This window comes from Paenibacillus sp. tmac-D7 (assembly GCF_006519665.1).
Taxonomy (GTDB): Bacteria; Bacillota; Bacilli; order Paenibacillales; family NBRC-103111; genus Paenibacillus_G; species Paenibacillus_G validus.
Genome location: NZ_VIDW01000005.1, coordinates 1 through 57,671, shown reverse-complemented (window position 1 = coordinate 57,671; position 57,671 = coordinate 1). Strand labels below are relative to the sequence as shown.

At 49.8% G+C, this 57,671-nt stretch carries 43 protein-coding genes, 12 tRNA genes and 6 pseudogenes (1 of these 61 running past the window's edge); 16 read left to right on the top strand and 45 right to left on the bottom strand.

Annotated features, from left to right (window positions below):
- From FKP33_RS05265 to FKP33_RS05225, 9 genes and pseudogenes are all read right to left on the bottom strand, one after another.
- Nucleotides 1-467: the beginning of a DJ-1/PfpI family protein gene (locus tag FKP33_RS05265; RefSeq protein ID WP_127606638.1), read on the bottom strand. The gene continues 919 nt to the left of window position 1, outside the view; the window shows 467 of its 1,386 coding nt (coding positions 1-467); it begins with the start codon at nt 465-467; its stop codon lies off the left edge, out of view.
- Between the two features lie 75 nt (nt 468-542).
- Nucleotides 543-605 (bottom strand): annotated as a pseudogene (locus FKP33_RS05260) (metal-sensing transcriptional repressor); the annotation flags it as partial.
- Between the two features lie 894 nt (nt 606-1,499).
- Nucleotides 1,500-3,665: pseudogene (locus tag FKP33_RS05255) on the bottom strand (heavy metal translocating P-type ATPase); the annotation flags it as partial.
- 72 nt (nt 3,666-3,737) lie between these two features.
- The gene (locus FKP33_RS05250) at nt 3,738-4,544 is read right to left on the bottom strand and encodes a hypothetical protein (protein WP_127606634.1); all 807 of its coding nucleotides are present in this window, start codon (nt 4,542-4,544) and stop codon (nt 3,738-3,740) included.
- Nucleotides 4,537-7,023, bottom strand: coding sequence for an FtsX-like permease family protein (locus FKP33_RS05245; RefSeq protein ID WP_141334089.1), 2,487 nt, complete (start codon nt 7,021-7,023; stop codon nt 4,537-4,539). Before FKP33_RS05245 ends, FKP33_RS05250 begins: the two co-directional genes overlap by 8 nt.
- On the bottom strand, nt 7,020-7,712 hold the full coding sequence (locus tag FKP33_RS05240; RefSeq protein ID WP_054795715.1) for an ABC transporter ATP-binding protein: 693 nt from the start codon (nt 7,710-7,712) through the stop codon (nt 7,020-7,022). Before FKP33_RS05240 ends, FKP33_RS05245 begins: the two co-directional genes overlap by 4 nt.
- 202 nt (nt 7,713-7,914) lie before the next feature.
- The gene (locus FKP33_RS05235; RefSeq protein ID WP_141334088.1) at nt 7,915-8,562 is read right to left on the bottom strand and encodes a response regulator transcription factor; all 648 of its coding nucleotides are present in this window, start codon (nt 8,560-8,562) and stop codon (nt 7,915-7,917) included.
- Between the two features lie 16 nt (nt 8,563-8,578).
- Entirely contained in the window at nt 8,579-11,020 is a 2,442-nt protein-coding gene (locus FKP33_RS05230) for a sensor histidine kinase (RefSeq protein ID WP_141334087.1), read from the bottom strand.
- A gap of 568 nt (nt 11,021-11,588) precedes the next feature.
- Nucleotides 11,589-12,149 carry a cupin domain-containing protein gene (locus tag FKP33_RS05225; protein ID WP_127606624.1) on the bottom strand — a complete coding sequence of 187 codons (561 nt, stop codon included), beginning with the start codon at nt 12,147-12,149 and terminating at the stop codon, nt 11,589-11,591.
- Between the two features lie 72 nt (nt 12,150-12,221).
- Here FKP33_RS05225 and FKP33_RS29015 point away from each other — a divergent pair.
- Nucleotides 12,222-12,503, top strand: a pseudogene (locus FKP33_RS29015) (IS110 family RNA-guided transposase); the annotation flags it as partial.
- A gap of 237 nt (nt 12,504-12,740) precedes the next feature.
- Here the strand turns inward: FKP33_RS29015 and FKP33_RS27955 are convergent.
- Genes FKP33_RS27955 through FKP33_RS05200 form a run of 4 tightly spaced genes read right to left on the bottom strand, consistent with a single transcriptional unit; the run spans nt 12,741 to nt 15,286 of the window.
- On the bottom strand, nt 12,741-13,136 hold the full coding sequence (locus FKP33_RS27955; RefSeq protein ID WP_306439336.1) for a type 1 glutamine amidotransferase family protein: 396 nt from the start codon (nt 13,134-13,136) through the stop codon (nt 12,741-12,743).
- A 29-nt stretch (nt 13,137-13,165) separates the two neighbouring features.
- Nucleotides 13,166-13,549, bottom strand: coding sequence for a type 1 glutamine amidotransferase family protein (locus FKP33_RS27950; protein ID WP_306439335.1), 384 nt, complete (start codon nt 13,547-13,549; stop codon nt 13,166-13,168).
- 2 nt (nt 13,550-13,551) lie between these two features.
- Complete coding sequence (locus FKP33_RS05205) at nt 13,552-14,202, bottom strand: DUF2306 domain-containing protein (RefSeq protein WP_141334086.1); 651 nt, start codon at nt 14,200-14,202, stop codon at nt 13,552-13,554.
- A gap of 52 nt (nt 14,203-14,254) precedes the next feature.
- Nucleotides 14,255-15,286, bottom strand: a complete 1,032-nt coding sequence (locus tag FKP33_RS05200) for a DJ-1/PfpI family protein (RefSeq protein ID WP_141334085.1) — start codon at nt 15,284-15,286, stop codon at nt 14,255-14,257.
- 203 nt (nt 15,287-15,489) lie between these two features.
- Here FKP33_RS05200 and FKP33_RS05195 point away from each other — a divergent pair, with 203 nt between their 5' ends.
- The 5 genes from FKP33_RS05195 (at nt 15,490) to FKP33_RS05175 (ending at nt 22,757) form a co-directional block, all read left to right on the top strand.
- Nucleotides 15,490-17,001: a transposase gene (locus FKP33_RS05195; RefSeq protein ID WP_141334181.1), complete on the top strand. Its 1,512-nt coding sequence runs from the start codon at nt 15,490-15,492 to the stop codon at nt 16,999-17,001.
- 353 nt (nt 17,002-17,354) lie between these two features.
- Nucleotides 17,355-18,428, top strand: coding sequence for an endospore germination permease (locus FKP33_RS05190; RefSeq protein WP_141334084.1), 1,074 nt, complete (start codon nt 17,355-17,357; stop codon nt 18,426-18,428).
- A gap of 2 nt (nt 18,429-18,430) precedes the next feature.
- Nucleotides 18,431-19,957, top strand: coding sequence for a spore germination protein (locus tag FKP33_RS05185; protein ID WP_141334083.1), 1,527 nt, complete (start codon nt 18,431-18,433; stop codon nt 19,955-19,957).
- Nucleotides 19,954-21,090 (top strand): Ger(x)C family spore germination protein, encoded by a 1,137-nt coding sequence (locus FKP33_RS05180; RefSeq protein ID WP_141334082.1) that lies wholly within the window; start codon nt 19,954-19,956, stop codon nt 21,088-21,090. The genes FKP33_RS05185 and FKP33_RS05180 overlap by 4 nt, the downstream gene beginning before the upstream one ends.
- A gap of 596 nt (nt 21,091-21,686) precedes the next feature.
- Nucleotides 21,687-22,757 carry a helicase-related protein gene (locus FKP33_RS05175; protein ID WP_483874529.1) on the top strand — a complete coding sequence of 357 codons (1,071 nt, stop codon included), beginning with the start codon at nt 21,687-21,689 and terminating at the stop codon, nt 22,755-22,757.
- Nucleotides 22,758-22,987: 230 nt separating this feature from the next.
- Here the strand turns inward: FKP33_RS05175 and FKP33_RS05170 are convergent, their stop codons facing one another.
- From FKP33_RS05170 to FKP33_RS05155, 4 genes are all read right to left on the bottom strand, one after another.
- Nucleotides 22,988-24,625 (bottom strand): alpha-amylase family protein, encoded by a 1,638-nt coding sequence (locus tag FKP33_RS05170; protein WP_127607705.1) that lies wholly within the window; start codon nt 24,623-24,625, stop codon nt 22,988-22,990.
- A gap of 35 nt (nt 24,626-24,660) precedes the next feature.
- The gene (locus tag FKP33_RS05165; protein WP_236595706.1) at nt 24,661-25,311 is read right to left on the bottom strand and encodes a carbohydrate ABC transporter permease; all 651 of its coding nucleotides are present in this window, start codon (nt 25,309-25,311) and stop codon (nt 24,661-24,663) included.
- Between the two features lie 213 nt (nt 25,312-25,524).
- Nucleotides 25,525-26,400 (bottom strand): carbohydrate ABC transporter permease, encoded by an 876-nt coding sequence (locus FKP33_RS05160; protein ID WP_127607701.1) that lies wholly within the window; start codon nt 26,398-26,400, stop codon nt 25,525-25,527.
- 55 nt (nt 26,401-26,455) lie between these two features.
- Complete coding sequence (locus FKP33_RS05155; protein ID WP_164751807.1) at nt 26,456-27,766, bottom strand: ABC transporter substrate-binding protein; 1,311 nt, start codon at nt 27,764-27,766, stop codon at nt 26,456-26,458.
- A gap of 615 nt (nt 27,767-28,381) precedes the next feature.
- Here FKP33_RS05155 and FKP33_RS05150 point away from each other — a divergent pair.
- Nucleotides 28,382-29,242, top strand: a complete 861-nt coding sequence (locus FKP33_RS05150) for a helix-turn-helix transcriptional regulator (protein ID WP_127607698.1) — start codon at nt 28,382-28,384, stop codon at nt 29,240-29,242.
- Nucleotides 29,243-29,319: 77 nt separating this feature from the next.
- On the opposite strand, the gene FKP33_RS05145 is transcribed toward FKP33_RS05150, so the two are convergent.
- The gene (locus tag FKP33_RS05145; RefSeq protein ID WP_236595707.1) at nt 29,320-31,191 is read right to left on the bottom strand and encodes a beta-L-arabinofuranosidase domain-containing protein; all 1,872 of its coding nucleotides are present in this window, start codon (nt 31,189-31,191) and stop codon (nt 29,320-29,322) included.
- Between the two features lie 201 nt (nt 31,192-31,392).
- On the opposite strand from FKP33_RS05145, the gene FKP33_RS05140 reads away from it, so the two are divergent.
- Complete coding sequence (locus FKP33_RS05140) at nt 31,393-32,238, top strand: AraC family transcriptional regulator (protein ID WP_164751806.1); 846 nt, start codon at nt 31,393-31,395, stop codon at nt 32,236-32,238.
- Nucleotides 32,239-32,281: 43 nt separating this feature from the next.
- Here FKP33_RS05140 and FKP33_RS05135 read toward each other — a convergent pair whose 3' ends face one another.
- Complete coding sequence (locus FKP33_RS05135) at nt 32,282-34,120, bottom strand: sigma-54-dependent Fis family transcriptional regulator (protein ID WP_127607694.1); 1,839 nt, start codon at nt 34,118-34,120, stop codon at nt 32,282-32,284.
- 257 nt (nt 34,121-34,377) lie between these two features.
- On the opposite strand from FKP33_RS05135, the gene FKP33_RS05130 reads away from it, so the two are divergent.
- Nucleotides 34,378-35,379: a 4-hydroxythreonine-4-phosphate dehydrogenase PdxA gene (locus FKP33_RS05130; protein WP_127607692.1), complete on the top strand. Its 1,002-nt coding sequence runs from the start codon at nt 34,378-34,380 to the stop codon at nt 35,377-35,379.
- A gap of 337 nt (nt 35,380-35,716) precedes the next feature.
- Nucleotides 35,717-35,908, top strand: coding sequence for a hypothetical protein (locus tag FKP33_RS05125; protein WP_127607690.1), 192 nt, complete (start codon nt 35,717-35,719; stop codon nt 35,906-35,908).
- 1,122 nt (nt 35,909-37,030) lie between these two features.
- Here FKP33_RS05125 and FKP33_RS05120 read toward each other — a convergent pair.
- The 9 genes from FKP33_RS05120 to ppc form a co-directional block, all read right to left on the bottom strand.
- Nucleotides 37,031-37,246 (bottom strand): hypothetical protein, encoded by a 216-nt coding sequence (locus FKP33_RS05120; RefSeq protein ID WP_127607688.1) that lies wholly within the window; start codon nt 37,244-37,246, stop codon nt 37,031-37,033.
- Between the two features lie 180 nt (nt 37,247-37,426).
- Complete coding sequence (locus FKP33_RS05115; RefSeq protein ID WP_127607686.1) at nt 37,427-37,762, bottom strand: helix-turn-helix domain-containing protein; 336 nt, start codon at nt 37,760-37,762, stop codon at nt 37,427-37,429.
- 181 nt (nt 37,763-37,943) lie between these two features.
- Nucleotides 37,944-39,773, bottom strand: a complete 1,830-nt coding sequence (glmS, locus tag FKP33_RS05110; protein WP_054800318.1) for a glutamine--fructose-6-phosphate transaminase (isomerizing) — start codon at nt 39,771-39,773, stop codon at nt 37,944-37,946.
- 660 nt (nt 39,774-40,433) lie between these two features.
- Nucleotides 40,434-41,774 (bottom strand): phosphoglucosamine mutase, encoded by a 1,341-nt coding sequence (glmM, locus tag FKP33_RS05105; RefSeq protein ID WP_127607616.1) that lies wholly within the window; start codon nt 41,772-41,774, stop codon nt 40,434-40,436.
- A 141-nt stretch (nt 41,775-41,915) separates the two neighbouring features.
- Complete coding sequence (locus tag FKP33_RS05100) at nt 41,916-43,184, bottom strand: CdaR family protein (protein WP_141334079.1); 1,269 nt, start codon at nt 43,182-43,184, stop codon at nt 41,916-41,918.
- A complete protein-coding gene (gene cdaA / locus FKP33_RS05095; protein WP_127607612.1) occupies nt 43,184-44,002 on the bottom strand; it encodes a diadenylate cyclase CdaA in 819 nt (272 codons plus the stop codon). The genes FKP33_RS05100 and cdaA overlap by 1 nt, the downstream gene beginning before the upstream one ends.
- A gap of 134 nt (nt 44,003-44,136) precedes the next feature.
- Nucleotides 44,137-44,748, bottom strand: a complete 612-nt coding sequence (locus FKP33_RS05090; RefSeq protein ID WP_054798261.1) for a zf-HC2 domain-containing protein — start codon at nt 44,746-44,748, stop codon at nt 44,137-44,139.
- An 80-nt stretch (nt 44,749-44,828) separates the two neighbouring features.
- Nucleotides 44,829-45,386, bottom strand: a complete 558-nt coding sequence (gene sigW, locus FKP33_RS05085; RefSeq protein ID WP_155615828.1) for an RNA polymerase sigma factor SigW — start codon at nt 45,384-45,386, stop codon at nt 44,829-44,831.
- Nucleotides 45,387-45,851: 465 nt separating this feature from the next.
- Entirely contained in the window at nt 45,852-48,644 is a 2,793-nt protein-coding gene (gene ppc, locus FKP33_RS05080) for a phosphoenolpyruvate carboxylase (protein ID WP_127607608.1), read from the bottom strand.
- Nucleotides 48,645-48,937: 293 nt separating this feature from the next.
- Here ppc and FKP33_RS05070 point away from each other — a divergent pair.
- The 4 genes and pseudogenes from FKP33_RS05070 (at nt 48,938) to FKP33_RS26995 (ending at nt 50,289) form a co-directional block, all read left to right on the top strand.
- Nucleotides 48,938-49,284, top strand: a pseudogene (locus tag FKP33_RS05070) (alpha amylase N-terminal ig-like domain-containing protein).
- Nucleotides 49,272-49,460 (top strand): annotated as a pseudogene (locus FKP33_RS05065) (alpha-amylase family glycosyl hydrolase); the annotation flags it as partial. The pseudogenes FKP33_RS05070 and FKP33_RS05065, both read left to right, overlap by 13 nt.
- Nucleotides 49,461-49,804: 344 nt before the next feature.
- Entirely contained in the window at nt 49,805-50,005 is a 201-nt protein-coding gene (locus tag FKP33_RS05055) for a polysaccharide deacetylase family protein (RefSeq protein ID WP_141334074.1), read from the top strand.
- A 5-nt stretch (nt 50,006-50,010) separates the two neighbouring features.
- Nucleotides 50,011-50,289 carry a hypothetical protein gene (locus FKP33_RS26995; protein ID WP_155615825.1) on the top strand — a complete coding sequence of 93 codons (279 nt, stop codon included), beginning with the start codon at nt 50,011-50,013 and terminating at the stop codon, nt 50,287-50,289.
- 21 nt (nt 50,290-50,310) lie between these two features.
- Here the strand turns inward: FKP33_RS26995 and FKP33_RS05050 are convergent, their stop codons facing one another.
- The 5 genes from FKP33_RS05050 to solA form a co-directional block, all read right to left on the bottom strand.
- Nucleotides 50,311-51,498: an acyl-CoA dehydrogenase family protein gene (locus tag FKP33_RS05050; RefSeq protein ID WP_054800320.1), complete on the bottom strand. Its 1,188-nt coding sequence runs from the start codon at nt 51,496-51,498 to the stop codon at nt 50,311-50,313.
- Nucleotides 51,495-52,289 carry an ATP-binding cassette domain-containing protein gene (locus FKP33_RS05045; RefSeq protein ID WP_141334073.1) on the bottom strand — a complete coding sequence of 265 codons (795 nt, stop codon included), beginning with the start codon at nt 52,287-52,289 and terminating at the stop codon, nt 51,495-51,497. The genes FKP33_RS05050 and FKP33_RS05045 overlap by 4 nt, the downstream gene beginning before the upstream one ends.
- A gap of 19 nt (nt 52,290-52,308) precedes the next feature.
- The gene (locus FKP33_RS05040; protein WP_141334072.1) at nt 52,309-53,109 is read right to left on the bottom strand and encodes an ABC transporter permease subunit; all 801 of its coding nucleotides are present in this window, start codon (nt 53,107-53,109) and stop codon (nt 52,309-52,311) included.
- A gap of 69 nt (nt 53,110-53,178) precedes the next feature.
- On the bottom strand, nt 53,179-54,261 hold the full coding sequence (locus FKP33_RS05035) for a sulfonate ABC transporter substrate-binding protein (protein ID WP_141334071.1): 1,083 nt from the start codon (nt 54,259-54,261) through the stop codon (nt 53,179-53,181).
- 16 nt (nt 54,262-54,277) lie between these two features.
- Nucleotides 54,278-55,435 (bottom strand): N-methyl-L-tryptophan oxidase, encoded by a 1,158-nt coding sequence (gene solA, locus FKP33_RS05030; protein WP_181410047.1) that lies wholly within the window; start codon nt 55,433-55,435, stop codon nt 54,278-54,280.
- A 131-nt stretch (nt 55,436-55,566) separates the two neighbouring features.
- Here solA and FKP33_RS05025 point away from each other — a divergent pair, with 131 nt between their 5' ends.
- Both FKP33_RS05025 and FKP33_RS05020 read left to right on the top strand, forming a co-directional pair.
- The gene (locus FKP33_RS05025; RefSeq protein WP_141334069.1) at nt 55,567-55,950 is read left to right on the top strand and encodes a winged helix-turn-helix transcriptional regulator; all 384 of its coding nucleotides are present in this window, start codon (nt 55,567-55,569) and stop codon (nt 55,948-55,950) included.
- A gap of 50 nt (nt 55,951-56,000) precedes the next feature.
- Nucleotides 56,001-56,505 (top strand): annotated as a pseudogene (locus FKP33_RS05020) (glutamine amidotransferase-related protein); the annotation flags it as partial.
- A gap of 103 nt (nt 56,506-56,608) precedes the next feature.
- Here FKP33_RS05020 and FKP33_RS05015 read toward each other — a convergent pair.
- The 12 genes from FKP33_RS05015 to FKP33_RS04960 all read right to left on the bottom strand — a co-directional run bounded on the left by FKP33_RS05015 (nt 56,609) and on the right by FKP33_RS04960 (nt 57,645).
- Nucleotides 56,609-56,682: transfer RNA gene (locus tag FKP33_RS05015), tRNA-Gly, on the bottom strand.
- A gap of 28 nt (nt 56,683-56,710) precedes the next feature.
- Nucleotides 56,711-56,787 (bottom strand) — tRNA-Pro (locus tag FKP33_RS05010).
- Between the two features lie 25 nt (nt 56,788-56,812).
- A tRNA-Arg gene (locus FKP33_RS05005) sits at nt 56,813-56,889 on the bottom strand.
- A gap of 20 nt (nt 56,890-56,909) precedes the next feature.
- Nucleotides 56,910-56,984: transfer RNA gene (locus tag FKP33_RS05000), tRNA-Gly, on the bottom strand.
- A 7-nt stretch (nt 56,985-56,991) separates the two neighbouring features.
- Nucleotides 56,992-57,074, bottom strand: a tRNA-Leu gene (locus FKP33_RS04995).
- A 14-nt stretch (nt 57,075-57,088) separates the two neighbouring features.
- Nucleotides 57,089-57,164, bottom strand: a tRNA-Lys gene (locus tag FKP33_RS04990).
- A 5-nt stretch (nt 57,165-57,169) separates the two neighbouring features.
- A tRNA-Gln gene (locus FKP33_RS04985) sits at nt 57,170-57,244 on the bottom strand.
- Nucleotides 57,245-57,257: 13 nt separating this feature from the next.
- Nucleotides 57,258-57,333, bottom strand: a tRNA-Thr gene (locus tag FKP33_RS04980).
- Nucleotide 57,334: 1 nt separating this feature from the next.
- Nucleotides 57,335-57,410: transfer RNA gene (locus FKP33_RS04975), tRNA-Val, on the bottom strand.
- A gap of 4 nt (nt 57,411-57,414) precedes the next feature.
- Nucleotides 57,415-57,489: transfer RNA gene (locus FKP33_RS04970), tRNA-Glu, on the bottom strand.
- Between the two features lie 3 nt (nt 57,490-57,492).
- A tRNA-Thr gene (locus FKP33_RS04965) sits at nt 57,493-57,568 on the bottom strand.
- A gap of 1 nt (nt 57,569) precedes the next feature.
- Nucleotides 57,570-57,645, bottom strand: a tRNA-Asn gene (locus tag FKP33_RS04960).
- Between the last annotated feature and the right edge of the window lie 26 nt (nt 57,646-57,671).

Below are 57,671 nucleotides of genomic sequence, written 5' to 3'. Positions count from 1 at the left end.
AGCGTAGTTTCCTTGTGCTTTAGTATCCATTCACGGACAGGTTCATATTTCTTCGGGTCCCCCATCGTCATGAAAGGGATCGCGATAATGTCGGCGCTTCTTCCCAGCAGTTCATCCAGCTCTTGAAAAGAGTAGTGCGGCACCACATCCAATCCGCCTGTCAGTGTCTTCACCTGATTGTCCGCAGCAACGGCATACACATTGTATGCGCCGGTCATCGAGAACATTTGGTACGGAATCGTGAAATCCAAGCCCTCCGTATTTTCATTCCCCAGCAAAACGGCAACCGTAGGTTTATTGGGATCATGTTCGGGTTTCTGCATTCCTTGCAGAGAAGGAACGGGTTCCTTGCGAACCGAGCCCCAGAACGCTTTCTGAGAACCCAAATATCCGAACGCGGCGACCCCGCCCACAAACACAGCGATCATACTTAGATAAACTCCGACTCGTAATAAAAACTTCAACATCCGGACCATCTCCTTCATGTTCCTTTTAAGATTCAAGATTTCATCGCAAATGATATCCCTTTCAATCATTCCCTAGATGCCGCGGACCTGCCCCTCGATCCGGTTCAATCGGGAGACGAGCGTCTTTGACGTTTCGTCCATTCATTCCACCCTGACGACAAAAGGTACTGTAATCAATTGGCCGTTCCGCTGGAATTGGGCCCATATTTTATAAATCCCGGCACCTGGGAAGCTGGTGACAAACCGTGCCTCCGGACCCTTCGCTTTCTCATCGACCGGGTGAACGTGCAGGTATTGCTCCGTGTCCTCGCTCAGTATGACCACATGGCCGACAGCGCCCAAATAGGGTTCCAAATCGGTTATAGGCTCCTGTGTATTCGCATCGGCAAGCTTGAAAGCCAATTCAACCTCCCCGCCGGTTTGCGGGTGATCGTTCTCAAGCGTTACCTGCACACCATCCTCAACCTTCGAATGCTCGCGATCGGGCTTAAGCGGTACGTTATTGGCGGAAGCCCCCTCTACCTTGATCCATTCCGTTCGGGTCGTCTTCCCCCCGCCGGCGGGAACATAGTCGGCTATAAGCTTGTAATCGCCGCCGGCAGGGAAAGTGGTCGCGATCTCGAACTCGCCGCTGCCCTTATACTCGGGATGAATATGATCGAAGTATGACAAATCTTTGCTGACGACGATCAAATGCAGCAGCTTCTCATGGTTGATCTCAAAATTTTGAACCGGTTCCTTCTTTTCGTCCTGTATGTGAATCCGCACCGTTGTTCTTTCCCCGGCCCGGGCATTCTCAGTAGACCACACCGCATCTGTTGCCATTGAAGCCTTACCGTCCTTATCGTTACCATGGCCATGCGAATCCTGCTTCTTTTCCTCCGTTGCCGCTTGATCGGCCTTCGGAGCGTTCTCTTGCTTCCCGAATCCATAACCTGCAAAGAACGACATGCCGACAAGCAAGATAACCAATACGAATTGCATCCTACCGTTCATACCTCTGTCTCCGTCCTTCACCGTTTTTTCCGCATCCTGCAATCGAAGGGCATTCAGTACGACGGACACCGAACTCAGCGCCATAGCCGTTCCGGCCAGCCATGGTTCGAGATAACCAAATGCCGCAATCGGTATGCCGATCACATTGTACGCAAGCGCCCAGAATAAATTTTGCCTAATATTGACCATCGTGTTCCTGCTCATGGAGATCGCGTCCGGAATGCTGTTCAGATCTCCGCGCATCAACGTCACGTCTGCCGACTCCATCGCTACGTCCGTTCCCGTTCCGATGGCCATACCGATATCCGCCGTCGCCAGCGCGGGAGCATCGTTGATCCCGTCTCCGACCATGGCTACTTTCTTGCCGGCCGCTTGCAGCTTCTTCACTTCGCTGGCTTTGCCTTCCGGAAGCACTCCAGCCAGAACTTGATCGATTCCGACCTGGCTTGCAATCGCCTTGGCCGTACGTTCATTATCACCGGTGATCATCACGACTTCGAGGCCAAGCTGCTTCATGCGAGCCACTGCTGATCTGGAGGTTTCCTTGACCGTATCCGCTACGGCCACGAGTCCGGCATATTTTCCGTCAACGGCAATAAGCATGGCGGTTTTTCCTTCGGATTCCAATCCGTTCATTTCCTCATAGGCATGCTCTACATTCACGCCGTGCTGCTCCATCAACTTCCGGGTCCCGATCAGCATTCCCTTACCCTCGACGATCGCCTTGATCCCGTAGCCCGGGATCGCCTGGAACGATTCGGCCCGCGGGATGGAAATGCCTTTCTTACGAATGCCTGCTACGATGGCCTCCGCAAGAGGGTGTTCAGAATTTTTTTCGGCTGCGCCAACCCAAGAGAGCAGCTGCGTTTCATGGAAGGCCCCCTCCACCCGAATATCCGTCAGTTCCGGTTTTCCTTTGGTTACCGTCCCGGTTTTGTCTAATACAATGGTCGAGACCGAGTAGGTATTCTCCAGGTGCTCCCCGCCTTTAAACAATATGCCGAGCTCGGCCGCACGCCCGGAGCCTGCCATAATCGATGTCGGTGTCGCAAGCCCTAATGCGCAAGGGCATGCAATGACGAGAACGGCGATCGCATTCTCCAGCGCTCCGGCGATATCCCCAGGCTCCAGGAAATACCATGCGAGGAAGGTTACCGCGGCGATACAAACGACGATCGGTACAAAGATCCCTGAAATCACATCCGCAACTCGCTGAATCGGCGCCTTGGAGCCTTGCGCTTCTTCCACGACTTTAATGATTTGGGCAAGCGCCGTCTCTTTCCCGACTTTGGTGGCCCGCACCCTTAGTACGCCGTCCTTGTTCAGTGTCGCCCCGAACACAGGGTCGCCGGTTCGCTTGCCGACCGGCAAACTTTCACCGGTCAGCATGGATTCGTCGACGGCGGCTTCCCCTTCTACGACGATGCCGTCCACCGGCACTTTCTCGCCGGGTTTTACGAGGAACATATCCCCTACGACTACGCTCTCTACCGGCATGCGAATTTCTTCGCCGCCGCGAATGACGAGGGCCGTCTTCGCTTGCAGCCCCATCAATGATTGTATGGCTTCCGATGAACGGCCTTTGGCCAGATGCTCAAACAGCTTGCCGAGCAGGATCAACGTAATCAGTACGGCGCTCGTTTCGTAGTATAGCTCTGACGGTTTGTCGCCGATTGTGACGTACAAGCTGTAAAAATACGCCGTCGATGTTCCTAACGCCACGAGCACATCCATGTTAGCGCCGCCGTTACGCAGCGCCTTGAATGCCCCGATATAGAACCTTCCTCCAATTAAGAACTGAATCGGGGTAGCCAGAGCGAATTGAAACCATGGATCCATGAAACGATCCGGAACCCAAATCCAGGACGTGAAAGAGAAATGCCCCACCATCGCCCACAATAAGGGAAGAGTCAAGAGTACAGAAAAAAGGAGTATCCATTGTTGACGTCGAATTTCTTGCCGCCGGCGATCCTTGTCGCTCTTCAATTCGGATCGGAGCTCCGCCCGGTACCCCAATTGTTCAATTTTCTTGATGATCTCGGCGGCAGTAACCGTCGACGGAGCGTATTCTACATGCGCCGTTTCCATGGCAAGATTGACTGTCGCTTTGACGCCTTGCATTTTATTAAGCCCTTTTTCTATGCGGGCAGCACACGCGGCGCATGTCATTCCTGATATCGCAAGCGTTCGGCTCTCACTCATATTTCATCCTCCGCTCTTTACGATGTAACGGCAGTCCGAACGATGCTCTCGCGGCTGCCGGACAGCGGCCTCTTACGGCACTTTCACGACAAAGGATACCGTAAACACTTGATTGTCCCTTTGAAATTGCCCCCATACCTTATAGACCCCGCTCCGCGGAAACGTCGTCTCGAAGTAAGCATCCGGTCCCGTTGCCTGCCCTTCATCGGCATGGACATGTACATACCGCTCGCCGTCCTCCGACAAGATCACGACATGCCCGATCGCCCCTAAATAGGGCTCAAGGTCGGTAATCGGCTGATTCGTTTGTTCATCCGCGAGAGTAAAGGTAAGCTTCGACTCTTTTTTAGGTTCCAGTTGGTCAATGGATAAGGTTACCCGTTTCCCGTCGACGATTTTCTCCAAACTCGCATCCGGCACGACCGGTACCGGTTCGGCACGCTTCCCTTCGATCCGAACCCATTCCATTTTCGTCATCGAATCGCCGCCGGCAGGCTTAAAATCGGCAATCAGACGATATTCCCCGCCCGCGGGGAAGTCATTCTCGATCTCGAATACCCCGTCGCCTTTGTACTCGGGATGAATGTGATTGAAATAAGCTAAATCTTTGCCGATCACGATCAGATGCAGCAGCTTCTCGTGATTGAGCTCGAATTTGTCGATCCGCTCGCCGTCGTCCTTCTTGATTTCGATCCGAATCAGCGTCCCTTTCCCGGCCTCGGAAGCTTTCCCGTCGTCAAGGGTCCATACCGCTTTGACGTTGTCTGCCATTATTCGATTGCTTGCAACGGACACGTTCTCGTTCTCCCATGACGGTTCCGGCCCGCAAGCCGTAAGCAGTACAGACATTAATAATAGGAGCAGGATGCGTTTACTCATATCGAAGCGCCTCGCTTAAGCTGGTTTTTGCGGCTCTGGATGCCGGTGTGAAACTGGATATCAAACTAATGAAGATCCCGAACAAGCCGATGATGAGCAGGATGGTCCCGGAAACTCCGAATTGATAGGTTAATGAATGGATTTCCAGGAACGTTGAAGTGATGAATATCAGCAGAATTCCAAATGCGCAGCCGATCACCGTAGCGGCCAGCCCGATGCCGAAACCCTCCAATAAAACCATGCGGATCAATTGGCCGCGCATTACCCCAACCGCGCGCATCATGGCCAGTTCCCGAACACGCTCCATAATGTTCATCATCAGCGTATTCGTGATGCCGATTCCCGAGATCAAGATCGACAGAATCACAAGGAAGTTGATGACGCTGAATGAACCGGTATAGGTTGCGCCAATTACCGACACCCAGTCTTCCGGTCCGAACATTTCCTCGATCCTTACCCCGAATTGGTTGAAAATATTTTCCCTTAATTGCAGCGGCGTGATGTTCTCGTCCTTAAGAACAAGGGCATTTCTTTCATATTTGAGCCCGAAGCGGTCCCGGAAGCGGTCTTCGCTCACAAACGCTCCATAACCGCTATTCTTCATCGTCTCGACAACCGCAACCACTTTGAAGGATACCGGGCCTTGAAGCGTCTCCAGCGAGATGCTCTCTCCGATTTGGCCGCCCCATATCCCGTAAGAAATCTTATCCATAATGATCTCATCTTTATCCAGATCGTTGATGAGCCCGCTGTGCGATGTCCCCGAAACCGCGAACAGCGGGAAACGATCGATCCACTCCGCCCCGACGCCGTAAACAGGGAGTTTGCGTTTTTGGCCCTGCAGATTCCAGATAACGGATTGCAAAGGGTAGGTTACCGCATCAGCCACGCCTTCGGTCTTCTTTAACGACTCCAAATCCGTCTGTTCGATGTGATGAAACATAATATCCAGATTTCCGCCGTAGGAAGAATAAATGACTCTTTCGTAAGTCTGGATGAGGGCGGAGTTCAATGAGCTCATCAAGAGAATCATCGCGATCCCCAAACAAAGGATCACCGAGGTCATCGACGTACGACCCAGATTCCGGGTAAGATTGCGCGTCGCCACTTCGCCGCTAAACCCGAACAGGAGACGATAGACCGGCCTTAACAAGACAATGAACATTCGGAACAGGTAGGGGAAGACTAGCGCAACGCCGATCAACAATGGCAGGATCAGAAGCAAATGCTTGATAAAAAAGCTCGACAGAATCAGAAGCACGCCGATGATGCCTTGCCATTTATTGAGGGAAGCCTTCTCCGACCGATTTTCCTTTAACACCGCGATGACGCTCACTCGACCGGCTTGGCGGATCGGGTACAGGGAGGCGGCAATCGGCACCAACACGCCCGCAATGATGGATATAACAAACCCCTTTGAGAGCTCCATGCTTCCTTCGTCATGGACATTGAACAACATAAAGATGATGTTCTTTAAAAGATATGCGAGTCCATACCCGATGAACAAACCTGCCGCTGTTCCAATCAAGGAAAGCAGGAGCACCTCGAACAGAACAAAAGCTCGCAGCTGCTCGGGCGTATATCCAATCGTCTTCAGCGCGGCAAACTCTTTCTTTCGCTCATTAATGCTCACGTACAGGGAATTGAATATGACAAAGGCGCTTAATGCAATTCCAAGGCATCCGGCGATATATAACGCGAGAAAGAACGTATCCGCATCTTTGAATTGGGAATTGAAATCGATGACGACAGGCTGCATATAGATATTCTCGTAGCGCTTTGCCAGTTCATCGATCTTCTGCTGCACGGCCATAACATCGGGTCCGGGGAGGGACATAATTTGTACGCTCTCGATCTTTCCGGACAATCCGAACCAATCCTGCAGGACGGGGAGCGGGACGGCTACCGACCATGGATGATACTTGGCCATCGTCCAACTGGATGGTCCCATCAATTCAGCCGTATACTTGACGATGGCGGATATTTCGATCTTCCTGATTCCCTTGTCTGTTTCCAGAGAAATCGTATCGCCCACATCGGCTTTCCACACCTTCGCCGTTCGATCCGTGATGATGGCGCCGCCTGCAACCAAGCTTCCCTTGATCGTTTTAAAATTCGTAAGCGGTGTGTCCAAATGGCTGTATCCGCTCAGATCGACTCTTTTTTGAATAGCGGTTATTCCCTCTTCTTCTAAATACAGCTTTGTATTTTGTTTGAGTACGGCGACCGAAGCCGTGTCCCCAAGTTTCTGAACTTCTCTAAACACTTCTTCCGAGAAATAAGCTTCGGTCCCGAAAATCGAATAGTCCGCTTTGCCGAAGGCCGCTTTCAGGTAGAGGGGAAACGCCTTCTTCGCGGAATCGACGGAGGCGATGACCCCGAACGTAGAAGCGACCCCGATGACAATCGACATGACCGTCAACAGCGTTCGAAGCTTTCGGCGCATTAAATTACGCCATGCAATTTGCCAGAGATTCAATGAAATTCCGCCCCTTCCCATTCGCCTTGGACCACTTCTCCGTCCCGGAGCATGATGACCCGGTCCGCCGTTTTCGCTGCATGCCGGTCGTGTGTGACCATGACAACGGTAATCCGCTCTTCTTTACTCAATCGGGACAGCAGCTGCAGCACATCCTGACCGTTTTTCCGATCTAAATTCCCCGTAGGTTCGTCCGCCAGGATCAGGCCCGGCTTCATCGCAAGCGCTCTTGCGATCGCCACGCGCTGCTGCTGTCCGCCGCTCAGCTGTGATGGAAAGTTCGATGCTTTCCCTTCTAAATTGACCTCGCGGATCAAACGGTTGACGATCGAATCGATTTCCGCTTTCGGCGTTTTATTCGCCGCTAGAGAGAGCGCGATATTCTCCGCGACAGTCATCATGGGAAGCAGCTGGTAGTTTTGAAATACGAAGCCCACTTTCGTCCGGCGAAACAAGGTTCTATCTTTCTCGTTCAACTGATCCAGCCTGACCCCATCGACAGTGATGGTGCCGGAGGTCGGAAGGTCCAGGCCTCCGATCAATTGCAGCAGTGTACTCTTACCCGAGCCGCTGGGACCCATGATGGCAATAAATTCCCCTTTCTTAATGTGAATATCATTCTGCTTTAAAGCTGTGAAGCTGCCCGATTCCAAAGTAAACACTTTGGACACTTTCTCTAGTTTGATCATCGTTTGTCGTCCTCCTAATGGTCTGAGAATGAGTACCCTTGCTTGGTATGAGACCATCATAATACAGGTAATGAATGGCCAACGCGCAAACGATGCAAGCATCCCCGCAAAATTTTGCGGATTCCGCGCAAAACATGAGCCCTCTTTTCCACAAAACAAAAGACCGGTCTTTGACCGGCCTTCAATCATCGTTCGTATAAAATTAGTATAAATCCTCTGTTGGAAGAATCCCCAAACTTTTTGCCTTCTTAATGACCTCCACGCGCGAGCTGGCATGCAGCTTTTGGAAAAGCTCCGTCAAACTATATTCCAATGAGCGCTGGCTGATCATCAACGTTTTGGATATCTCTTTGTTGCTCTTGCCTTTAGCCAATTCCCGAAGCAGCTTATCTTCTTCTTGGGTGATCGTGGTTTCATCATGACCCGTCTCCCCTTGCACAATAATCTCCTGACGCCTCAGCTGCTTAAGCAGCTGCATAGGGACAATGGCCTCTTTCCTTGCCGCGCAGCGAATGGCTTGGATGAGCTGTTCCCGGGTGGATGTTTTGGCAATGAAACCGGAAACGCCTGATTCCATGAGCAAATTGAAGTGCGGAGCGATTTCAAAGCCTGAATAAATGAGGATGACGGCATCAGGAACATACTCCAGAACTTTACGCGTCAAATCGGCGCCGTTCATATTCGGCATGTATAAATCGAACAGCATCACATCAAATTTTTTGAGACGAACCAAGTCAGGCACGCCATACACATCGGTTTCAATCGTGACATTCATGTTCGGCTCGGACTCGATCAGCATTTTCGTTCCCTCAACAACCGAACGATGATCGTCAACCAATAAGATCTCCATATCGTTCACCTTTAAGCTAAATTTTTGGAAAATGAATCGTTACGTGAAAACCTTGCTGCGGGGCTGACTGAAATTCCACTTTCCCTTCCAAGCTAAGCACCCTTTTTTCTATCCCGGCAATCCCCATATGCTGAAATGAGCCCTCGAAAGCGGATAAATCCATCCCGACCCCATCATCGGAATAAGAAAAATGAACATGATCTGCACGGCTGATCAGCGACATCGTTATCTTATTGGCCTTGGAGTGTTTGGAAGCATTGTTCAGTAATTCCTGAACGATTCGGTACATTCCGAGAATTTGCTCCTCGTTCAGTGAAACATTCAACGGATCAGCCGTGAATTCAATCTCATAATTGGAGAACATCCTCGTATACTCAAAGAGACTTTTTAACGATTCGACCAGTCCCATCTTTAGCAGGAACGGCGGCCGCAGCTCGTTGCAAGTAATTCGGATCTGATGAATGGCATCTAATAGACCCTCTTCAATCTGCATCAACTCACGATGTACTTCCTTCTCGAAGGCTCCGGTAGAACGTAACGATTCCAGCCTGCGATACCAAATAATTAAATCCTGAAGCACCGAATCGTGCAAGTCGCTGGATAGCGAGGATCGTTCTTTTTCCGATAGTTTAAATAACAGTCTAAGCATCCATTTAGGTGTTTCGTTGGTCGTTACCAAGTCCTCAAGCCGCTTCATGAGGTCTTCAATCAAGTGAAGGTTATCGTAAAGGATGGTGACATAGTGAACAGCCGTCTCAAGCCATTCTTCCTCAATCCTAAGCAAGGGATGCTCCATTGCGATTCGTAAATAGACCGGCTGTTGCTTCTCGCCGATTTTAATCCAGGCATCATGCGGACTCATGATGGCAGCTTCCTGCCCCCTCGGCACTTCCTCGATGGAAACAGCAGTGACTTGCAGCACTGTCCTTACCTCATCGATGAGCCGATTCTCTAGCTCGGATACTTTCATGACGTTGGCCAGATCATTCGAGAGCCCATTTAAGCTTTGCTGGAGGAATTTATACCTTTCCTCCCTTTTGATTAACTCCCTCTCCTCTGTTTTTCGCTTCGTAATATCCTTTACAATACCATGAATACCATTTAAGTTCCCCGAAAGGAAGATAGGCACGAACGTGATACTTACAATTTTCTCACCTTGCTTCGCGTTATGGAGGCGGCATTCAATATCCCTGGGCATCCCCTGCTGCATCACCTCGAGAAGCGTTTCGTATACCAGCGGATGGTCTTCATCAAAAATCATTCCCATAAAGCAACGATCTGTCAGCTGGGATAACTCCATGCCGGTAATCAGTTCGAAAGCACGGTTGGCATTGACAAAATAAAATCGGTTCAGCTCAATAGAAAAGACCCCGTCCAAATTGTTTTCGAATAAAGACTTATACCTTTGTTCGCTCTCTTCCAATGCCAGCTCCGAACGCATTTTTTCAGTAATATCCAGAATGATACCGTCCAACCGTTCTACTGCTCCCGTATGGTCCAGCCAAGGATGGATGATCAGTCTTCCCCACCTCGTTTCTCCCTCCACATGGATGAATCGAAACGCTTGGCGAACCGGCAACCCCATATCCAGCTTCCTTTTCACTTCTCCCATTAGAACAGCATTATCCGCGGGGTGAATATGATCATGTAAACGAATCGGATTATCGATGAATTCACTCCTCGGTATTCCGGAAATCTTCTCCATACTTTCGGAACAGAACGTATAGCGGGTAAAATCTTTATCGGTTGACCAAACCGCAGCGTTTACATTATCCAGTATGTTCTCCAGCAGCTGCTCCGTCTTTTTACGCTCCGAGACATCCCTTGCAACAGCGACAACATACTTGACATCACCTTTGCCGTCCAACACGGGCTTTACCCGGGCTTCTATGTGTATCGTATGGCCCTCCGCATGTATGACCCGGTACTCCAAATTCACCGGCTGTTTCGATTGTAGAACATTCCAATAGTTGAATCGCACACGGTCGCGGTCTTCCGGATGAATAATATCGAACGCATCCATCCCTTCATATTCATCATTGTTGTAACCGGATAACGAGGTCATGGATGGGGACACGTAACGAACAATGGCTTGATTGTCGACCAGAACAATCGTATCCGATGTATTCTCCGCAATAATCCGGTATCTTTCTTCCCGTTCCTCCGCCTCGAACTCCATCCGCTCTCCTCCCCTTGCCTCTTTTAATAAGACCGTGTAGGCAATCGGGAGATTGTCATCATTCAAAATAGGTGTCACAATGACATTCGGGTTTATTCCAGTCCCATCAGGGTGGATGATGTTGTTATGGTACATTGGCGCATCGGAAAAGCCAAACCTGTTCTCAAAAACCTGATTGCCCCAAAGGACACGATCTTCAAGATCAATAATATAGATGGGATCCGGCAAGTTCAGCAGCAATTGCTGAGCCCCCCTGATTACGTCCTGATATTTTCCCATGGTTACTTTCTCCTTATTAACCGCTGTCATAAGTATCCTTCACATTTCACCTGAGCTCATTATAAATGATTTCTCCACCGTTTACCGCGCAAAAAAATAGGGAATGCCCGCAAATTATGCGGCTAGATAAAGAATATCTTCTAAAGCGTGGATAAACTTTTTAATTCCTTGGCTATCCGAGTTAAACTTCATTGTCTTGCTGCGCTTCCATTCCTTATCACTGCGGAACTTTTCAAATGGAATGCAAGCAGCGACCTGAAAATCAAGAACCAATATCTATTCCAGCATAGAAGGGGTAAAAGACAAGGGCCTCTGTTAAGTTCTTTGTTTCTACGCAAAAAAACCTGTCTTTTCGACAGGTTAAATAATCATCAAGCGTGCAGTGCCAAGAACATGGAGCGCCTCATTTCTGTTAAAGAGTCCAGGAGGGAATACCTGCTGGCTCTAAACTTATTCCGGGCGGTTGTTCCCTGAGAGGTCACTGCACAAAATATATATACGACTATGTGAGTTCAATTACTAACAGTACCTTATTATCTTTACGGAGAATGCCTGCAAGTATATGGTTTTACTCGGCAGCCATTGCGTCTGCTTTCGTTTTATGAACCGTACCAAATGGATGCTGAGGCGGGGCATAAATAGAATAAAGTTTAAGTGGCTTATTGCCCGTATTTATTAAATTGTGCCATTTACCAGCAGGTACCATGATTGCAAAATCATCATAAACTCTTTTTTCAAAATTTAAATTATCTTTAGTATCACCCATGCGAACTATACCTTGCCCCTCTTCAATACGCAAGAATTGGTCAACTGTGGGGTGAACTTCTAAACCGATGTCTTCTCCAACTTGGATACTCATCACAGTAACTTGTAAGTTATTTCCTGTCCATATGGCAGTGCGAAATGTACTGTTTTGCTTTGTAGCCTCGTTAATATTCACAACAAATGGTGCTCTTCCAAAATCTTTTAACTCAATTCTACTTTCCATATCTGATGACTGCCGATGACCAAATAGGTTTGTATGCTCTATTTCTTGTGGAATCGCCCAGTACACAGGCTGTCTTACATAGCTATACATTGGGACGTTAACGTAGTATGGATATGGATACATATACCCAGCGTAGTACATTTTGTTTGCTCATTCCCTTCACAGAAATATAAAATATGCTATTCACTATGGCTTGGGAATGTGCTTTTATTTCGCAATCAACGCGAATTGAGAGAACTGGTCCGTTACCGTCGAAGTCTGATTCAAGAACGATCTCGCGAACATAACCGCGTTCAAAAAGTTCTCGAAGGCGCCAACATGAAGCTGGCTTCCGTCGTCTCGGACATTATGGGGCTCTCCAGTAGGGACATGCTTGAGGCCATGGTCGACGGCGAGACTGATCCGGAGAAACTTGCCGGCTTCGCACGCCGAACAATGAAGAAAAAGAAAGAAGAACTCGAGCTTGCGCTCCGGGGTAACATGAGCTCGCATCAACTTTCTTCATATTTTCAACGGGACTATACTTTTGATGATGCTCCATGAGGTCTGTCCCAAATAATTCTACACAGTGACGAACCATATCAAGCGCCGAGTGTCCTAATATTTGTTATACGTGAAAAATATCCCGTCCGTTTAAAATATAGAACTTAGCATGGAGTGTCGGAGCGTATGAGGCGATACACGAGCCTCAATGATTTGAGCACTTTTCGATTCCTCACTTTTCGGCATTACTCAGGGAACTACAGCCGGTTGTTCTTCTTTAGACGCTTTTTGACTCGTCTTAAAGTCGATCGGCGCAATGCCTTCCGCGTGCCACACCGTGCCTCTTCGCTCGTACTCGAATAATCTTTCTACGGCATTAGCAATTTGGGGCCCTAACTCACGCTCAACCAAATACAAGGCCACGTCAAGTCCCGAAGTCACGCCTCCCCCGCTCACGAAGCGAGGACCATCTTCAACGACTCTTGCATTCACCGGAATTGCACCGAGAGCTCCTAACGCAGCCATGCCTATTTGATTGGTAACTGCATGTCTATCTTTCAACAAACCATCCATAGCAAGCAGCAATGAACCTCCACATACTGTAGCCACAGTGATATTCTTATTTTCGAAAGCTCGTTTCATCATATCCGGCAAGCCTGTCTCGTTGGCCTGCCTTAATATATTCGCAATGGCATCTTCCGAATTTCCCGCCGGTTTACCCGAGCTCCAGGCACCAAAATAATTCCCGAACGATTTGGGTCTAATGCGGCTTGCGCTTCGAGGGCGGGCCCATTCATACCGCTCGGGACTGAACGCTTACCCTCTGCGGATACCAATTCCACAGTAACTGCCCCTCCTGAGTACATTCCCGCGGCAGCGAATACTTCATATGGCGCTAATGCGTCCAGTAGATCGAAACCATCGAATAATACGATTTGAACATGCATACTTTTGTCCTCGAATATATCATTTTTCTCTTTTGGTTTCGCACTTACGGCAGAGGAAACTAGACTTAGAACTAGAACAAACGACATGAGTAATCCGAAAAATTTTTTCATCCTTATACCATTCCTTTTGGGGAACCACAACCTCTACCGATAGTTCTGATGATCACCTCAGGAATAACGAGCAGCAGCACAATGGAGCCGTAAACGCCAATTGTATAGCTGGTAGCGTAAACCAGACCGAATCCCTGATGAAAAAGGGAGGTGATGAGATGAATCAACATGTTCGTAAAACAAAAGGCGTAACTTCGGATCATCCAGTTCCGGTGCCGGATGATCCGTTTCTTTTTGATTTGAACGAACGCCACAATGGTTATAACCGGCCATATAATATTTAGCGCATTGAACCCCATACTGCTTATTTTTCCTCCGGTTGCGTAAGGAGCCATGTATCCGGAAGTCAGCACGACAAGAAGTACGGACACTAAATAAACATAGCCGTTAATGCGATGGAACTTGCGGCTTTTTTCAAAGATACGATTATAAAAGTTGAGTAGCCCGGACGCCTTGGCGATGCAGGCAAATGCAACATGAACGTACATAACGTTTAACCAGACCGGGAGATTAAGCTCACGCTTAAGTCCGGTTTTCTCGCTCAAAAATCCCTCGGCCCCGGGGTCGATAATATAATTGTCCACCAAGGCGGAAAGGATAAATAGAATAGTGACACAGGCCAAAAGTCCGTATAATGTTTTCCCTTTCTTCATGAGATCCAAACCCCCCGCGGCGCCTTATTTATTAACAATAGACAATTCTTGGTTAGGAAGCCCGTTTGCCAGTTAATTTGGATGCCGGCAGCACGCCGGCCTTGGCGATTCCAGTCATGTGATCCCCGTCGGCGGCAACTTCGAATTTCAGATTTAAGCGCATTGGTTTCGTAATTCGCAGCGACCAGGTAAGCTTGTTGTCCTGAAGTACGGGGTTCAAAAACTCGACCGTCTCATCCCCTTGTGTTGCCTTGCCTTGGATCGTCCCATTACTTGTTGATATTGAGAGCTTGACTTGCAATTTCCCAACCGGCGTAGCGATTGTCGTATCCCAATCCCCGTCGAAGACAGATGCCTGTGTGATTTCATGCAGGGTGCCGTAAGTCATCGCCGCTTTGTTCGCCGCGATGTTCAGTTCGGCACCCGTCAAGGACTTATAAGTGCTAGGCGCAATTCCTGTTTCTCGCCAAACCGTTCCCCTCCGTTCAAATTCGAACAACCGTTCTACCACGTGTGCGATACGTGGTCCAAGTTCACGTTCCAGCAGATACAGAGCTACATCGAGTCCCGAAGTTACGCCGCCGCAGGTAACCAAGTTGCCGTCGTCCACTACGCGTGCTGAGACGGGAATGGCCCCGGTTGCTCCAAGTAAATCCATGCCTAGATGATTCGTTACCGCCGGTCTGCCTTCTAGCAACCCTCCCATGGCCAGCAACAGTGAGCCGCCGCATACCGTGGCGACTACGTTGTCTTTTTGCCCAAGTGCCTGCCCAATCATACCGGTCAATTCTGTATTCATTGCCCGAGCTAGAATAGCCGGGATCGAATCGGGGCCATCTCCTTCGACGTCACCCGATGCGCCAGGCACGAGAATGATGTCCGCACGTTCCGGGTTCAGTCTGCCGCTCGCTTCAATTTTTAATCCGTTGATGCCGCTAGTCACGGATCTTTGCCCTTCCGCGGTGACGAATTCTACGCTTAATGCGTTTTCTGCATTCATTGCAGCGGCGCAAAAAACCTCGTAGGGTGCAATGGCATCCAAAAGGTCGAAGCCATCAAAAAGCACGATTTGAACCGTCAACATAAATAAATCCCCCTCCAAAGTCATTTAAGTCTCTCGGAATTCATCGTTCCGCATCAGCTCTGGCCTGACGGCCAGGGCCTTTATTCGTTTCACCCCCAAATAGCGGGTGCGAACAAACTTTCCCCTTGACATTTTGAAATCGCCCCAATAATCGCCGAGAAGGTATTTTCCTTGCCTATCTCTTAGAAAATTGGGTGATTGTAATGATGCATGTTTCCCGTTCTCATCAGGACTACCTCGCCTTTGTCAGCGAACTGTTACGAAAGGAGTACAACTCACCGGAAGCCCTGCTGTTTTTGCAGCGCTACTACAGCGACCTGATCTTCTGGATCACGGCGATCGATCTGTCCGCCGCCGCTTCCTTGTTGCGACCAACTTACTCCTCCAAGCCAAGAGGCCGCAAGCCTCACGATCCCGCCGACATGCTCCGCTGCTTGCTCCTGATGACCAAGCTCGAGCTGAGCGTTGACAAGGGAGTCGTCGCCATTCGCACGACGCCGGTTTATGCGATTCTCAGCGGCTTCAACCCTGGTGAATCGCCGGGTGTCGGGACATTCTACGACTTTTTCCACCGACTTTGGCGGGCATCCACTCCACATAAAACCGGGCGTGTCAAACGCCGCTTGAAGAAGCCGCGAAAGAAAGGCAAAAAGAACGAAAAACAAGCGCCAAAAAATCCCAAGACTACGGAAAAACTCGTCTCCCGCATCCTGCGCGAGGACAAGATCCATTACGCTCCCAAGGAGCACGACCTGCTGCAGCAGTTGTTTCAAACGCTGTTTGTCCTGCCTTCTGCGGCCAAAGGATTGCTTGGCGATACGAACGCTTTTCGCGTCATCGGCGACGGATCCCCGGTTGAAACCGGAGCGCGTTCTTTTGGCAAATTCCTTTGTGATTGCCGCAAGTCGGGGAACTGGAAATGTACCTGCAAACGGAAATTTTCAGATCCCGATGCTGACTGGGGCTGGGACAGCTACCGTGAAAAGTATTATTACGGACGCACGCTCTACATGTTTACCGCTGCGGATAGCAGCTACGATCTACCCGTGTATCCGCGATTGTTTCGCGCCAGCCAACACGATGCCGTATCGTGGATTTGCGGTTACCGCGAACTTCGCTACTGGTACGCGGATCGGAAGGTGGGAGAGGCGATCTTGGATTCCGCCCACGACGCCCTCCCGATCTATACCATGCTGGAGCATGATGATGTTTCCGCCATCATCGACCTGAATCTCAGACGCTCCGGGCAGTTGGTATATAACGAAATGAAGCTCACTACCGATGGCGTTCCCGTTTGCCCTATCGGACGCAAGATGGTCTGCTGGGGCAGGGACTCCGGGCGACCGCGCATCAAATGGCGCTGTCCCGCCAAAGTCGGAAAGTGGGAATGTCCCACACCCTGCTCGACTTCCGATTATGGAAGAACGTTTTACACATCCACGACGGATAACCCGCGCCTATTTCCGCGCATCCGCCGCGACAGCAAGGAATGGAGAAAACGTTACGCGCTGCGAACCAGTGTCGAGCGCTGCATCAAGCGCCAAAAGGTGGATTACAAATTAGAAACTTCGCACGGTCGCAGTTCACGTCACTGGAACCTTCGAGTCTATCTGATCGCCATGTGTCAGCACGCTGACGCTTGGCTCGAAGAAGCAAAGAAACAAAAACAGTTGCCTGCCATTCAGCAATGGCTTAACGAATCGGTTGCCGCTTAAGCCCCAGTTTCAAAAAATGGAGATCCTTGGGCTTCTTTGGCATGCGCATTCATGAAAACCACCTTCACTTTCTGGAAATCGTTCATTTTTTGCGCTCATCCCCCTCGTTCGGACTCGAATCCCCCAATTTAATCCGAGCTTCTATAGTTACCTAAAATGGTCAAAATCGGTATACCAAAGCATACTTAATGAGACAATATGGGAATAAATGCTGCGAAGTTCTAATTCCCGAATCAAAGCTGGATCTTTATCGAAAGGAATTTCTGAAATGAGTAATTTGGGATGAAGATGAAGAAGATGGGGAAAGTAATGGTACTGCTTCCATTTAGTATTTCACAGGGTAAGGTGAGTTGATGCCGAAAATTTCAGTTTTACAGTCATACATGATCATAATGCTTTCTGTCGGTTTGCTGAACCACGTCATCATCATACCGTTACTGCTCGGTGCATCAGGGCGAGATGCCTGGCTTGTAGTACTTCTTGTATTAATCGCTTCGCCAATTTGGATTGGCATTCTGAGCTATATCCTAAAAAACATGAACGGAATGCATGTTAGGGATTGGTTAAAGCAACAATTCGGAATGGTTCTCTCGGCAACCTTGATTGTCCTATACAGTGTACTTGTATGGCTTATGGGACTCATTTCCTTTAAGGACACTATAACATGGACAATTGCAACTTATATGCCTCAATCTCCAATGCTTGTTCTCGCAGGAACAACGCTTTTCGGATGCTTCTTCGCGGCATTTCAAGGGCTTCGCACCATTGCAATTTTAAGCGGGATATTGTTGCCTTTTGTTGTTATTCTGGGTGACCTTGTCATGACTGCAAACTTTCAGTTTAAAGACTACACCATGCTATTTCCTCTACTCGAAAATGGGTTATCTCCGCTTTGGAAAGGCATTCCCTACGTAGCTGGGGGATTGTTGGAATTGTCGTTGCTGATTTTGTTTCAGCACAAGTTAACGAACAAACCAGGTTTCAAAAGTTTAATGCTTATTTGCATCATATTATCCGGGCTAACGATCGGCCCTTTGATGGGCTCGATTACCATGTACGGCCCTGATGAAGCGGCACACCAACGATACCCCGCTTTCGAACAATGGAGAATGGTTCGACTGGGCGAGTATGTGGAGCATATTGATTTTTTCTCGATTTACCAGTGGTTATCCGGTATGTACATTCGAGTTCCCCTTTCCCTGTTACTCTTAAGCGAATTGTGGGAATTGCAAAAGTATAAGTGGTTGCCTATGTTTCTGGGCGCTTTATTCATGCTGGTTGCTGCGTTGTTGCCAATCAGCGATATAATTTTTCAAGAACTGCTCAGCCGATATTACTTTCCTTCGTTTTGTGTCTTTACCATTGGGGTCATGTTCGTATATTTCGTGCGAATTTTAATCTCAACACGGAGTAAAAGGAGCAATTGAAGATGATAAAGCTTTTCAGAAATAAATGGGCAAAGGACATAAAATCGTCGACACAACAAGGGGCGCCTGATACACAACCACTTAATGAACAAACACTTCTTCAACATTTCCAGATGTGTTGTGATGTAAAGCATCATGTTTACAAATTAAAAACTGGCGACGATCAATCCAGGATCGTCTTACTGTATTGCGATGGGTTATGTGACAGCCAACAACTCATTCACGATGTAGTACTTCCTCGCTTGACTCAGTTTTACGAAAATTATAGCTTTCAAAAGAATCAGGAAGTGCTTGAGTCGTGTCAATTACATCTTGAGATCATTTCCCCCGAGGAGTGGGAGCAGAAATCCGAAACGGATATTTTTGAGGGAAAGCTGCTTATATTTATTCCGGCACTAACCTCTTTGTTCTCCTTCGATATATCGAAAAAACCGGCACGCCAGCCTGAAGAATCCAATATTGAGGTTTCCATTCGAGGGCCGAAAGACTGTTTTGTGGAGGAGCTCGGTGTCAATGTTGCGTTAATTCGGAAACGAATCAAGTCAACAAGCATGGTATACGAAACGAAAACAGTAGGTGTCCGGACAAAAACAACTATTGCAATTCTGTATATGCAAGACATTGTTGATCCGAAAATCGTCCAAGATATCAAGACTAAATTGGATCGCCTTCAAATTGACGGAGCATTCAGCGCCACTCAACTGGAAGAGTTAATGGAACCGGCCAAAGCTTTGTTTCCTTTGATGGGCTATACGGGAAGACCAGACTTTACCGTTAACTGCATGATGAATGGACGTGTAGCGCTGATTGTGGATGGTACACCGGCTGCATTGATCGCACCAGCAAATTTGTACCTGCTCCTGAAAACGCCGGAAGACATCCACTTTACTGCTTTATCGGCTACGTTTGGACAATCGCTTCGTTTGCTCGGATTGTCCGTATCACTCATGCTGCCCGGTTTTTGGGTTGCCATTCTTTCGTTTCATCAGGATCAGTTGCCCTATTACCTTCTTGCAACAATTGGCATCAACCGATTAGGCATTCCTCTTGGCGTGGCAGGGGAAATGTTTCTCGCGCTCATCTTTTTGGAAATATTGCGGGAAGCCGGTATTCGGTTGCCTTCAGCGGTAGGATCTACAGTTACGGTAGTGGGAGGGCTCATCTTAGGGGATGCGGCCATACGCGCAGGATTTTTATCCCCTAGCATTGTTGTCATAGGAGCAATTACGCATGTGTTCGGTTCGACTTTATCCAACCAGTCACTGACTGGGACAATAAGCATTTTGCGCTTCTTCATGTTCGCTTTGTCTGCCATCTTGGGGATCTATGGTTTTTTACTTGCTTTGTTTATCGTGGCAACTCATTTAGCCTCTTTGCGTTCATGCGGTTTGCCTTACCTGGCTCCGGTTTCGCCCCCATATAAAGACTTCGCCAATGCCTTGTTCCGATTACCATGGAGATGGAGGAAAACTCGGCCAGCCATGCTAAATACACACGATTCTACAAGCCAAGGGGATAAGCAGAAATGAACGCATACAAATTTACCGCAGTTCTTCTGCTTTCCTTCTTTCTCACCGGATGTTGGAGCAGGTACGAAGTGCAAAACATGAACTATGTAACTGCTGTAGGAATTGATTATGCGGATAGCCAATACATCATTTATGCGCAGTTGCTCGATTTCTCGACAGTGGCAAAACTGGAAGGACAACAGAAAGCGGAACAGCCTCCGGTCTGGATCGGTAGAGGAAAAGGTATCTCATTTACAGAAGCAGCGAATGATTTATACAGCACTTCGCAACAAAGGTTAAACTGGGGACAAATCTCTGCAATCTTTTTTAGCGAAAGGTTATTGAAGGAACGAAAAGTCGGTGAAGTGTTGGAACTGATCGACCGATATCGTGAGATAAGGTACTTAGCTTGGGTGTTCAGTACGCGCGATCCCCTTGACGAGGTCTTAATTGCGACTCCATTTTTCAGATTATCGCCCAAAGCATCGATTCTACATAACCCCGAACAGAATTTTCGGCAGCGTTCTATCCTCGCTCCGATCCGCCTGCAAAAATTTGTAATGGATTCAAACGAAAAGGCGAAGACAAGCTACATACCAGAATTATCTGTTCGAAAGGATCAATGGAAGGAAAATCAAAAACCGCATGAGATGCTTAGATATTCAGGCATACAAATATACGATAAGGACAAATATTACGCACGCATGAGCCTCGAAGAAATAAAAGGATTGCCATGGCTGAATAAACACACAATCCGACTGCCCGTTGACTTGTTTTCCGATAACAAGCTTGTTGCAGTTCTCGTCGTAGAAAAACCCGAATATGACGTCAAACCAAGGGTTAAATATGACAAAGCATATTTCGATATTTCCGTTAAGGTGAAGGCCGGAGTAAATGAGCTACATGCAGACGTTACGGAGCAAGAACTCACGCAACTGGCTCAAAAAAAAATTGAGCATCAAATTAGGCAGACCTTTCAAACCGCGTTTGAAAAGAGAATAGATATTTATAATCTAGGGGAATCTCTTTTTCGCAGGAATCCGTATGCGTGGAAACGGATTGCATCTGGGACTGTACTAAACAAAGATTCCTTACGAACGATCAACGTTAACGTACAAATCGTATACCCTGGCAGGTATAAACTTTCACCTTGATATTTGGTTGTGATTTACTTTGCGGGTGGTGTCAGCTTCGCTGGTACTGCCCCTATATGGGGCATTGGGCGACCGGTGCCCGTTTCATTTGAGTTATAACCTCCTTGACAAACTGCACCGGAAGGAACGGGCTATCGGGCGAAAACCCGGTTTGCCCGTTTTTACAATTTGCCGGAACTGATGAATATGTTCAAGGAAGTGGCCGACATCCAGACGGCGGACATGCTTCAGCTTCCCGTGCCGAAAGCTCATTTCCACAATGTTGCTGTGCCGCCAAGCGACTTTCAGCGCGATATGGTTGCGGATCTTGCCCGCCGCGCCGAACGGGTGCGGGCGAAGGAAGTGGAGCCGCACGAAGACAATATGCTGACGATCACCAACGACGGACGCAAACTCGCGCTCGATCAGCGGCTGGCCAATCCGATGCTCCCTGACGATGAAGGCAGCAAAGTCAGCGCCTGCGCGGACAATGTCTACCGGTATTGGGAGGAACATCAGGAGCAGCGGTTGACTCAGTTGGTGTTCTGCGATCTATCCATCCCCAAACAGGATGGTTCCTTCAACGTCTACGACGAGCTGCGGCGCAAGCTGATGGAATGGAAAAAGGTGTTCCTGCTGAGGAAATCGCCTACATTCACGACGCCAATACCGAAGTCAAGAAAAAGGAACTGTTCGCCAAAGTACGCAGCGGCCAAGTTCGGATACTGCTCGGATCGACGTTTAAGATGGGGGCGGGCACGAACGTGCAAACGAAGCTGATTGCACTTCACGATCTGGATTGCCCGTGGCGTCCAAGGGACCTGGAGCAACGCAGCGGACGCATTATCCGGCAGGGGAATCAAAACAGCGATGTGCACATTTTTCGCTACGTCACCGAGAACACGTTGGACGCTTATCTTTATCAGACGCTGGAGAACAAGCAACGCTTCATTTCGCAAATCATGACCAGCAAGTCGCCGGTGCGTTCCGCCGAGGACATTGACGAGACGGCCCTCTCTTATGCCGAGGTCAAGGCGCTGGCGACCGGCAATCCGTACATCAAGGAGAAGATGGACTTGGACATTCAAGTGTCGAAACTCAAGCTGCTTAAAGCGAACCACTTGAGCCAACGCTACGCGCTGGAGGATCGGCTGCTCAAAATGTTGCCGCAGCAAATCAAGTCCACGGAGGAACGGATTGTCGGCTATGAGCAGGATGCCGCTTTGTTTTTACGATCCAAAGCGAATGTACAGGAGGAATCGGAGGAATCGAAGTTTCCCGGAATGGTTATCAAGGATTTTACCTATACGGAGCGAACGGCAGCAGGCGCGGCTTTGATGGACGCTTGCAAAGGCATGACTTCGCTCGATCCGCAGGAAATCGGCAGCTACCGCGTTTTTTTCTCATCAGGGGGCATTTCTCGCATGTATTCTTTATCAAACGTTTTGCCATCTGGCATTCCTCCTAGACATAAAAAAAATAGAACCGGCAATCAAGACCCGCTCCTTGTTCATTCAATATGGGATTACATTTGCTGCAGCATAGATAACCGTTCGATTACCTACTTGCGCGCTGAGTACCCTTTTGATCCAATAGAATCTCCTCCCTCGCATATGATTTCCTACGCAAAAAAAAAGCCCCAGCAGAGGGAATCCTTGGAAACAAGCAGACTACACCTGTTCTCATAAATTCCGCCACTAGGGCATTTGACTTCACGTAAGGTTAAAACAAGATTCTTAGTTAAATATACCACAACCCCCTCTCATATGGAATAGAATACCACGCATTTTTTCATTTATGCGTCTTATAACCTTTTACATTGAAGAAATCCTACCTGCTACCTCTTCTGCTAGAAGTCTCTCAATGATCATCATATCTTCGTTTGTGCAGCGGTAGCCTTACCTTGTTACTTAATAAATTACAAGAACATCCTTTTGTAGTGATTTGCCATGTCTATGACCTTATCAAATTCAGCCTTAGCTTGTTCGAACGTACCGTCGACGAAGGCAATCGTCGGAATATATTCTTCCTTAAGCTGCCTCGGCTCGTACTGGCAGTATCCCAGTTCATGCACCCCAGTGCTGCCCCGGCTTGGTTCGGCTTCGAGCAGATGGGCGACCATTCTCGCGTATCGCCCTACCCAGCTAGGGTTTTTCAGAAATGGTCGACTTTGGAACGTGGGGAATATTGTAAGCAAGCCGTCGTACCAATTCTCGGCGGTGACCAAGACATCCGGTCTATCCTTCACAATTGCATTTTTCAAGCCCTTGAGTCCCTGACATACATCGAAATCCGGATCGTTCACCCAGTGATGGGCGGTATCCAGGAAGACGGAATCGAAGCCATATCGATCCATCAGACGAGTGACCTGCCGAGTCAACTCTGTTTGCCAGGAGGGAGCTCCCGGATTGAGCCAAGCCTGCCATCCGGTATCGTGAGATCGGCTCAAATCCCAATCCGGTACGTTGCCATGATATTGGTTTCGCGAAGCCGTTTTCATATTGGCATCTGTCCCGTACTGCGGGAAATTAGAGAACCAAGCATTCACGCAGTTGGCCCCGAACATCGGCATGATATGGACCCCCAGCTTTCGTGATTCCTCGCATAAACGCTGGAATCCTTCCTCCCCACCAAGGAGCGGATCCGGACGATAATCCCCGTATTGCCAGTAATACCGACCTTCCCAACCTGGTAAATAGGCCAAAATATTTTTGCCATCTGTACGCTCTGCGGCATAGCGGATAATCTCCAGCATTTGATCGTATGTGTTGAATATGTAACCGGACCAATGCATTCCATGCAGCGTGAGACAAAGCGAGATTTGCTTCGCCCAGGACGGCATATCGGTTCTGTCCTTCCAAGGTATTAAGCCGATACCGTTTGGAGACTCGGCAAACTCAAGATATTGGTTGAGGAATGCTGTTGGCTCTACATTGCGGCCAAGCACCCAGGCTGGAACGTCGATTTTATCGTCAAATTTGCTTGCGGACTCTTCGTGAATCAATTCGACCGTATAGGTACCTGTGTTTGCACCCATTTTTTCTGGATAAACCGCAAACCGCTTGTCCCTCACTTTATGATCTTGGCATTGAAACGCCAAGCAGCCATCCTTATCGATCTCACGCACAAAAAATGCAGGAATCTTCAAGTTATTCTCACGATGAATCCAATTATACGGGTAATGATAAATATCCCCAGCAGCACCCACGACATCTTCTTTTTCGGTGCTTGCATTGTACACCGCTATGGCATCCAATTCACGCACAAGCACCTTCACACAACGGATTTTATGAGAGGCCTCTGCCGATATTTTTAACACCAACTGCCCTTGATCATTAGTAACCGCTTGGAGTGTGAAGCGGCCTGGTTTCTGCTGCTGCTGACCGGCGAAGCTTAGCTCCTCACAAACCAGCTTCCAAGAGCCGTCCTCTTGCGTAAACTGTGTTTTTTCTGGATTTAAGCCATAAGTGTTTTCGAGTGTAATAATTTGAAAACTAAGTTTCCATCCGTCGAAATTGTAAATCGGATCTCTGAAATCAAAACTAAAAAATTGCAATTATTGTCATCCCCTCAATATTAAATGGCAGCTTTTTACTTGACAGCACCGTTCGTTAGGCCGCTGATGAAAAACCGCTGGAGAAACACAAACAAAATGATCATTGGCAAAAAGTTGATGATGGAACCTGAAGTTAGCAGTCCCCAATCGTTGCCGTACTGGCCAATAGCCATATTCGTCAACCCTATGTTCAGGGTTCGCATATCATCCGTTGTCGTGAATACCAGCGCGACAATATAATCGTTCCATGTTGTGTAGGCAGAATGTATCGCTACCGTTGCAAGCCCCGGCCAAGCGAGTGGAATCATCAGCTTAAAAAAGATTTGGAATTCCCCTGCCCCGTCGATCAATGCGGATTCACGTATGGCGTCCGGCACAGCGTCGAACGAATTAAGCATCATAAATACCGCCACCGGAAGATGGAAGGTGACATAAATGATAATGAGAGCAAGATAGGTATTTAGCAGATTGAGGCTCTTCATTATGGAAAACAGCGGAATTAACAGCGTCTGAAACGGAATCATGAGCGCTATTAGAATCAACAAAAGAAATATTTTGCTGAAAGGGATCTCAAGCTTGGAAAACCCATACCCTGCGAGCCCACCAACCAAAACGATGAGCAACACTGAAATGATTGTCAGTACGATTGTGTTGAACAAATACGTTTGAAACAAGCCGTTGTTCATGCCCCAGATTTCCTGATAATGCTCAAAGGTGATCGAGGACGGGATCCATTCCGGAGGAGTTTTAATAATTTCCTTTGACTTCTTCAGCGATGTGCTTAGCGTCCACGCGAACGGAAGAAGAAATAAGACAGAAAGTACGATATTGAATAAGTATTTGAATTTGTGCCGCTTCAATGTATCGAGAAAACGAATCAAAGCCATAAAGTCCCACCTTTAATAATTTACCGGATTCCTCAGTATACGCATTTGAATTAAACTTAATATAATTAGGATAAAGAGCAGAACGAAGGTCATCACCGAGCCATATCCCAGATGGAAATATTTGAATGACGTTTTATAAATCAAGTGAACGACGGTTGTCGTCGTGTTAGAAGGCCCGCCTTGAGTCATGATAACAAACTGCTCGAAAGCAAGCACCGAACCGATTACCGATAATATCAAAGCTAAGGCGAACGAAGGACGCAGCAAGGGAAGGGTAATATACCGAAGCACTTGCCAGCGGCGTGCGCCGTCCACATTAGCAGCCTCATAAATGTCCTGAGGTATAGATTGCAGTCCAGCGAGCAATATGATCATCGTAAAGCCCGAGGTTTTCCATGCGATCATAAGCACGATAGCCGGCAACGATGTGCTTGCATCGCCCATCCAAACAATAGGCTGCTGAATCAAGCCCCACTCCAGCAAATAGTAGTTCAGCAGACCATATAAGTCATTGTATATCCATAGCCAAACCAAGCTGGAGGACACCATAGAAATCACGACGGGTGTGAAATAAACGGAACGAAAGAAGATAATTCCCGGCAATCGTTTATTTATAAGGAGCGCTAGGCCAAAAGCAACAATAAAGATGAGCGGAGTTACCATAAGCGTATACTTCAGGGTGAACCATAAGGTACTCCAGTAAGTTTTATCCTTGAACAAATCGATGTAATTATCCAAACCAATAAACGTTTTTTCCCCCAGCACCGGCCAGTTATAAAAGGACATGATGAGGGAACGGATTAGTGGATAAATAAAAAAGATCAGATTCAACAAAACAGCAGGAAGTACGAATAGCAGATGGACTGGTTTGATGCGGATTTTAGTCATGTGTCCTCCACTGCAAGGAAAGGGGAGGTCTCTCCCCATTCCGTTGCATTATGTTTTATTTCTTTTGCAGGATGGCGTCCATGTCTGCAGCGGCTTTCGTGAACGCATCTTTAGCTGGTGTTTTACCTAGAAGCGCCGATTGAACGTTACTGAGAATCGGATCATATAGTTCATTGTACTTCGTGGTAAAAGGCGTTACCGCCACATCAAGTGACTGTGCGAACATCTTATACTTCGGTTCTTTATCGAAATAAGGATTGTTGTAGAAGTCCTTGCGTACCGGAATAGATCCATTTTTCGCGAACGTCTCGACCTGAACTTCTTTGGACAACGCGAACTCGATAAATTTCCACGCTTCTGGCAGCTGTTTTGAACCGGACGTGATTGCGATAAGCTCTCCTCCACCGAAGGAAGCGTGGCCTTTGCCCTCATTTTTCGGGATCATTCCGACACCGTACTCGATATTGGAAAACTTCAGATTCAAATCAGACACTCGGAAGTTACCATTGACCATCATGCTCGCCTTGCCAGACGTGAAGGCGTCAAAGGCTTGTTGGGACGTATAGGTCGGCGATCCAGGAGGAACCACTTTATCCTTATTGGTAAGGTCCGATAAAAATTGCAGCGCTTCGATCGCTTGAGACGAATTCACCATCGCCTTGGTACCATCTTTGTTGAGGAACTCCCCACCGTTGCCCCAAACGTAAGGCATGAAAGTAAACATGAGTGTACCGGCAGTACCACCGCCATACACGTATCCAAAACGGTCTTTATTCGTTAATTTTTTCGAGTACTCTTGAAGCTCCTTCCAGGTAACCGGCGGTTTTTCCGGATCAAGTCCTGCATCCCGGAAATGTGCCTTGTTGTAAATAAAAGCAGAGACGTCTGCGTTAAACGGTAAAGCGAACTGTTTGCCATCCTTCTGTCCCTGGTTCAGCATACTCTTGCTAAGCTGGTCCTTAAAGCTTAGACCATTATACTGCTGTGTGATATCTTTGAACGCACCAATTGATGAGTAATAGGGAGCCAGAACAAGATCCACGGATACGATATCCGGAACCGAATTGGACGATAACGCAGCGGTAAATTGCTGATTAAAGCTCTCGGTAGGAATCGATGTGACTTTGATTTCTACGCTTTTATTTTCCTCGTTGTATTTTTTAACTGCTGCTTCTAATAACCGGGCGCCATTCTCACGAGTCCACATCGTTACGACTTTTTTGGCTCCACCTGAATCCGGAGCAGCTTTCGCTCCGTCATTCGCCTTTGCCCCACCATTCGTTGCGGCCGGTTGTCCGGAGCAACCGGTCAAAGCGAGTACGAACAAGCTGGCAAGCAGTGCTGCATTCACTAGTTTTTTTTGCATACATAAAACCTCCATTGATATATCTTTTGGGCATTTGGATTTGCTTGTTGAAAAGGATCTAAAAGCTCCCCGCTTCAATTACATCCCTGCCGATTCGATTAGCAACCGCTTACATAAGTACTTTAAGAGCGTCTCCTTATTGCAGTTCTCAAGTATATCGAAGATCGTATTTTCTTGTGTGCGAATCTCTTACCGCTCATATCAAGCAATATCTTAAAGGACGTTTTACCACAGTTCTTGCACATTGTACATATTTAGAAGCGGAGATGCACTCTCCGACTCGATATGGTATCAGTTTTTGATAATAGGCTGATACTACCATTGCACTCCAAAAACATCAATACGATAATCCGAGTTTTATATAAGAAGACGATTTACAAATTTCAACTTATTATCTTCGGTAAAAACTGACACACCCTTTTCAGCTCGATAACTACAAGGTTAGCGTTTACACTCCTAAAATGAGGAAAACTAACGATAACTCCCCCCTTTGATTCTGCTCCTTAGTTTACTAATGCTAACAATTTCAAGTATATTAATAATAGTGAATGTGAAACAGTATAATGTTGACCCAATTTTAGCACAATATGACACAATATAATTTAGGTGATAGACTTGAGTTATTTCCATTTTGAATCACCACCGTTACCTCATTTCGTCGCTTGTGGGGAAGCTACTTATGCGATTGGAAGAAGCCATGCCGAACGTTCAAACATCGGTGTGTTCGATATGATTTTCGTCACTCGTGGAAGCCTACTGATGATGGAAAGTGATACACAGTGGAGGACGGGACCGGGTGAATGTCTAATTTTGCGGCCCGATGGTTATCATTTTCAGTTGAATCCATGTGATGAAGAAACCCATTTTTATTGGCTTCATTTTCAAAGCATCGGCAAATGGATCGAAATACAAGAGCAGAATCGCGGCTTCTTAGGTGTGCAAAGCCATTTCATGCTTTCTTTTAATGTTTCGATACCCCGATATTGGAAATTGCTAAATCCGACCAATGCTTACGAGCAAATACGCAATCTACTCACATTAAAGGGCCAGCCTGCTTATTCGTCCCGTTGGGAAGAGCAAACCATTTTTCAAAAGCTGTTCTTTGATCTTCATATTGAACAAGAGCCTTTATCCTCCGCCGTCAGTAGATTGGCCGATGATACGGCCCGATATTTACGGCAAAATTCCCCAGAGCAAATTACTTACGAACAGCTCGGGAAAATTTTTAACTTTCATCCCTCCTACATCACGCGCTGTATGAAAAAAGTGTACGGTTGCACACCTGTGGAATATTTAACGATTGTTCGGCTCGACCAATCGAAAATTTTACTGCTTAATACCGATTTACCGATTGGGCGCATTGCCGAGGAAGTCGGCTTTCACAGCAGCTCCTACTTCACGAAATGCTTTTGCAAAGCCGAAAAAATTACCCCCCACAAATTTAGACAGCAATTCAGATATAAAGGCGGAAATTAGAGAATAACTCAAAAAATCCGCAAGCATCGACCGAGGTCGAGCTTGCGGATTTTTGTATAGTAATTATTGTGTTCGCGTTACTTTTGCACTACCGGGAATTCACCAATACGTAAACGGGCACTGCCATAAGGGACCAACTCCAGATCTACGACTGGCTGCGTCGGATCCAGCTTTGGCTGCATCGGCGGCGTTGCCGCGGAATGCATGTCAAAGCCCCAATTGGGCAGCAGTTGTCCTTTTAGTATTACGCGCACCGGGGCATTGGATGCCTGATAGGGTTGATAAGGTATTTCATCTTCACTGATGGTGATACGTGTGTCCGTCCCGTCAATTAGACCGTATTTCCAAGGAGAAGCTGGATATACCTCCCAATCACTGAAACGTTCCCGGTTGCGCATGCAAGTCCAGCTTTCGGTAATAGGCAGCACGTACACCAAAGGCCCTCTTTCCACGCTTGCCGCGAAGTTGCTGCGGCGAGATTGCTTTACTTCCATCGGAAGCGACAAGTCAATCTCGTCGCCGTCACCCCATTCGCGTTCGATGCGTGCATAACCATCCTTCGTGGTGAACGTTTGACTGCTTCCGTTGATCTTCAGGACGGCACCTTGGCACCAAGCTGGAACCCGCAGGTAAAGCGGGAATGTCTCGCTGCCCTGCAGCGAAAGCCGGATGTGAATGCTTTCTTTAAAGGGATAATCGGTGATCACCTCAGCAGTGATTTGCTTGCCGCTACCCGTCGTTGTACGAACGAAGCACGGTGCGTAAGCAACAGCAGCAATCCCGCCATCCTGTGTGGACATCCAAAGATGAGACACAAGCTTGGGCCAGCCTTGATGCATATTTGCTGTGCAGCATCCGAAATTCGGGGCTAGTCCGAACGTATTGGCATCATCCCGATTCACCCAGTTACGTTTGGCCACATTACACACAACCTGATTCACCTGCTGATCGTATTGATGTGAAGTCCAATCCGCCGAGATCGTAGCCGGCAGAGCGTTATAGGCAACTTTCTCCAAGGTGTCTCCGAATCTCCCGTCCCCAAGGATGCTGGCAACATGCTCCAAGCTGAACATGTACTCAACCACGGCGCATAGTTCGACCCCCTGGCTTGGATGGGTACCGGATAACCACTCATCGCCGGAGAACATCCCGTGGGCTTGCCCATGATACTTCATTAGGCTTTCCAGTCCTCTGTACACAGCCTCCCGGTGTTCCTCCTGTCCGGTCAACCGATAGAACAACGCCGGCGTTTTCAGTGCCATAGCCACATTCACTACATGTGTGCGATGATCGAACTTCCCTTCATATTTTCGCCAAAATGGGAAGTCATTGAAGATGCCTGGCCAATCCAACGTTTGCTTTCTTATTTTATCTGCAATCTGAAGCAGGAACTCTTCATTTGTCCGTTGATGCAACCAGAGTATGGACAGCATCAAATCTGCTCCGCGTGCTTGTGCCCAACCCTCTAGAGGCATCTGCTCGATCACCCCGTCAAGATACCGGAAAAACCGCGTTAAGAATGGAATGACCCGCTCATCACCGCTGGCTTCTTGATGCTGGGTCAGTACCTTCAGCATAATGGTAAAATGCCACCAGTCATGTCGTTTATTCACATCATTATTAACGGTCGTGATGTGATTGGGGCCAAACATGCCGTCTTCCCTTTGACTGGATAACGCCCATTCCACCCACTTCATGGCTTTGCGGATGAGTGTCTCATCTTCCAGTAAGTAGGCGAGCGGAAGAAGCCCGTCTACATAGTAAGGACCACGCTCCCAGCTTTCTCCTTTGCCGCCCAACCATCCATTGTCTGAACCGACGTCTTCCCAATGCTCCTCCAAATGTCCAGTTAGTCCATCTGCCTGTATGTTCAATTGGTTGCGAATCCACCCAGATGGTTTGATACTCCCCAGCGGCAAAGGGGTAAAAATCGGTTGTTTTAACATCATGCCATCCCATCCTCCCAAGAATATTGAAATCATGTCCCCCCACATTGTAGTGGATGCTAGGAGTGTCAAAAAACTACATTCCCAACTATTTTTAGTCCGATTTAAACCAACGAGCTGGATTTACAATCAAGATAATAAAGGTTACGATGAGGGGCGAAGTAGAATAATGCTAACGTTCCGATGAAGAAGGGGCCTGCTCACATGAACTCATTTCAATTGGTATGTCCGCCTTTGCCGCACTTTCTAATTTGTGGAGAAGATGTGTATGAAAGGGGACAGCGACATCCCAGCCGTCATTCCATTGGCGTGTTTGATTTGCTCGTGGTAACTCGCGGTTGCTTATATATTGGAGAAGAAGAACGCCAGTGGCGTTTAGAGGCCGGTACCTTCCTGCTGCTTCGCCCGGATCGATACCATTATGCGACACAAGGCTGTGAGGAGGAAACCCATTTTCACTGGCTGCATTTTCAACCGATGGGTGAATGGTCAGAGGTTCCAGAGGGGGCCGCTATTCCGCAGCCCTTCCCGGAAGAATCGCAGTTCGTTGCATTCATCCCCCGCTTTGGCCGACTGTCACTAGACAGCAGTGTTTATCAGCAGCTGGAGTCGTTACTTGGCATGGTGCGTCGTTCCAGTGTGCAGTGGAAGCATCAGATTGCTTTCCAGCAGCTGCTTCTGGCGTTGGGTCAGGACAAGTCGGACAGCCATACGTCTTCCGTTTACCGCATTGCCGAACAAACCGTCACCTACTTGCGGATGCATTACCGTGAGCCGTTTCGCAACGAACTGCTTGGAACGAGCCTACGCTTTCATCCGATGTACATCACTCGCTGCATGAAAATGGTGTACGACTGTACTCCGTTGGAGTACATCACAAGATACCGTATTGAACAGGCGAAGCGGATGCTTATGAATACGGATCTGCCAATCGGGCGAATTGCCGAGGAATCCGGATTTGAGACCTTTTCTTTTTTCAGCAAATGCTTTCGTAGGACTACGGGTACCAGTCCGCGAGATTACCGCAAGCGAATGTGGACACCTGATTGATATTAATAACGATCAGGCGAATGAAGGAGTTTGGGACATCCCGTTATGTCTGTCCTTGTAGATGCTCTTTTATTTTTCTGTACAGAGTAGCGCGGTTAATGCCTAACCGTTTTGCAGTTCTGGACTGATTGTACTCCTCTTGCTCGAGTACCATGAGAATAATGTGTCTTTCAATTTCCTCCAGGGTCATATCTTTAGTTAAATCAGGGACAAGCTGGTTTCTAGGATTTATCGAGAATTGCTTATCAAGAATGGGCTTCGCAATTTCCATTGTAACGAACATCGAATTCGCCCTTTCAATTAATTCGCACAGGACGTGTTTTAGCTCCGTCAGGTTACCGGGCCAATGATAAGACTTTAATTTTTTAAGAACATCCGGCTTAAAGCCTATGACTTGCTTGTTTATCGTCATGCTAACTTCTGCAAGATACCAACGAATGATGTCATCCAGGTCTTCAATCCGTTCGCGCAGAGAGGGAATCGAGATACATTGCGGCCGCAATTGGTAGTAAAGCTCCATATGGAATCGGTTAGCGTGCACTTCCGAAAGTAAATCGATGGAGCTCGAAGTCACCAATCGGAAACGGGACGATTGATTTAGCAATATTTCGCTTAATTTCGACTGAGCTGTGAGTGGTAATTTACCTATTTCTTTAATGTAAAGCATTCCTTCGCGGGCCTTTTCAATTAACCCTTCCGTTTGCTGATTCTCTGTCCCGAAAAGGCGGTTAACCACTACTTCAGGTGGCGATACGAGATGCTCGTCAAAAGCAATAAAAGGGCCTCGATTAAATTGGGAGTTATGATATAAAGCCTTTGCGAGTACGCCTTTATTGGTGCCTGCCTCTCCACAAATAAGAACGGGTTTGCAAGCCCGATCCCACGCTTCTAAGTTACTCAAATCCCCCTCGGCTACTCTCAGCTTTTTCATGACCTGTTTAAGGGTTACTTTTCCTTCCGGCAATAAGGTGTCACCGTTTAGCTTTCGTCTCAGTATTCGCTCGAGATCTAAAATTTGCTCTGTCTCTTGCAAGGTAAAAATAAGTTCATCCTTTGAGGATGGGCATTTTTGAAGGATAAGCCATTTTTGATTCCAATTTATTAAACGATGCTTCCGGCTCGTGAGCCCGGCTAAGTCGTCCAACTGCCATTTTTCTAGCCACTCTTTCCATGTTAATTGGGTGATTGATTCTTTAGGTAGATTAAGTAATTCCTCCGTTTTATTATTAATCAGGATGATACGGTTATTGGAATCAATGATAAATATCCCTTGATTTAACTTATCCAGCAAGGATGAGAACCTGATATTTCCATCCTCGATCTGATTATAGAAATAATACAGGTCCGTAACTTTTTTTAAGGCACCATCAATAGCTTCCTTGCCTGATGCGATCATGACGGTTTGGATCCCTTTGGACTCGGCCAGAGAAGCCGTAAGCGCATCTCCGATAATAACTTCAACCCCCTGCCTAATGGCCTCCATGACCGCTTGCTCAAATTGTTCGAAAGTCTCAATTGTTTGCGCCAGCACCTCTATTTCCAATAACTCCGTTATCAGTTTGACATTTTGGAGCACGTTGGCGGAACCGATCATCCCCATTTTACCTTTAAATCCTTTAAGTATCGTAAGCGTGCGGAGTATGTCATAGCTTGTAATTTCTATCTCAATAACTGGAATTTGACTATGCTTCTTAAATAACTCAAAGGTTGCTCCTCGGCAAATGACGACATCATACCCGTGATACTCTACATGATTAAGAAGCTCCTCACCCCTTCGGATATTCCCAATCTCTACATCGATTCTAAAAGGGTAGTTTTCTCTTATATTAAGAATCATCTCTTTAAAGCCCTCATACGGTGCTATGACAAAACACTTAAACATATATGGTATCTCCTTTGTTTATTTCTAAAGCCGGCATTTTTACTGGATAAGTATATATTACAACCTTTTATATTTGTACATAACCATTGGAGGTCACTAATGTTTAATTTCAATAAAATTTTAGTACACTATGCTATATTTTGCATCACATCTCTCTTCTTAGCGTGTTGTATTATGAAACTTCGAAAAATATAATGATTTCAGATAGGCAAAACGAATGAGAAATTACATCCATTATATCGAAATGGGGAGATTAAATGAGCGGCAATCGCAAGGTTACGATGGGGCTTCTGTACGGTGATGCGACGGGTATAGGATCTGAATTGGTGGCAAAAGCCCTGCAAAATCAGGACTTATTTGAAGACGTTACTTGGGTATTAATTGGAGATGAGAGGGTCTTTCGATTAGGGGCGGAAATTGCTAATTGTTCGCTCCAATACAGAAAGATTGAGAGCATAGACCAGATCGACCCGAATGAAGAAACGACTTGGCTCATAGATACGGCAAACACCGATCCCCTTACGTTACCGTTAGGTAAACTTTCCGCTGAGTCCGGCAAAGCAACAGGCGATAACTTGACACTCGCAACTCGACTCGCCCAAAACAAGAAATTGGATGGTGTAGTTTACGCTCCATTAAATAAAGGCGCGCTTTATAAAGGCGGGTATCAATTTGAGGACGACATTCACTTACTTGCGTCGCTGTTTGACTATAAATCGGGTTTCGGTGAAGTCAACGTCCTAGAGGATTTATGGGTAACAAGAGTTACATCCCACATCCCCATGAAGGAAGTCGCGCAACATATTACTAAATCAAGAGTACTGGAAGTAATTCGGTTCGCGAATGTAATTCTCAAAAAAGCTGGTTTTACGAACCCGAGGATTGCAGTATCTGCATATAACCCACATGCAGGAGACAGTGGTTTGATTGGAATGGAAGAGATTGAGGAAATTATTCCTGCAGTTGAGGCTGCTCAACAAGAAGGACTTAACGTAGTAGGACCATTTCCAGCAGATACGATTTTCCTTCGTTTAAAGGAAAACCCGTTTGACTGTTTAGTATCCATGTACCATGATCAGGCACAGACGGGGATGAAGTTAATAGGATTCGATAAAGGTGTCACTGTAAACGGAGGACTTCCCGTTGTATTGGATACGCCTGCCCATGGAACGGCATTTGACATCGCCGGTAAAGGAGTAGCCAATCCTGGCGCTATGATCACTGCGATGAAATTGGCGGTTAAAATGGTTCGAGAATAAATCCCGGGGTCATGGCAAGGGCTATAAAAACATCTCCGGCCGCTTTTGGACCGGAGATGTTTTTACCCCTCGGAACTTCTGCGGAGCAATTCGAAAGCAACGAGGCCATGTTGTTTTTCCGAAAAAATGAATAGAGGAGCCAAGAAACGGATGAGCGAATTAGGCATCATTGCCGATGACTTAACCGGGGCTTCCGACTCCGGTATGCAGTTTTCGCGGCTTGGTCGGAATGTGAAGGTTATCTGGGATATAGGCAGATTGGAGCAGTCACCGACCGGCCGAAGTGATTGTAAAAGCTTTGTCAGATCAGGTTGTTTATGAGAAGTGCAGACCTTTTGTGATTGGGGACATCAAACGGCTGCAAAAGGCGGAAGCTATATTGAAAGCGGGTTTGGTTATCCGTTCCATTCAGCCGTCGGATGACGCCGACTTCCGCTTCGGAACCGTGGACTGCCTGGATCTTGATCTGCTGCCTGTTGACCTGCCGTTCGGTGCAGTTTCCGCTGAGGCGGGGAACGCGGGGTTCTAATATTCGGTAACTGCGATGCCGCTTCCGGGGGTGACGACTCGACGGCAGCGCTGCTCTATATGCTTTATGGCTATAATGTACCAAAGGAAAAAATAACTCTTTTTCATTCTCGCGTGGATGGTCCCCCCGAAAATGAAGTCTTCTTCGGTTGGCCTGAAACCGAGTCGTATCTGGAATATCTTAGTCGTTACTTTGATTTGCCTCTTATTATTGCTTGGGGGAAAAGGGGTTTCTAAAACGAATTGAAGATAGGGGAATGTTTCCGGACAGTTCCGCGAGGTACTGTACATCTTATCTCAAGAGAGATGTGTACTTGAAATATGCGAGGACCAGGAGCGGAAACATTTTATGCGTTACTGGCGATGATAAGAAGCCTGCCATAAAGCTGTTGTTCCGACATGAGATGTTGCATTAATGTTTGCTCCTCGGTCTAGTACAAATTGTACTTCTTAAATATTCCCCCTTCTAGCTGCACCAACAATTGCGGGGCAATGTGAATCATTAAGTTCCGCTCCATTATTAATCAACAACTTTACTATTTCAAAGTCATATTCGCGAAATCCACACCAACAGTAATCTAAATATGTTCCAGTTCCTGGGGCTCAATAATTCAAATCGATCCCTGAAGAGATTAATGATTTAACAGCCACAATATCTTTATTTTTAAACACATTTATCAACTCTTGATTCATCACTGAGTATTCACCATCCTAAGATTTATACCATACAAATGCAATATATTTGTAATAATTCCATCCTTACAATCATTATTCTGCCAGTTAGTTTAATAAAAAGAACGCTTCCCGCGCCTTCGCTTGGGCTACGTCCTCCTCATTACATTCCATTTCCAATTACCTATTATTGGACATACGCGAGTAGCATGTATTGCTTAAACAGGGGTCTCATCTTAACCTAAGCACTAAGAAAATACTTTATTTTCTCAGTCTAGAACTTTATTTTCTTCGAACATTTAGGAAAAGTAAGATTATCAGTTTTTTTTAGTCTAATGGTTTATTTTCTTTTACCACCATGAAGAAAATATTCTAGAATGACTTAGACGAACGGGCGGGGGGCAGGAAAAATAAAGAAGCACCCACATAAGCGAGTGCCTTGATAATGCTGTTATGGATTATAGGTAAATTTATTATAACCATTTTTACGATTACGAATATATTCGGACATTGCTGACTTTGATTCAGCCGTTTGCCCTCCTGATTGAGCTAAGATACCAACAGGATCAATGATCTGAGCTTCTTTAAAATTAACTGTTCCGATAGTAACACATAAAGGCTGTCCATTTGGATTTATTCGGATACCAAACAATAATTTTCCAATCATAATACTATTATAGTATACTCTAATCCAGTGGTTTGATACAACACCATCAATGCCAAATTCTGCGCGTTGGTTTAGCTGCGCCGCTTTATTTTTTCAGTCTTAGTACTTTAATTTCTTGGAACACCATTTTCTAAAGTGGACACCAGTATTATCAGGACTCCTTCGCCATCGCTACTGAGCCTAGTCAATAGTTCTTAATCTCGCTTTCAACAGTGCAATCTCAATAATTTCCCTTTTATCATAATCATTAAGATTCCTAAAAACCTCAATTAATTTTTCTTCATAATAGTCGTCATATGTATCCCCATCATTCGAATCAACTCCGGTTAACAACCAGTTTAGGTTCACATTATATTGGGTTCTAATTGAAATTAGTGTTTCCGCAGACGGGTTACTATTTCCTTTTTCAATTTCACTCAGGTTACCTTGGGAAATCCCTATACTTTTCGCGAATTGAGATTGGTTCTGTTTGTTTTCTTTTCGGATACACTTTATTCTATATCCAATTTCATTCATACATCTCACCAGCTCTCTCTACAAAAATTAAAGAGGGTAGCCTTAGAATATTCCATCAGCTACCCTCTTCGATGTAGATAAAAAAGTTCACTTTCCGACTTTCTTAACTACTTTCCAACATTCTTTACTACTTTCCGAGTTTTTTACATCGGGACAACAGGGGCTGTGCCCCCTCTTCTCTTTACTCTACCGTTACACTCTTCGCCAAGTTACGCGGTTTATCCACATCATGGCCCAGCGCCAAGGACGCATAGTAGCTAAGCAGCTGCAGCGGCACAACAGTCAGCGCCGGTGCAAGCAGCGGGTGCGTTTGCGGAATCGCGAATACTTCGTCAACGGCTTTCGCCAGCTCGGTATCGCCTTCCATGTGGATGCCGAACACTTGAGCGCCGCGCGCTTTCACTTCCTTGATGTTGCTCACCGTTTTCTCAAACAGCGCGTCTTGCGTCGCTAAGGCGATAACCGGGATGCCTTCCTCGATCAGTGCGAGCGTACCGTGCTTCAATTCGCCGGCGGCATAAGCCTCCGAGTGAATGTATGAAATCTCTTTCAGCTTCAACGAGCCTTCCAACGCTACCGCATAATCGAGGCCGCGGCCGATGAAGAACAAGCTGTGATGCGTCGAAATCTGCTCGGCTACTTCCTTGATCGCCTCGGATTGCTCCAGGATGCGCTCAACCTTCTCCGGAAGCTCCTGCAGTCCGCGGAGCACTTCCTCGATATAAGTCGCTTCTGCTGTTCCGAGCGTTTGAGCCAAGTATAGGCCGAACAAATAGAACCCGATCAATTGGGACGTATAAGCCTTGGTAGAAGCTACGGCGATCTCCGGACCGGCCCACGTAACAATCACATCGTCCGCCTCGCGCGCGACGGAGCTGCCCACTACGTTCGTGATGGCGACAACCCGAGCGCCGCAGCGCTTCGCTTCACGAAGGGCTGCCAGTGTATCGGCCGTCTCACCGGACTGACTTACAACGATCACAAGCGTTTCCGGCGTAATGATCGGGGAGCGGTAGCGATACTCCGAAGCAACATCGGTTTCTACCGGAATGCGCGCCAAGTGTTCAATGACGGACTTCCCAACCAAGCCTGCATGATACGCCGTGCCGCAAGCTACAATGTGCACTTGACGAATCGAACGAATTTGTTCCGGGGTCATCCCAATCTCCGGGAGTACAACCTTCGATGCGGCCGCATCGATCCGGGCTCCCATCGTATCGCGGTACGCCTTAGGCTGCTCGTAAATTTCTTTCAACATAAAGTGATCAAAACCGGCCTTTTCCGCCGTAACAATATCCCAATCGACATGAAATAATTCCCGGGAAATAAAATTGCCTTCCAACGTCATCAACGTAACGTCGTCTTTTGTCAGAAGAGCCATTTCCCCGTCGTTTAGAATATACACGTTGCGCGTGTATTCGAGGATGGCCGGGATGTCGGAACCGATGAAGTTCTCGCCTTCGCCCACACCGATAATCAACGGGCTGGACAAACGAACAGCGACCAATTTATCCGGCTCGTATTCGGTCAGCACGCCCAGTGCAAAAGCGCCTCTCATGCGCGTTACGGCCTTTTGCACCGCTTTAACGATATCGCCTTCGTACAAGCTCGCGATCAGGTGGGAAATAACCTCTGTGTCCGTTTCCGATACGAACACATGGCCTTTTGCCGTCAGTTCTTCTTTCAATTGCATATAATTTTCAATAATGCCGTTGTGTACGACCGAGAACTTGGACGAATTGTCCGTATGCGGATGCGAGTTCACATCCGACGGTTTGCCGTGCGTCGCCCAGCGGGTATGCCCGATGCCGATGTTGCCTTCGAGCGGCGCTTCATCGAGCTTCGATTCCAAATTGGCCAAGCGCCCCTTGGATTTCTTGATTTGCAGTCCGTCCTTCGTATAAACCGCCACACCAGCGGAGTCGTAACCGCGATATTCCAGTTTTTTCAAACCGTCAATCAATATATTCTGGGAATTCCGTTTACCTACATAACCAACAATACCGCACATATGTCGTGATCCTCCTAATTTAGAAAAGCTCTATCGCCTTTCTTCGAAAGATGCACATACGTTTCCCACGGAAGCTTCAACTTCGTGCAGAAATAAAGCTTCATCCGCGCCCTTACAGCGCACAATATTCAGTTTTCAGCACGATCCAAAAAGCTTCCCGGCTCGGCTCTCTCGAAGATGGCGTCCCATGGAAAGAAGCTTTTCTTTCGTTTTCGATTTGTCGTTGATCCCGCCGAACATTTGTCTGTCCGGTCACCCGGACGATTTGTAGTTCGACTTACGGTTCGGATCGCACACCGGAAGGTCCCCGCCGAATGTTTCGAACACCTTCACCTCGTCAACTGGCCGAATTCATCTGTCTTCCACCCGCTCCGCGTTGTCTGGGAAATAAGAGAAGTCCTCCTGACGGATGACTTAAGACCGATTCACAGGCAAGCTGAAAGCTGCTTCATTCCGCTCCAGTTCTGGCGCTTTATAGGGTTCCTGCCTCTGCCCACCTTTCTGTTTAGAATAAGACATAATCACATCTTATTCATTTTGACCGTAAAGTGCAACAAGTAATTTTCATTATGTTTTCAAAACACCGTCGCTTATGCAAAAATCCCCGGATGCCTGCATGAATCAGCCCCGGGGACCTCATGTTCGCTTGTTTGCCCTGCGTTATACCAGTTCGCGCTCGATCACGTCGGCAATTTGCTGTACGTACGCCTCGACCAGCTCTTTGTCCGGCCCTTCGGCCATGACGCGAATTAACGATTCCGTACCGGAAGGCCTGACGAGCACGCGGCCGTTGTCGCCAAGCTGCTCTTCCACTTTGGCGATCTCCGCTGCTACAGCGGCATTGTCCTTGAGCTTGCTCTTGTCGCCGACACGCACGTTCACGAGCTTCTGCGGATATTTACGCATAATCTGTTTCAGCTCGCTGAGCGGTTTGCCTGCTTGCACGAGCGTGTCCACCAGCTGAAGCGCCGTTAGAATGCCGTCTCCGGTCGTGTTATAGTCGAGGAAAATGACGTGACCCGACTGCTCGCCGCCAAGATTGTACCCGCCTTTACGCATTTCCTCCATGACGTAGCGGTCGCCGACGGCCGTCTTCGCCGCTTTCATGCCAACCGCTTCAATTCCTTTAAAAAAGCCGATGTTGCTCATCACCGTGGTGACGATGGTTTGCTCCTTCAGCTTACCGGCTTGGTTCAACGCATGCCCGCAAATGCTAAGGATGAAGTCGCCGTCAACCTCGTCGCCCTTCTCGTCAATAGCGATTAAGCGATCGGCATCGCCGTCAAAGGCAAGCCCGATATGCGCCTTCTGCTCCACGACGATGCGCTGCAGCGCTTCCGGATGCGTCGATCCGCAGTTATCGTTGATGTTGCGTCCGTTCGGCTGCGCCCCTACCGTGATGACTTCCGCGCCCAGTGCCTCGAACACTTTCGGCGCCAGCTCGTAAGCCGCGCCGTGTGCGCAATCGAGCGCCACACGAATGCCTTGGAAGGATGAACGAACCGTGGATTGGATATACTCCAAATAAGCAAACTTCGCTTCCGGATTGTCGGTCACCGTACCGATATCGCCTCCGGTTGGACGAGGAAGCTCGTCGAGCTCGGCATCCATCAGACGCTCGATTTCCAGCTCCGTCTCGTCGGACAGCTTGAAGCCGTCCGCGCCGAAAAACTTAATCCCGTTGTCTTCAACCGGGTTATGGCTGGCGGAGATCATCACACCTGCATCAGCCTTCAAAGCCCGCGTCAAATAAGCTACGCCCGGAGTCGAAATAACGCCTAAGCGGATCACATTCGCCCCGATGGACAGCAATCCTGCTACGAGCGAGGCCTCCAGCATAGGACCCGAAATACGCGTATCCAAGCCAATGACCACATTCGGCTTCTCCACTTGACCGGCCAGTACATACCCGCCGCAGCGGCCAATCTTGTAGGCAAGCTCCGGCGTCAGTTCCTGATTCGCTACGCCGCGCACGCCGTCCGTTCCAAAATATTTCCCCATTTGTTGTCCTCTCCCCCAAGCCAATACCTACTGTCAATACACTATTCTCATTATCTCTGATTCGTTACGGAGGGTCAAATTTCGACGCCGAGCCAGAATCATCCAAGCTCCTGTCGAAGCCCGTTGTTAATGGGCCGGCGACTACGGCGCGGCAGGTGTCGCCGCAGCCGGATTGACCGCTTCTGCTTTCGCACTGATTTCGACCGTTGCCTTGAAGTCCTGCGTCGGCCCCTTCTTCACGAAGGTCGGCAAGTTCCAAGTGACCGATACTTCATGCTTGCCCGGCGGCAAGTTGCTCACATCGAGAATGGCCTGCACATCCTGGGGCTTCAGCTTCTCGATGATCGAGGGCGCGCCTTCCACCGTCAAGTTGAGCTGACCTGACTCCGGCAGCACGACCTTCGTATTGAAGCCGTCATTCTGCCCGACGAACGATAACGGTATGGCCTCCAACGTTTTCGTCACCGACGGCACAATGCTCACACTGACTGTTACTTTATCCGGATCCAGCTGCTTCACGTCATTGCGCAGCGGAATCGTCAGCGTGAATTCCTCGTCCGCTTTCAAGTTCGTCAAGTCCACCTGCGGTCCTTCGTAAAACTCCATCCGATCCAGCACATTCTGCGCCCCGTAAACCGTTACCTTGTCGGTGCTTTGCCGTACCGAGGCTACACCAAACCCGCGCGGGGGCTCGCCGACCAGCTTGATCTGCAGCGGCACCAGCGTGAACGGACTCGTAATCGGCACTTCGACGTCCACGACTGCGGGACTGATCGTCGCCGTTTCGATGACATTGCCGTCTTTATCGAACGCCTGCAGCGTGGCATGTTTCGTTACGGCCGATGTCGCCTTCTCCACGTTCACATCAGCGCGAACCGAGTCCACTTTGTCATAGATGCGGCTCGGCACGGATACCGTCACCTGCTTCGGCTTCACAACCGGCTGCCCCGCTTTCAGGCCGACGCCCGGGATCCCCGTGACGTTAATCGTAACCGGCATCGATTTGTTCCCCTTCTCATCGATCACGACTCTCACCGTAGCCGGGGTTACTTTCACCGTCACATTCGACGGAAAGCCGACCGGTGTCAAGGGCAGCACATGCTCCCCTTTCCCCACCTTCGTCAGATCAAGCTCGACGGAGAAATTGCCGGTATTCATCACTTTCTTCAATACAGACTCACGCCCGGATAACGTGACCGTCACTTGGGGCGGATCTATCGATTCGACAAAGAACGTACTGTTGTCGTATTTCGGGGTCACCGAGACGTTCCCGATTTGCTGTTCGACGATCTCGAGACCGGTCGATCCCGTAACCGAGCCCCCGTCCATCCGGACGACCGCCCAGAGCAGAATGCCGATTGCCAGCGCCACAATTTTGATGACATTCGTATTGCGAAGCCACTGATCCATTAGTTTCGCCGCCTCCATTTCCACATGGAGCTTATCGCGCTCTTTTCCTTCGTCTTTGCCTTAGGCTTCAATTCCTCGAACATTTTCGATAACAAGGCATCTTCCTTAATATCCCGCAAAATGTGCCCGTTCATCGTCACCGATACTTGTCCCGTTTCCTCCGAGACGATAATGCACATCGCATCCGATACCTCACCCATCCCGATTGCCGCCCGGTGACGGGTCCCAAGCTCCTTGCTGATGAACGGATTCTCCGACAACGGCAAATAACAGCCGGCCGCCATCAACTGATGCCTGCGTATAATAACCGCACCGTCGTGCAGTGGCGTGTTCGGGATGAAAATGTTAATCAGCAGCTCCGAGCTGATGTGCGATTCGATCGCAATCCCCGACTCGATGTAATCGTTAAGCCCCGTCTCCCGCTCGAACACGATAAGCGCTCCGATTTTCCGCCGCGCCATGTAATCGATCGCTTTCAGCACCTCGTTAATCTTCCGGTTGACGTCCTGGTCTTCTTCCGGCGTCGACCGGCTGAACAGCTTGCCGCGCCCGAGCTGCTCGAGCGCGCGCCGAAGCTCGGGCTGGAAGATGATGATCACTCCGACGAGACCGAACGTGAACATCTGGTTCATCACCCACTGCAGCGTGTTCAATTTGAACCATGAGCTGAACGCCCACGTTACGACAACGACCAGAATCCCTTTCAACAACTGAATGGCCCTTGTTCCCCGTACGACCAGAATCAGTTTGTAGATCACATAACTCACAATTAATATATCAACGATATCTAAAATACGGATGTCCGTAATCCAATCCATCGCGTTAGCCCCCAAACCGTACCGCAGATGTTTGTCTCTCTAAGCGTGCTTCTTTATAATACCATATTTGCAACAAAAAACCCTCCCCTCTCTACAAGAGAACCGGGAGGATTACAGGAATGGGGTCGCATCATCTATTTAACGTCCGAGACTTGCGCAAGCCAGGCGTTCATTTTGTACCAAGCCCAACTGAATACTTCGTCGATTTGTTTGATTTGACCGGAGATGTGTGCGGTGGAAGCATAATTCACCGAACCGTCGATCACAACCACATTGCCTTTCACATCGCCGTCCACTTGCAATTTCCCGTTCTCCACCGTCAAATCGCCGGCCACTATACTGCCTGCCGGCACGTAAACCGTGTCCCCTTTGATGACAACCGATTGCAGATCCGGGCCTTTCACCGCCAGCACTTGATCGTCATTCCACGTCGATAGGAAGGACGAAAGCATCACCATGGCGAAGACCGCGGCAACCGACGCCGCCGGATGCTTGCGAATAAAGCGGTATAACGCATTGTGTCGTTTGACCGGGGGCAGCGCCCGCATAATCTTCTCGGTCAAATCGTCAGGTACGCTGGGCGGGGTCCAGGCGTGGACCAGCGCTTCCATCTTTTCGTACTCCTGCAGACGCGCCCGGCAATCCGCACATCCAAGCAAATGCTCCTTCAACTGCGAGGACTGAGCAGCGCTCAAGCCTCCGTCCAAGTATTCGTGCAACAAAGGGAGGGCTTCCTTGCAATCCATCTTGAGCCACTCCTTTCTTCTGTGTCCCTAATCCGTCGTGTAATACCATACGCAGCAGCAACGAAGTCGTTTCAAAAAAACTAAATCAGCGTTTCCAATTTTTTTCGCAAGTATTCCCGGCCCCGATGCAGTCTTGTCTTAATCGTCGTAACCGGCATCGACAGTGCCTCGCTGATCTCCTGTAGCGACAAATCCTGCAAGTACCGCAGCACGACGACCGCCTTATATTTCTCCGGCAGCGTATCGATCGAATCGCGAATTTGCGCCTGCGTCTCCGATAGCTCCACATGCTGGTCCGGCGTTTGATCGTTGCTCGCCAGCGTGGAATACCAGTCGTTGCCTTCTCCGTCGTTCATCTCTGCATCCAGCGAGTAAGTGATCTTCCTCTTGCGGAGCCTGTCAATGCACAGATTGGTGCCGATCCGGTAAATCCAGGTGGAGAACTTCTGCTGATCGTCATACCGCTCTAAATTTGTATACACGCGCAAAAACGTCTCCTGCACGATTTCCTCCGCTTCATGGCGGTTGTGCAGCATCCGGTATGCGAGATGATAAATTTTATCTTTATACAGCTCCACCAATTCGGCGAAAGCCGCTCGATCCCCGCCTCGGGCGAGCTTGGCGAGCCGGGTGTCCATATGATTCACCGATCTACCTCCACTCCGAACGTTGCCTCGTCTGAGCTCCAGGTCCGTTCAGATTGTTCAGGACGACGCCGTTCTTTCCGCGTTCACTATTCCTGTCAATATGCACAGCATACCAAACCACTATACCCCCTGTACAGTCTCATGCAAAAGAAAATACACCGACACGGCCGCAGCTGCCGCCGCCGCGGGCCTGTTCACCAAAAGCCACACTTCCGACATAATCATCAATACGGCGGTCAGGTAGCTAAGTTTCAGCCGGCGACGGATAACGATCGCGCCTATCGCACCGTCATCCAAATACATGGAAATAGCAGCACGTCGCCGGTGACGCATCAAGCTTCGTCAAAGCGGTCTATACTATATGGTACACAGCATAGAAAGGCCGGGTGGCATGATGGAATCAAGCTCCCGGCCCTGTCGTATGTTATTTCAAAATGACGGGAGATCCTCCGTCGATCAACCCGTATTCCGCAAGCCGGCCGCAATGCCGTTAATAGTCAGCAGCACCTCGCGCAGCAGGAGCGGATCGTCTTCGCCGCCGTCCTCGCGCGTTGCGCGAAGCTCCGACAACAAGTCGACCTGCATGTAAGAGAGCGGGTCTACATAAGGATTACGAAGGCGAATCGACTCTTGGATAACCGGCACGTTATCGAGAATTTCCTGTTGTCCGGTAATTTGCAGGATCAAATCGGAGGTTCGCCGGTACTCCTCCTCGATCAGCTCATATATACGCTTCGCGACCTGCTGGTCCTTGATCATGCTGCCGTATTCCTTGGCAATCAACAGGTCCGCTTTCGCTAAAGCCATCTGCAAGTTGTCGATTAAGCCGCGGAAGAACGACCAGTTGTTATACATATCCTGCATGGTGGCCAAGTGTTCCGGCTTTTCCTGATAGTAGCTGTATAATCCGGTGCCGGCCGCATACCAGGCTGGCAGCAAATAACGGCACTGCGTCCATGCGAACACCCATGGGATCGCGCGTAAGTCTTCGAAACGATCGCTGTTCTTCCGTTTCGAAGGACGGGAACCGATGTTCAGCTCGCCGATCTCCGGCAGCGGCGTCGATTCCTTGAAGAACGACATGAAATCCGCATCGCGGAAAATCAAATCCTGATACTTCTGCTGCGCCTTCTCCGAGATCCCCCGCATAATGGATTCATACCGCTCCTCCGAAGCGTCTTGCTGCGGATTGCGGGCCCACAGCGCGCTCGTAATGAGCGCCGAGGTTGCCTGCTCCAAGCTGCGGTAGGCGATGCCTTTAATCGAATAACGGGACGAGAGCACTTCGCCCTGCTCCGTAATTTTGATCCCGCCGCCGACCGTGTCCGCCGGCTGGGCCAGGATGCTGCGGTTCAGCGGCATGCCGCCGCGACCGAGCGCTCCCCCGCGGCCGTGGAAGAACTTCAGCTTCACGTCGTATTTCTTCGCTGCGGCCGTGATGCTGCGGAGCGCTACGCGCAGCTCCCAGTTAGCGGTAATAACGCCGCCGTCCTTATTGCTGTCGGAATAGCCGAGCATAATTTCCTGCAGGTTGTTCCTGCTTGCCAGGCTTTTACGATACGCCGGAATTTGATACAGCGTGGACATAATGTCCGGCGCGGCATGCAGGTCGTCGATCGTCTCGAATAACGGTACGGACTGCAGCGTGCAGGTGACGGACCCGTCCGCTTCGTGCAGGTACAATCCCGCTTCTTTGGCGAACACCAGAACTTCAAGCAAATCGCTCGAGCCTTGGGTCATACTGATCAAGTAGCTGGAAATGCAAGCACGGCCGAATTCGGCTTGCGCCTTCTGAATGACGCGGTACACGTCCAGACACTCTTGCGTCGACTCGCTGTATTTGATATACGGCGATGTAATCGGCCGCGGCTCGTTCAACAGCGCTGTCAGCAGCTCGATCTTTTCCTGCTCCGACAGCGCGGCATAGTTCGGACAGATGCTCATGCCGGCTAAAATTTCCGTCATCGCCGACTCGTGCTCCTTGCTGTGCTGGCGCACGTCAAGAGTGGCCAGATGGAAGCCGAACAGCTCCACTTGGCGAATCAGTTTCTGTACATATGCATCGGCGATGAAATCTGCATAGTGATTGCGCAAGCTGCGCTCAATCACTTGCAAATCGGCCATGAATTGATCCGGATTCGTATATTTTTTCTTGTCCGCTATATTGGGGTTTCCGCTGTTGCGAATTTTCTCGATCATGAACCGCACCTTGATGCGGTAAGGCTCTTTCTCATTGCGCCAGCCTTCGTCGTTCGACAAATCTACCGTTTTACGGTCCTGCTCGATCGAGTCGAGAAGCTCGCCGGTCACTTCGACGATATTTTTGCTGAAGCTCATATGGGCCATCAGCTTTCGCAGCTCTTCCTCATATTTCTCGAGCGCCAGCTTGCGGTGCATGGTTAGGGTTTGCCACGTAATATCCGACGTCACGGAAGGATTGCCGTCCCGATCTCCGCCGATCCAGGAACCGAACTTGAGGAAGGTCGGCACGTGCCACGATTCCTCCGGATAATATTTCAACAGGCAGCGCTCCAACTCCTGATACACCTGCGGGAGCACGTCGAACAACGTCTCGTCAAAATAATAAAGTCCGTTGTTCACCTCGTCAATGACGGTCGGTTTGCGATCGCGCAATTCATCGGTCTGCCAGAGGGTGATGACTTCACCGAGCAACTGCTCGCGAAGCTGCTCCCGTTCACGGAATGTGAGATTCGGATTATCGAGCTCCTCCACGTCTTTGGCGATGCGTTGGTGAATGTCGAGCACGGCCCGTCTCGTCGCCTCCGTCGGATGCGCAGTCATCACCAGCTCGAGCGAAATGCCGGAGATCATCTCTTGCACTTCCGGGGCGGAGATGTTCAAGCTCTTCAACTCGCGCACGACGTCCTCGATCGACCCCGGCTGCACATTCTCGCCGGCGGTACGCTCATAATCGCGCTTACGGCGAATGCGGTGATTTTGCTCCGCTATATTGATTAATTGGAAATAAATCGCGAAGGCCCGAATCACCTGGTGGCGAATTTCCGGAGCCAGTCCGCTCACCGTTTCCTTTAATTCCTTGTACATTTCCGGCGTGTATTGGGCACGCAGAGCTTTACTCATCTCTCTGATTTTCTCTACGATGGTAAACAGCGTATTACCGCCCTGATGCACAAGCACCTCGCCCAAAATATGCCCCAAAAACCTTACGTCTCGGCGCAGCAAATTGTTGGACGTGTTTTTGTTGATAATTGCAGTTGAGTCCGACATGGTTTTCCTCCATCCTAAACAAGCAAGTCATAACCTCTATTTTAACACAACCCTGGACAAGCATGTAGTCCATTTATGCGCTAAAGCGAAAAAAACATCTTATTCCGATTCGGATTACCCGCACTCCCAAATTATTCGTTCTCCGATGAGGATGATTTTGGAAAGCTTACGGTCTTCAAGGTGCTTGGTTAGGGTTACTTTCATGTTTTACCCATTCTCCCTGTTTATAACCACCGATCTTCGGTTTCATAAGTCCGTAGTGATTTCATATACGATGAACGCAGGGGGCTGCTATGCTGCGGGAATGTCTGTATCACGCGACTCGCAATAATTTGGGGTTATGCGTTATGACGAGGACCATCCGGCTGCGGACGAAGCGCGGCGATGTCGAGGAAGCAGTGCTTATCGCGGGGGACAAGTCGAGTGGGATTTGACTTACATCGAGCAGAACATGACGCTCATCGCTTCGGATGCACGGTTCGATTACTGGGAAACCGCAGTAAAGCCCGCTTTTAAACGATTTTCCTACGGGTATCGGGTAAGTGCGGCCGATGAAACGGCATGGCTCGTGGAAACGGGTGTTCATGGTGAGCTGCCTGTCCCGTCTGGAGGCTATTATGACTTTCCGTGCCTAAATTAAACACGGTTCACCCGGAGGTCAAAGACTACTTGCTGGAAGGAGCTGATTATTGGATTCGCGAGGTCGGCATCGACGGCTGGCGTCTTGCTGTGGCCAACGAGGTTGACCACCGGTTTTGGCGGGAATTTCGCATGAGGGTCAAGGATGCAAAGCCGGACGCGTTCATTGTCGGAGAAGAGCCTGAATATTATAGCACCTAAGTATTTTATGCCAATTATAATTTGGTATATTAACTTTCCATTTTCGGCAGCATGGAGGCAAACGTATCAGGAGTGGCCTCTAATGAAGCTGAGAAAGCAAGCAAACGAAAGGGGATTTCGCAATCAAAGCATGGTCGGGAGATCCATGTTTCCTTGAAGCACTACCCAAACCTTGAATATGGGACACCTAATCCGACCGTGACAATAGCCCTCCATATATGCGAGATTCTTAAAGTGGACCTTCGAACGATTGACGAGTGGAACGACCGTAGGCAACCGTCTTGACGGGCTGGTATTATCCCCTCGAAGAAGACTGGAATGTGGACAGCGGAGATACGCTGCGCAAAAACGCCCGCGCGGCGGACATCGTAAAGGAAGCGACTCCCGCGAAGCTTCCACGGACGCCGCACGTGCTGCTGCATGGCGGAGAGAACAGAGAGCAGACGGTAGCGGCGCTTCCCGAGATTATCCGTTACTACAAGGCTCGGACTACCGTTTCGCGAAGCTTGACGCGGACGTAGAGCCGGTGCAGTTCCGCTGTAGCCCCGGATCACTCGCAGTCCGGCCGATGACGGAGGAGCGGTTCGCTGGTCTGCTTTCGGAGGCGCGACAGGTCGCAGCGGCAAGGGAAGTCGGTACAGAGGTTCCTCTGATATCGGAGGGCTTGGAGACAGAGGGGCCGCCGCCTGCGGCTGGAGCGGCCAACGATCGGCTCCAAGGGCTCCTGTGGGCCCAGTCGGCAGTCGTGCTCGCGACGCCGGTTATCGTTGGCCTGTCTTCCTATACTGGATATCGCTTGCGATGAATATAGCCGGCTTCCCGCAGGTCATCGCCATTCCGTTTCTTCCGCTTCCCTAACGGCCCGTTTCCCGAGCTGGACAATCACCAAGTCCTCCATCGGAGGGTTGTGAAGGCCGAACCGTACGTCGCGGTATAAACGCTGCAGCGGATGAGATTGTGCAAGCCCGTGAGCGCCGACGATCCGCATCGCCTTGTCAACGACGGACTGCGCCGTCTGCAACGCGAACGCTTTGACCGCTGCCAGCTCCGGAATAAGCGTAGACGCCTCCGGTCTTCCCCGCAGCTCGTCCCAACGGGCGGCTATCGCGTATAAATAATGACGGCTCACGGATAGCTCCAAGTCAATCTGGCCCAACTGCTGCTCGACATTCGGCGCGTATAGAATAGCGTGCGGCAGCGAGTTCGGTTGATAGGCCTTGGCGAACTTCAGCGCTTCCTTGCGAGCGGCCAGCGCGATCCCCAGGTAACAAGCCGGGATGTGCAGCAGATACGGACTGGGAGACTGATGGTAAGCTTTCTTCGCTGTATAGACCAGCGCATCCTCCGGAACGGTCACATCTTCCAGGACGAGATCATGACTGGCAGTGCCCCGCATCCCGACCATCCGCCAAGTCGGATCGATCGACAGCCCAGCCGTTTCGCGCGGTACGAGGAATTCCGTCTCCGAATCGTCCAGCACAGCCGTTACGATAAAATAGTCGAGCACCGGCGACAGCGTCGTAAACGTCTTGCGGCCGTTCAACCGGTAAGCGCCGTCTGGCAGACGCTCCGCCGTCGTACGAGGCTTGCCGCCCCGTGCCGGACTGCCTGAATCCGCTTCGGTAGCAGCCCGGTTGACGAGCGCTCCGCGCTCGACCACGTCGCGGCACAGAGCGGCGTAGACTTCATCGTTCCAGGGGCGCTTCTCGTTGAGATCGAATATGACTCCAAGATGCCAGCCCATGCCCAGCGCGATCGCCGCATCGCCTTGTGCCAAGCGCTCCTGCAGAAGCACGAACTCGTACAAGGAGATATCGAGTCCGCCCCATTCGGAAGGAACAGTGTAAGCCGGGAAACCAGCCTTGCGCAGCGCATCGATGTGCGGGTAAGCGAAGCTGTTGCTCTCATCAGCTGCCTGGGCCCCTTCGATGAACGTATCGGCCAGTTCGCCGATCAGCGAGAACCGCTCCTCTTGCTCCGGCGTTCGTATAAACATCCGTTCTAGTCCACTCATATGACGTCAGCTCCAGTCGATTCGGTTGTGATTCTCATGATGCGATCCAACACCTTTTTCTCTAATTGGCTGAACACCGGATCCGCGGTCGTCCTTGGACGGGGCAGCGGATTCGCCAGATCCAGCGCGACCGCTCCGTCTTCGATCAGAATGATGCGATCCGCGAGATTGATCGCTTCCGTCACGTCATGCGTGACGAGCAGCGTCGTGAACCGCTGCTCCTGCCACAGCCGCTCGATCAAGTGCTGCATATCCAGTCGGGTTAGCGCATCAAGCGCGCCCAGAGGTTCGTCGAGCAGCAGCAGACGGGGGTTGCGGATAAGCGCCCGGGCGAGGGCCACCCGCTGCTTCTGGCCGCCCGACAGAACGGAGGGCCACTCCTCGGCGCGGCCTACCAGACCGACTTGCCGGAGCCGCGCTTCCGCCCGCTTCCGCCAATCTCCCCTCAAGCCGATGCCGACGTTGTCGATCACCTTTTTCCACGGAAGCAGTCTCGCCTCCTGGAACATAACCGTCGTGCCCGGCGATATTCCCGACAACGGCTCGCCATCGATGAACGCCAGACCCTCCGTTTGCCGCTCCAAACCGGCGATGAGCCGCAGCAGCGTGCTCTTGCCGCTTCCGCTGCGTCCGATGATAGCGACGAACTGTCCGGGCTCCAGTGAGAGATCCAGCCCGCGAAGCACTGCGGTGTCGTTAAAAACCTTGCCCAATTGCCGCAGCTCAATCTTCGCGCCCGACTTGCCGCGAGGCGCTTCCTCCGGGTAGACCGCTTCAGCTGAGATAGCCATATGCATCCCTCTTCCTTGGTTAGGGTTGATAAGCTGCATTCCAGCGCAGCAAACGTCGTTCGAGCAGCTTGGCCGCCAGATCGGCCACCTTGCCGAACAGCGCATATAGAATAATGCTGAGGATGATGATGTCGGCTTGCATGAATTCACGGGCATTCATGGCCAGGTAGCCGATGCCTTCATTTGTGGCGATCGTCTCGGCGACGATCAAGGTCAGCCACATGACGCCAAGCGCATAGCGCAGTCCGACGAAGATCGAAGGCAGCGCGCCCGGCAGAAGGATGTGGAGGAAAATCTCCCAGGGCTTCAGTCCGTAGACATTGCCCATCTCGATATAATCGCCGCCAACGCTCCGGATGCCGTGATATGTATTGACGTAAACCGGGAACAGAACGCCGATCGCGACAAGAAATACTCTCGACGTTTCGCCGATCCCGATCCAGATGATGACGAGCGGAACGAGGGCCAGATGGGGGATGTTCCGAATCATCTGGATCGTCGTATCGAACAGCCTGTACGACGTCTTAAAGATCGCATTGACAACACCGAGCAGGAAGCCGAGACCGCCGCCGATCAGCAAGCCGACCAGCGCCCTTTGCAGGCTGATGCCCATGTGATGCGACAACTGCCCCGAGGATAGCAGCTTCCAGCCGGCCTCGGCGATCGTCAGCGGCGACGGAAACAGCTTGGCAGATACGAATTGAAGCGAAGAAACAATTTGCCAAGCGATGACGATCAGGACCGGAACCAGCCAGGGGAGCATCACGTCCACCGCTATACGTCGGTAGTCCGGGCGATTTTGTCGCGAGTTCGGTTTCATGCAGATCCCTTCTTTCCGTTTACCGCATCGGTAAGTTTAAGTTCGGAATTAACCCTGATAGTAGTTTTCTTACTTGCTTACATTCGGCTTCCACGGCACGTCTACGGGCATCAGCTTGCTGACATCCAATTTTTCCGGAATCAGACCGATGCGGTGGAACGCGTCCGCCAGCTGCTGCTGGGGCGCGATGGTATCCCGCGTGATCGCTTCGACGCCGAACGTGCGCCGTCCGACCGCGGTGCGGATCGCCTGCTCGTCGATGCCGAGCTCCTGCGTCAGCAGCTTGACAACTTCCTCTTTGTTACCGTTCGCCCACTTGTCGGAGACATCGGTTTCCTCGAGGATCATCTTGACCAGACCCGGGTACTTGCTTGTGAACTCACTGGTCGAATAGTAGAAGGTGCGGTTGGGCGAATAATCCGCGCCGTCGGTTAGCGTGACCGGCTTCAAGTCGTTTTGCACGGTGGCGAAGAAAGGATCCCAGGAACCCAAGGCATCAACCTGCTTCGTCTCGAATACGGCGCGTCCTTCGGAAGCGTCTTTGACGTACACATATTGGACGTCGTTGGCCTTCAAGCCGACTCTTTCCAGCGCCAGCACCGTCAGGTAGTGGTGGTTGCCCCCCTTGATGACAGCGACCTTCTTGCCCTTCAGATCCGTGATCGTTTGGATCGGCGAATCCTTGAGCACCATGATGCCCATACCTTCCGGGTTCGGCAGATCATTGCCCACGTAGACGAAGGTCTTGCCGCCCGCCTGAGCAAATACGCCTGAGCCGTCCGCCGCGTTGCCGTAGTCGATTTGGCCGGCAGCGAGAGCCTCCATGACGTTATTGCCGCCGGGGAAGACGTTCCATTCGACGGAAATGCCAAGATCTTTGAGCCGCTTATCGAGATTTCCGTGCGCTTTGAGGATGTTCAGCGTATTGCCTTTCTGATAGCCAATCCGGATGACCTTCGGATAGTTACTCGCCGGGGCGGATGCGCTTGGTGCGGTCGAAGCCGCAGGGGCTGTAGAAGCTGCCGATTGCGTATTCTTATCTCCTCCGCTTCCGCAGCCCGTCAGAGCGGTTACCAGCAGCAGGGCGGCGCCGGCAAGCAGCGAGGAAAAGCGGGATTTTTTCGAAAATCGCCATTGCGATAAAAAGTCCATCGTGAATACACGCTCCTTATGAATGTAATGAGAAAGCTTGCCAATCCAACTCCGGGCTCGTCTCGCCGGACGCGAGTGTCGTGCCCAACGCTTCGCCGATCGCGCTGGCGAACTTGAAGCCGTGGCCCGAGCCGCCTCCGGCAAACCACAAGCCTGATCTCCCTGGGACTTCCCCGATCAGAAAACGTTCCCCAGGCGATCGCTCATACAAGCAGACCTGCCCGCTGCGCAAACGGCGGACGTCCGGGAGAAAACGATTCAGAGCGTAGCGCAGCTCTGATTCATCCTCGGCGTAAGCGCCGAAAGCCGGCAGCGGATTTCCATATACCGCCGTTACGCCACCGTCGTGGCGTCCGATCTTCAGACCACCGCCGTCCAGGTCGGGGAATCCGAAATACTCCTCATCCCCGCCATTATTGATAATAAATGCGGGCAGTTGCCCGCTTCCGTACTGTTCGCGGGGAGCTTCGAACCAACCGACCGCTTTGCGAATCGGCGTTACTGCCTCCAGTTGCGGAAGCAGTCTGCCGATCCAGGCTCCTCCGCTTGCCAATACCCGCTTGGCGTAATAATCTCCGCCCGTCGTCCGGATGACATAGCCATCCGGCGTCGCTTCAATCGACAGCGCCTCTGTATAGGGGAGCAGCCTCGCGGCATGCCGAAGTGCCAGCTCGCGGTAGACGCGAAGGATGCGCTCGCTGTGCAGTACGCCGGCATTCGGCTCATAGAGAGCTTCCATCGAATCGGGAACGAACAGACCTGGCCACTCTTCTCTTGCTTCTGCCGCGGTCAGCCGCCGGTGCGCGATGCCGAATTCGATGCAGCTCTCAAGCTTGCTTCGGATGAAGCGGGAGCTGATCGGACCGATACTGACGACTCCCGTACATTCGAACAACGGCCCCGAACTGAAATCCTGCTCCGTACGCAGGCTTGCATAGTCCTGCTCCAATTCATGCCAGAGAGCGTTAGCCCGCAGAGCCAGACGGACGTACGCGGCGCCCATCGTATAAGCCGCCCGGAATATCCGGGTTCCGCCATGGTGGCTGCCGAGGGTATGAGGCGGGTCGCCTGAGTCGATCATCAGAACGCGCGCACCCGCCTTGGCTGCGTAATATCCTGCGCTCATGCCGAACGATCCGGCCCCCGCCACGATCACGTCATAATCGGCATGCATGTTCATTCACCTCCGAGATGCCTCTTTACAGTTCTGATATTTAAAATTATAATTCCTATGTGAACACTTGGAAATAGCGCACTTTCTCGAAACCTGGTTTCCAAATAGATACCGATTCAGGAGGGGACGGCATGAGCTTGCCCAAAAAAACGTTCTTATGCGAAAAGGAATTGACGATATCGGTTATCAGCGGCAAATGGAAGCCAATGATTCTCTGGTACCTGGGTCAACAGGAAACAAGGCGGTTCTGCGAGCTGAAGAAGATGCTTCTGCCCGTCACGCAAAAAATATTAACGAACCAGCTACGGGAGCTGGAGGAAGACCTGCTGATTCGCCGCGAAGTGTATCCGGTGTATCCAGCGAAAGTCGAGTATTCTCTCACCGAACACGGCAAATCGATTATCCCTATATTGGAAATGATGAAAAAGTGGGGCGACAACTACAAGCAGTCTGTCGTCGGCTACGAGGTGGAGATCAAGGACCCGAACTGGGAGCAGATTGCCGAGCAGTCTTAATCTCCGCCGATCTTGACGCTTTTTTCGCATTTGGATATTTAGGGAAGGTTATTGGCGGCCTGTACAACCAAATTGACCGGGTGCCGGATCCTTGACCTCGGCGTTCTACAGCGAGCTGCTGCCTTATTCGACGTCGGTGGGCAAGCACGCGAGTTTGAACCCAGGGTATCGTCTTCCCCGGCTGTCCATCGAGCGTCAACGGCGAGGACTCGCCGAAGGTCGATCCGGGTGTTTACGAGCTGGGCGTGCCGTTGCTCGATATCTGCTGCGGCATGCAGCTGATGTCGTACCAACTGGACGGTAAGGTCGAGTGTGCGGACAAGCGCGGGTACGGAAGAGCGGAAGGCGATTTCAAGCCGCACAGACGGCAGACGTGTATCTTTATTGACCACGGCCTGCTGCGCAATGGTGAAGCGGAAGGCGTCATGGAGACGTCTGTTTATCGGGGAGATCGATATGAAGGTCGTCAAGATCGTGCGCGACCGGTTGCTCGGCAAGCTTGCCGGCGTGTCCGATCCGGAGAACAAGCGCAAAATTACGGGCCACGAGTTCGTCTCCAACGTTTAAAATCCACTGATTTTTTCCTCAAAGAAAGTTTGGCTCCCTGGAAAAACAAAAAAAACCTTCATCATACAAAGGTTTTTGGCGCTTAAAAGTATGGAGCGGGTGATGGGAATCGAACCCACGCTACCAGCTTGGAAGGCTGGAGTTCTACCATTGAACTACACCCGCATATTGCTTCAACATTGAAGTTAAAAAATGGTCGGGACGACACGATTTGAACATGCGACCCCCTGGTCCCAAACCAGGTGCTCTACCAAGCTGAGCTACGTCCCGTTGTAATAATCCTATGAATTGAAAATGGCGTGCCCTGAGAGATTCGAACTCCCGACCTTTTGATTCGTAGTCAAACGCTCTATCCGGCTGAGCTAAGGGCACATATACATGAGTGAAAAAAATGGAGCGGAAGACGGGATTCGAACCCGCGACCCTCGCCTTGGCAAGGCGATGCTCTACCCCTGAGCCACTTCCGCAACAATATGGTGCGCGTAGAGGGACTTGAACCCCCACGGTCTCCCGCCAGATCCTAAGTCTGGTGCGTCTGCCAATTCCGCCATACGCGCATGCGTGATCTTAATGGTGAGCCATGTAGGACTCGAACCTACGACACCCTGATTAAAAGTCAGGTGCTCTACCAACTGAGCTAATGGCTCACGCATGGCTGGGGATCTAGGATTCGAACCTAGGCATGACGGAGTCAAAGTCCGTTGCCTTACCGCTTGGCTAATCCCCATTGTGATAAAAGCTGGTGCCGCCGAGAGGACTTGAACCCCCAACCTACTGATTACAAGTCAGTTGCTCTACCAATTGAGCTACAGCGGCATGGTGGAGGCTGACGGGATCGAACCGCCGACCCTCTGCTTGTAAGGCAGATGCTCTCCCAGCTGAGCTAAGCCTCCATGATGGTGACCCGTAGGGGATTCGAACCCCTGTTACCTCCGTGAAAGGGAGGTGTCTTAACCCCTTGACCAACGGGCCTCGTGGAGCTTCCAACCGGGATCGAACCGGTGACCTCATCCTTACCATGGATGCACTCTACCTACTGAGCTATGGAAGCATGGCTCCCCGAACAGGACTCGAACCTGTGACAACTCGATTAACAGTCGAGTGCTCTACCAACTGAGCTATCAGGGAACGTTACGAATGATAATAAATTTACT

Excerpts from the sequence above, each read along its gene's own strand:
- FKP33_RS05240 (WP_054795715.1), bottom strand. The coding sequence starts at position 7,712 with ATGATCAAACTAGAGAAAGTGTCCAAAGTGTTTACTTTGGAATCGGGC.
- FKP33_RS05035 (WP_141334071.1), bottom strand. The coding sequence starts at position 54,261 with ATGGACTTTTTATCGCAATGGCGATTTTCGAAAAAATCCCGCTTTTCC.
- FKP33_RS05165 (WP_236595706.1), bottom strand. The coding sequence starts at position 25,311 with ATGAACAACGGCTTGTTTCAAACGTATTTGTTCAACACAATCGTACTG.
- FKP33_RS05145 (WP_236595707.1), bottom strand. The coding sequence starts at position 31,191 with ATGATGTTAAAACAACCGATTTTTACCCCTTTGCCGCTGGGGAGTATC.
- FKP33_RS05225 (WP_127606624.1), bottom strand. The coding sequence starts at position 12,149 with ATGTACTACGCTGGGTATATGTATCCATATCCATACTACGTTAACGTC.
- FKP33_RS05120 (WP_127607688.1), bottom strand. The coding sequence starts at position 37,246 with ATGATTGGAAAATTATTGTTTGGTATCCGAATAAATCCAAATGGACAG.
- solA (WP_181410047.1), bottom strand. The coding sequence starts at position 55,435 with ATGCATGCCGATTATGACGTGATCGTGGCGGGGGCCGGATCGTTCGGC.
- ppc (WP_127607608.1), bottom strand. The coding sequence starts at position 48,644 with ATGTCGGACTCAACTGCAATTATCAACAAAAACACGTCCAACAATTTG.
- FKP33_RS05200 (WP_141334085.1), bottom strand. The coding sequence starts at position 15,286 with ATGTTGACGGTTCAAATCGTGCTTTTTGATGGCTTCGACCTTTTGGAT.
- FKP33_RS05040 (WP_141334072.1), bottom strand. The coding sequence starts at position 53,109 with ATGAAACCGAACTCGCGACAAAATCGCCCGGACTACCGACGTATAGCG.
- FKP33_RS05180 (WP_141334082.1), top strand. The coding sequence starts at position 19,954 with ATGAACGCATACAAATTTACCGCAGTTCTTCTGCTTTCCTTCTTTCTC.
- FKP33_RS05155 (WP_164751807.1), bottom strand. The coding sequence starts at position 27,766 with ATGCAAAAAAAACTAGTGAATGCAGCACTGCTTGCCAGCTTGTTCGTA.
- FKP33_RS05250 (WP_127606634.1), bottom strand. The coding sequence starts at position 4,544 with ATGAGTAAACGCATCCTGCTCCTATTATTAATGTCTGTACTGCTTACG.
- FKP33_RS27955 (WP_306439336.1), bottom strand. The coding sequence starts at position 13,136 with ATGATGAAACGAGCTTTCGAAAATAAGAATATCACTGTGGCTACAGTA.
- FKP33_RS05185 (WP_141334083.1), top strand. The coding sequence starts at position 18,431 with ATGATAAAGCTTTTCAGAAATAAATGGGCAAAGGACATAAAATCGTCG.
- FKP33_RS05025 (WP_141334069.1), top strand. The coding sequence starts at position 55,567 with ATGAGCTTGCCCAAAAAAACGTTCTTATGCGAAAAGGAATTGACGATA.
- FKP33_RS05160 (WP_127607701.1), bottom strand. The coding sequence starts at position 26,400 with ATGACTAAAATCCGCATCAAACCAGTCCATCTGCTATTCGTACTTCCT.
- FKP33_RS05190 (WP_141334084.1), top strand. The coding sequence starts at position 17,355 with ATGCCGAAAATTTCAGTTTTACAGTCATACATGATCATAATGCTTTCT.
- FKP33_RS05045 (WP_141334073.1), bottom strand. The coding sequence starts at position 52,289 with ATGGCTATCTCAGCTGAAGCGGTCTACCCGGAGGAAGCGCCTCGCGGC.
- FKP33_RS05135 (WP_127607694.1), bottom strand. The coding sequence starts at position 34,120 with ATGTTTAAGTGTTTTGTCATAGCACCGTATGAGGGCTTTAAAGAGATG.
- FKP33_RS05050 (WP_054800320.1), bottom strand. The coding sequence starts at position 51,498 with ATGAGTGGACTAGAACGGATGTTTATACGAACGCCGGAGCAAGAGGAG.
- cdaA (WP_127607612.1), bottom strand. The coding sequence starts at position 44,002 with ATGGATTGGATTACGGACATCCGTATTTTAGATATCGTTGATATATTA.
- FKP33_RS05230 (WP_141334087.1), bottom strand. The coding sequence starts at position 11,020 with ATGGGAAAATATCAGGACGTAATCAGGGGGGCTCAGCAATTGCTGCTG.
- FKP33_RS27950 (WP_306439335.1), bottom strand. The coding sequence starts at position 13,549 with ATGAAAAAATTTTTCGGATTACTCATGTCGTTTGTTCTAGTTCTAAGT.
- FKP33_RS05100 (WP_141334079.1), bottom strand. The coding sequence starts at position 43,184 with ATGGATCAGTGGCTTCGCAATACGAATGTCATCAAAATTGTGGCGCTG.
- sigW (WP_155615828.1), bottom strand. The coding sequence starts at position 45,386 with ATGGACACCCGGCTCGCCAAGCTCGCCCGAGGCGGGGATCGAGCGGCT.
- FKP33_RS05235 (WP_141334088.1), bottom strand. The coding sequence starts at position 8,562 with ATGGAGATCTTATTGGTTGACGATCATCGTTCGGTTGTTGAGGGAACG.
- FKP33_RS05140 (WP_164751806.1), top strand. The coding sequence starts at position 31,393 with ATGAACTCATTTCAATTGGTATGTCCGCCTTTGCCGCACTTTCTAATT.
- FKP33_RS05205 (WP_141334086.1), bottom strand. The coding sequence starts at position 14,202 with ATGAAGAAAGGGAAAACATTATACGGACTTTTGGCCTGTGTCACTATT.
- FKP33_RS05175 (WP_483874529.1), top strand. The coding sequence starts at position 21,687 with ATGGAAAAAGGTGTTCCTGCTGAGGAAATCGCCTACATTCACGACGCC.
- FKP33_RS05130 (WP_127607692.1), top strand. The coding sequence starts at position 34,378 with ATGAGCGGCAATCGCAAGGTTACGATGGGGCTTCTGTACGGTGATGCG.
- FKP33_RS05195 (WP_141334181.1), top strand. The coding sequence starts at position 15,490 with ATGATGCATGTTTCCCGTTCTCATCAGGACTACCTCGCCTTTGTCAGC.
- FKP33_RS05115 (WP_127607686.1), bottom strand. The coding sequence starts at position 37,762 with ATGAATGAAATTGGATATAGAATAAAGTGTATCCGAAAAGAAAACAAA.
- FKP33_RS05090 (WP_054798261.1), bottom strand. The coding sequence starts at position 44,748 with ATGGATTGCAAGGAAGCCCTCCCTTTGTTGCACGAATACTTGGACGGA.
- glmM (WP_127607616.1), bottom strand. The coding sequence starts at position 41,774 with ATGGGGAAATATTTTGGAACGGACGGCGTGCGCGGCGTAGCGAATCAG.
- glmS (WP_054800318.1), bottom strand. The coding sequence starts at position 39,773 with ATGTGCGGTATTGTTGGTTATGTAGGTAAACGGAATTCCCAGAATATA.